Genomic DNA, 56,977 nt, shown 5'->3' with positions numbered 1-56,977 from the left:
TCACGGTGAAGGGCGCGATCAGGGTCGTAGGAGAGGCGCCCCAGTCGCCGTCGGCGCCCCCCTCGGCCCCCGTCACCCCCGCCTCGCCGGTCGCCGCCGTGCACGCGGGCGGCGGCGGTACGGCACACCTGTCCTCCGCCGCGGACGCCGTGGACGTCCGCGCGGCCGGCCCCGGTACGGGGCACGCGGTGGTCGGGCTGCTGCTGGCCGGTGTCGCCGCGGCGACCGTCATCGTGCTGCGCGGCGCCCGCCGGAGCCGCAGGACGGACTGACCCGCCATGTTCGATCACGACCGCCCCACCGAGCACGAGGGCTCCTCCGGCACGGGTCGTCTGCTGACCGGTGTGGCCTGGGCCGTGCTGTTGTCCGGGCTCTGGCTGTGGGGGCAGGACCTGACCGACATACGGCAGGGCACAGCCGGGCCCACCACCGGTGACGTGGCGGCGGTCGGACGGCCCCCCGGGGCCGAACTGCCGCCCGCCGCCAAGCCGTTGGGGGATGCGCTGCCCCAGCGCATCGACATCCCCCAACTGGCCGTGCAGGCACCGGTGGTGGCCCGCCCGCTCGACGCGCAGGGCGCGATCGATCCACCGCCGTTCGACCAGCCGGGCGTGGTCGGCTGGTACGGAAGCGGGGTGCGGCCCGGGGCCGCCGGGACCGCGCTGCTGGTCGGGCACGTCGACACCGAGACCCGGCCCGCCGTCTTCTACAAGCTCAGCACACTGGGCCCGGGCCGCGTCATCCGCGTCATCCGCGACGACGGCAAGGTCGCCGAGTTCACCGTCGACGACGTACGCGTCCTGAGCCGCGACCACTTCGACGCCCAACAGGCTTACGGCACCCGGAAGTCGGGCCGCGCCGAACTGCGCCTGATCACCTGCGGCGGCACCTTCGACCGCGCCGACGGCAGCTACACCGCGAACGTGGTCGTCTCCGCCTACCTCACCGGAACCGGCCTCTGACTCCGACACCACCTTGCCCGGCCGACGACCCGCTCCCCCCGAGATCGCCGACCGGGCTGGTCCTCGACCGCGCGCGCACGGGCTGCGGGAGTAACCCGGCGGACGGCGCGGGAGGCTTGGGAAACACCGTGGTGGAGGGTGTGGAACGACCCGGGGCGGGGATCGTTCGAGACGACTGTAGAACGAATGAGCGCCCGGGCCTAGAGGGCGGATGACGCCATGTCCCGGTGTGGTAGCTCCCTGTCATATGCACAGGTGGTTCACGGTTCCAACGTCCGCGGTGCCGGGGTGTAACAGCCCGCCGACAACACCCCGGGCGTTCTCGTGGGCGGCACGCCACCTATGTCACGATTGAGCCTTGGATCGGTACAGCCAAGGGGGAGTTGGATGTACGGCAGCCAGGGGACCCCGGTTCCCATCGGCACACGGACGTCGGCGCTGGTCCTGGGGGTCGCGCTGCTGCTCGCGGGGTGTTCCTCCTCGGGGGGCGGGGACAAGACGCCGGACGCGGACGCGAAGATCAGCCAGCGGCCCACGGGGGCCGACCCGATCTGGGTCAACCCGGAAACCAACGCGGCCCGGCAGGTCGCCGCCTACGCCAAGGCCGGCAAGACCGCCGAAGCGGCGCAGATCAGGAAGATCGCCGAGCAGCCGACCGGCGAGTGGATCGGCCCCGAGAACCCCAAGGCGGAGGCCCAGGGCTTCACCGAGGCCGCCGACAAGGCAGGCCGCACCGCGCTCCTCGTCCTCTACGACATCCCGCACCGCGACTGCGGCCAGTACTCCCAGGGCGGCGCGGGCGACGGCGACTCCTACCGCGCCTGGCTCGACGCCGTCGCCCAGGGCATCGCCGACCGCTCCGCCACGGTGATCCTCGAACCGGACGCCCTGCTCCACCTGGTGGACGGCTGCACCCCGGCCGAGTACCAGGACGAGCGCTACGACCTCCTGAACTACGCCATCGGCAAGCTCAAGTCCCTGAAGAACACGAAGGTCTACCTCGACGCGGGGAACGCCGGCTGGGGCCACCCCGACGAGATCTACCAGCCCCTCCAGCGAGCGGGCATCGCCAAGGCCGACGGCTTCGCGGTGAACGTCTCCAACTTCTACTCCACCCAGGACTCCATCGCGTACGGCAAACAGCTCTCCGCGAAGGTCGGCGGCAAGCACTTCGTCATCGACACCAGCCGCAACGGCAAAGGGCCGTACACGGCCGGCGACGCCGACGAGAACTGGTGCAACCCCCCGGGCAGGTCCCTGGGCGAGACCCCGACGACGAAGACCGCCGACCCCCTGGTGGACGCCTACCTGTGGGTCAAGCGCCCGGGGGAGTCGGACGGCACGTGCAAGGGCGGCCCCAAGGCGGGCCAGTGGTGGGCGAGTTACGCACTGGCCCTCGCCAAGTCCAGCGAGTGATCAGGGGACTTCGACCCACACTGCCTTGCTCGGTGTCCCCTGGTCGTCGTCCACGAACAGCATGTACCACCCCGCCTGCACCAGGTTCCGGTCCTTCGGCACCGTCACCGTGACCTTGTCGCCCGAGGTCTTGAAGTCCAGCGCGATCGACCGCTGATCCACATCCGTGACATGCGTGGACGCGCTGGGCCGGATCAACCGCACCTTCTTGATGGACGACGCGTGCTGCGAGGTGAACGTCCCCGAAGCCCCGAGCGCGATGCTCGCCGGCCCGCCGGACAGATCGGGCCGCGAATCCCGGTACAGATAGGGCGGGGTGTAGATCTCGATCCGCTGCTCGAAAACCCCCGGCTTCGTGTTCGCCTTGTCCGCGTACAAGGGATTGGACCCGAAGAACATCACCCGCCCGTCCGGCAGCAGGATCGACCCGGAGTGGTAGTTCCGCCCCACCAGCGGATCGGCGACCTCCTCGAAGGTGTTCGTGTCCGGGTGGTAGAGCCGCGCCTGGAGAATGTCGGAGTCACCGCGCCCCCGATAGTCCTCGGACCCGCCCGACACCAGCACCGTGTCGTCGGGCAGGACAGATGTCTGCGGATACCGGGTCCCCTTCTCCAGCGAAGGCCCGTCCACGAAACGGGGGTTGGCGTCCTTCAGATCGACCAGCCGGGTCTTGGCGGTCGACAGCTTCGACTCCCCGACCCCGCCGCCCCCGATCACCATGTACTTCTCGTCCTGCGCCGGAGGCAACAGCACGGTCGCCGAGGTCTCCAGCATCTTCGGATCGCTGAGGCCCGGCACCTTGGTGAACCGGTTGGTGTCGACGTCCCAGATCCCGGGATCCCGGCCCACGTTGTCCGGCCCGTACCCGGCATTCGATCCCGAGTAGAAGAGCTTCCCGTTCTCCGTCAGGAACAGCGCCGGATACGTCGGGAACTGCCGCTTCGTCTTCGTGTACGTCCACTTCTTGGTGGCCGGGTCGAAGACCTCGTTCTTGCCCGGCACCAACTGCCCGATGTCGTCGAGCCCGGAGACGCTGAGGATCTTCCCGTCGCTCAGGGTCGTGAGCGTCGGATACCAGCGGGCCTCGTTCATCGGATCGACCTTGATGTACTTCTCGGCGATCGGATCGAACTCGTAGGCGTTCTTGATCCCCTCGAAGTCCCTTTTGTCGAGGCCGAACTTGTTCCCGATGCCGTACGTGTTGCGCTCGTCGGCGCCGGTCAGCCCCTGGACGCGGTAGTTGTCCTGGGCGCCGGTCTCGTACGTGACGCCCTCCTTGGGCGCCTCCACGACGACCCGGGCGTAACCGGGGTTGTTCCGCAGGAACTTGCCGGTCTTCTTGTCGAACACCTTGGTCGCGCGCGGGATGAGCACCGAGTCCGTGGACACGAACGACTTGCCGTTCGCCTTGCCGGTGAACCTCGTGCCCTGGGGCAGGGTCATCGGTTTGTCGGGGTTCTCGTTGTAGAGGATCATGACGCCGCCGGCCTTCTTGACGTCGCCCTTGAGCTTCTCGTACTTCTTGGTGCCGCCCGCGATCAGCAGATTGCCATTGGCGAGCTGGGTGTGGCCCGTGCAGAACAGGTCGGCCGGGGTGGGAACCTTCTTGATGGTGCCCTTGACCGGGTCCCAGATCCGGGTGTCGAACTTCTTGGCATCGAAGTTGTCCTGGTCGTTGCCCGAGCCGGCGATGAGCACCACCTTGCCGGTGCGCAGCAGCGCCGCGTGGATGGTGTCCTGCCGGTACTCCTTGGGGAACTGGATGATGTCCCAGTGCCCGTTGTCGGCCTTGTACTCGGGCTTGTTGATGACGTACTGGTGGTATCTCTCGGTGCCGAATCTGTACAGCCAGGGTCCGTTCATCCCGGCCAGGGCGAGTACGACCACCGTGCTGATCGCGAGTCGACGGGCACGGCGCCGGCCGGCTTCCTTCATTCCTTACGACCCCCCGTCCCGCCCAGCGCGATCTGCAGGGTCTGTTCACCGCTGCCCGCCGCCGCCCAACCGGGCTTCTGCTGCGGGACGGTGGGGACGACGGGCGGTTTCTTCTGCTCCTGGCGCAGCATGTACCGCCAGGCGAGGATCGGCGAGGCGGTGATCAGCAGGGCGAACGTGGCCCAGGTGATCATCGCCGGGTGGGAGTGCCCGTTCTCGAACCCGGCCACCAGCGAGCCGCCGAAGACCAGGATGAAGAACCAGTGCACCCGGAACGTCCCGAACAACGTGTCGGGGCTGGCCGAGTCGCCCTTGGGCGTGACCACGAACCTGCTCTTGCGGCGCAGCAGGGCGTCGAACAGCGAGCGGGCGTAGATCGGCGCCGACAGCGCCGACATCACCATGCCGGCGACCCCGCCCGACCCCTCGGGCTCGTGCGGGGAGACGTTGTGCCGCCGGTTCCAGACGTAGAGGCCGATCTGGAGCGCGGAGGCGTTGCCGTAGAGCATCAGCCACACCGTCGGGTCGATGTTCACGCCGGATGCGCCCAGGCCCAGGAACAGGGCGCAACTCAGCGCGGCCAGGATCCAGTTGAGGGCGGACATCGGGTAGAAGATGATCATCATGGTGTAGTTGAAGAGCTTCCCCGGAGGCATCGAGAAGAAGCCCTTCCAGTACTGCTTGAGGATTGTCTCGTACGTCCCCCGCGACCACCGGAGCTGCTGGGTGAAGAAGTCCGTCCAGGCGCTGGGCCCTTCGCCGACCGCGAGTACGTCCGGCGTGTAGACCGACTTCCACCTCTTCCCGGTGGCCGGGTTCTTGGCGCGGTGCATCTCGAAGCCGGTGGCCATGTCCTCGGTGATCGAGTCGTACAGGCCACCGATCTGCTGAAGTGCCTTGATCCGTACGGCGTTTGATGTCCCGACGAACATCGGCGAGCCATAGCGGTTGCCGGCCCGCTGGATCAGGGCGTGGAAGAGGAACTGCTGCGACTCGGCGGCCTTGGTGACCGGGGTGTCGTAATTGCCGTACACCTGCGGGCCGATGACGAAGCCGACGTCCGGGTCGCGGAAGAAACCGAGCATCCGCTCCAGGTAGTTGGGCAGCGGCACATGGTCGGTGTCGACGGAGGCGAAGTAGTCGTACTCGGCGCCGTGCGCTTCGAGCCAGGCGTTGTAGTTGCCGTGCTTGGTCTTCGCCCGGTGCGGCCCCTTGGGCTGGTTCCAGCGCTCAACTCCCTTGCGGGTGAAGTGATGTACACCGAGCCGCCCGCACACCGCCTTGACCTCGGGGTCGTCGCCCTCGTCGAGCAGCCACACATGCAGCAGACCCCGGTGACGGAGCCGTACGGCCGCCTCCAGGGTCTTGGTGACCATCTCCAGGGGTTCCTTGCCGGGCACGAACGTCGTGATGAAGGCGACTCTCGTGCCGGTCTCGGGCACCACCGGGACCGGGTCGCGGGCGACCAGCGTGGCGTGCGCGTTCGACAGCACGTTCATGCAGCGGAAGAACTCGATCAGACCGATCGCGACCAGCATCACGACGTCCAGCGCGGGCAGGAAGTCGTAGGCGGGATAGTCGCGTTGGGTCCAGTGCGCGGGCCGCATCAGCCAGCCGAGCAGCACCAGGGAGAGCAGCGGCGCCGCGCTCAGCATGAGCGCGGCGCGGATCCGGTGCGTCTCCTGGGAGAGCAGCGAGCGGTACTGGACCTTGTACGGCTTGTCCGGGGCGGGCTGGGTCAGGGGTCCCGCCAGACGGCTGTAGTGCTCATAGTCGTATCTCGGAAGTGTCTTCTTGATCCGGCGGAAACTGCCGGTCCGGTGTCCCGGGACTCTGAGTTCGGTGGTTTGTGACGGGTCGAAGTTCTGCCGGGCGCCCGTCGGCGTCGACGTCATGAGTCATCCCCCCACACGCACAGGAGCGCGTGTCTGTTCGTCGCGGCCGCCCGTCAGGGTCCCCCTCGACTCTCGACGGGCGTGTCAGTGGTGGCCACAGTCACCACACAGTCCACTCACAGAGACATGGCACTGCGACCGTCCGGTTGCGGAATGCCCCCCTCGACATCCGTTCCTGGGCGGGGCCCCTCCTCCCCGCGAAACCGCGCAACCGGTTCCGTACCCCCTCAACTGCCGTGTACCGGCAGTATCTTCAAAACCAGGGTTCTACGGTGTTCAGCTTGATCGCAAGACACGAAACGCGGTGTTTACCGGTCATACGCGTTCATTGGGGCGCGTGTGGGGATCATGTGGAGCCGTTGTGGACAGTCTTGTGCGGACGTTGTCGAAGTGCTCCCTTATGGCGTTCTCGGCACGTTTCGCATCTCCGGACCGGACCGCGTCGAGGATCGCCCGGTGCTGGCGGCAGGTGACCTCGGGGTCCTGCGGGCCGGCCGCGAGATCGGTGTGGACGCGATGGAAGGCGTCCCAGAACGCCTCCAGGACCTCGCTCAGCAGCGCGTTGTCCAGCCCCCGGTAGAGGGTGGCGTGAAAGACGCGATCGGTGGCCGCGAGCCCGACCCCCTCGGCGGCCTCCCGCTCCATCCGGGCCACCAGCGCGTCCAGTTCGACGAGGTCCCGCTCGGGCAACCGCCCCGCCAGCCGGGCGACGAGCCCCGACTCCACGGCTTCCCGCAGTTCGAGCAACTGGAGCAGGCTGTCCTCGCCGCGGTAGTGCCCGACGACGGTACGGAACGCGAGGCCCTCGACCATCGGCGCGAGCGACATCCGGCCGACGTACGTCCCGAACCCGTGCCGGATCTCGACGATCCCCATCGCCTGCAAGGCCTTGAGCGCCTCCCGCACCGAGTTCCGGCTCGCGCCGAGGAACACCATCAGCTCGGGCTCGGTCGGCAGCGGCGCCCCGGAGGGCAGCCGACGGTCGAGGATGAGCTTCTTGATCCGCTCCTGCAGGTCACGGGCTGCCATGGCCAGAGGGTATCCGGCCAAACGGGGGGAGAGCTGTGTTCCGTCCGGACGGGATGTTCCCCCATGTGCTCCGCCCATGCGAAAGGCCCTCCACGGGGGTGTGGGTGGCGGAGCCCCCGCGGCGCGCGGCGAAGCCGTGCAGAAACAACGATGGCGAGGCCGGTTCGCGCTTTCCGCGAACATGCCTCGCCATCGTCATCGTGCGCCGCCAGGGACTCGAACCCCGGACCCGCTGATTAAGAGTCAGCTGCTCTAACCAACTGAGCTAGCGGCGCGCGCTGACCTGCACAACTGTACCGGACGGCCGGGGGTGCTCCGGACCACCCTCCCCGGCCGGTCAGGGGCCGCCGTACATCATTCGGACCGTCAACATGCGAGTCCGGAAGACAGTTGAGAAACTGACGGACGTGCACGAGTGCGGAAATTTCCACCTGGAGTGTGAGGGGCATCGCATGGAGACTCCGGTATTCGAGGAATTCGAGCCCGCGAGCGATTGTGATTGCCCCGGATGCGTTCAGCGGCGGCGCGTCCCGCCGTATTCCCCGACCGGCCGCACGGGCGGTCCGCCCACCGCCCAGCGGGTCCTCGTCGTGGCGACGGCCGCGACCGCCGCGCTTGCCGCCGGGCACGCCGTACCGGCCCTCGCCGCTCCCCACGCCCCGGCCCGCCCCGGCGTTCCCGCAGGTGACACGGGTGACGAGCCCGCCACCCCGCAGGGCACCAAGGCCCCGCTGCACGGCCCGAGCGGGAAACCGGCGAAGCCGGCCGGCGCCGTCAGGGTGCCCACGACCACCCGCGCCGAGATCATCAACCGGGCCAAGACCTGGATCGCGGCGCAGGTGCCGTACAGCATGGACGAATACTGGTCCGACGGTTACCGGCAGGACTGCTCGGGGTTCGTCTCGATGGCCTGGGGTCTGGCGGGGAACGAATGGACCGGCAGCCTCGACCGGTACGGGGTGCGTATTTCCAAGGAGGAACTGCAGCCCGGCGACATTCTGCTGTTCCACAATCCCGAGAACCCCGAGAAGGGTTCGCACGTGGTTATCTTCGGCGGCTGGACCGACTACACGCACACCTACTACATCGCCCTGGAGGAGACCCCCTCGCACGCCCGCCGCCAGTCCACCCCGTACGCGTACTGGAGCCACTCCGCCAACTACGTCCCCTACCGCTCCAAGGGCCTGACGGAGAGCGCTGGGGACAAGCCCCCGGTGCCCCCGGTGACCCCGGCCGGGACGGGCACGTCGAAGACCGGGTATCCGGGAGCGACGTATTTCGGCCCCGGCGCCAGCAATGAATACGTCACCCAGCTCGGCACGATGCTCGTCGCCCGGGGCGCCGGCTCCTACTACACCTCGGGTCCGGGACCGCGCTGGTCGGACGCGGACCTCCGGGCCACCCAGGCGTTCCAGCGGGCCCAGGGCTGGACCGGCGCGGACGCGGACGGCCTGCCCGGCCCGCAGACCTGGGAACTTCTCGTCACCGGCAAGGGCCGGAGCATCGGCGGCACGCCCGCGGGAGCGGCGGGCCCGCCCGCCCCCGCCTCGCACGGCGTCCCCGGCTACCCCGGCCGGGGCATGTTCCGCCCCGGCGCGACCAACAAGTACGTCACCGAGCTGGGAAAGCAGTTGGTCAAGAAGGGGTTCGGCACGTACTACACCACCGGCCCGGGACCCCGCTGGGGCGAGCCCGACCGGCGCAACGTCGAGGCCTTCCAGCGCGCCCAGGGCTGGCGGGGCGGCGCGGCGGACGGCTACCCGGGCCCGGAGACCTGGCGCCGGCTCTTCTCGTAACGAAGCCCATCACGCTCGACCCCACCCGTTGTGACGCATCTGGCGCGGAGGCTGGAAGCAACCATGAGTACGACGACCACTTCACAGACGCCCGAGAACGAGGAACCCGCGCGGCCGCCCGAGGCGCAGACCCGTCCCGCGCGGCTCATCCAGAACGAGGCGACCACCGAGATCCCCGTCCACCTGCTGTTCCGCGACGACCCCGACCCGGCGCCGGTGCCGCTCAGGCCCGCCGTCGTGGCCCGCCGCCAGGGCACCGGCGAGCAGCCCCGCTTCCGCCGCCCGGTACCGGCCAAGCCGCGCCCGGCACCCGAGGTCGACCCCGACCTGGTGGAGCGGCCCGCCCGGGTGCTGCCCGGCACGGCGGGGGTGCTCGCCGGTTCCTGCGGAATCGCCGGCTGCCTCGCCACCTCGTGGTGGGCGGGCGTCCTGCCCTCGCTCGCGGCGCATGCGCTACGGCTGCCGGTCTACGCCGGTGCCGGGCTCGGCCCCGCGCAGTGGGCCGCGTACGCCGGGGCCGGCGCGCTCGGCCTGTTCGGCTTCGGCGGGCTGGCCCGGGGCCGTACCGGACGGGCCTGGGTGCTCGGCCTGTTCGGCCGCTACCGGGGGACGGTCCGGCGCACCGGCCTGATGTGGGTCAACCCGCTGCTGCTGCGCCGCCGCGTCGACGTACGGCTGCGGCACTGGCGCGGCGAGCCGCTGCCGGCCGCCGACGCGAACGGGGTCGCGCTGCGGGTCGTGGTGCTCGTGGTGTGGCGGGTGCGGGACACCGCGCGTGCCACCCTCGGGGTCGAGGACCACGAGACGTATCTGCGCGAGTGCGTGGAGGCGGCGCTGGCCCGGGTGCCGGTGGAGCCGCCGGGCGGCGGCGCGAAGGGCACGGCCGACCTGGCCGCCGACGCGCTGACCCAACTGGTCGTGGCGGACTCGGCGCCGGTCGGCATCGAGGTGTTCTCGGTACGGCCGCTGCGCGTCGAGTACGCCCCGGAGGTCGCCGCGGCGATGACCCGCCGCCGTATCGCCGCGCTGGACGCGCAGCAGCGGGCGACGATGCTCACCTCGGTTGTCGACTCGGTGGAGGACACCGTCACCCGGCTGACCGTGCGCGGCCTGGTGGAACTGGACGACTACGAACGCAAGGCGCTGGTGAAGGACTTGACGGTGGCGTTCTGCTCGGGGCGGGCGGAAGCGAGCCCGTGATGGGGATGGACACAGTCAAGTAACGGCAATAATCTGGGACTTGGTCTAGACCTGCACGGCTCACGGAACTTCCCCACACGTTCTCCAGGAGCGGCAGCATGCGCAAAAAGACCAAGTGGTACGCCGCCGTGCTCGGGCTCACCACGGCCGGGGCCATCGTGCTCTCGTCCGGCGCCGCGAGCAGCCACGGCTACACCGACCTCCCCATCAGCAGGCAGAAGCTCTGCGCCAACGGCACGGTGACGAACTGCGGTGACATCCAGTACGAGCCGCAGAGCGTCGAGGGCCCCAAGGGCTTCCCGGCCGCCGGTCCCGCCGACGGCCAGATCTGCAACGGCGGCGTCAGCCGCTTCAGCCAGCTCAGCGCGCCGACCACACCGTCGGGCGGCGCCTGGCCGACGACAAAGATGACGGGTGGTCAGTCGTACACCTTCCGCTGGCAGTTCACCGCCATGCACGCCACCACGGACTTCAAGTACTACGTCACCAAGCAGGGTTGGAACCAGAACCACAACCTGGCCCGCTCGGACCTCAACACCACGCCGTTCCTCACCGTCCCCTACAACGGCCAGCGCCCGCCATCCACCCTCTCGCACAGCGGCACGCTTCCGTCCGGTCTCTCCGGCCACCATGTGATCGTCGCGGTGTGGACGATCGCGGACACGGCCAACGCGTTCTACGCCTGCTCGGACGTCACGTTCTGAGCTTCGCTTGAGACAGTCCGGCGTCCCCCGGGGGTAGGTTCCCCACACCAAGCGGCACGTGCCTGACCTCGGGGGACACCATGGAAGCGCTGTTCTACCTCGCACCTCTGCTCATCATCGGCATCGTGTCGCTCGGCGCGACCGCCGTGATCCGCCGTTCGCGACAGGTCAACAGCGCCTGGAGCAGCGGGCTCACGGCCCGGGCGCGCTGTCTGCGGACGTACACGACGACCAGCGGCGGCGGGGACAGCATGGTGTCGACGACGCTGCACCACGTCTACGAGTTCACGACACACCAGGGCGGGACCGTCCGGTTCGAGGAGCGGAACGGGCCGGGGACGACCCTGGAGGGCGACATCGTCACCGTGTACTACGCGGCGGACCACCCCGAGCGGGCCACCGCCCACGCCCCGGCCCGCGGAAAGCTCGCGGCGGGGGCGGGCTGCGCGCTGGCTTTCTTCGGCATGATCGTCGTCTTCTGCCTCGGGTTCATCCTCGTGGCCCACGAGATGTTCAGGGTGGTGGGAGGCGACCTGCCGTAGGGCTCCACATCTGACGGTACGTCAACTACCGTGCGCCCCCATGGAGTCCACGAGGCGCACGGTCGCGGAACTCGTACAGGCGCGGTGGGGTGACCACCGACCGGGCCTGTGGTTCGGGCAACGGGTGCTGAGTCACCACGAGGTGGCGGCCGGTGCCGCGGCCAGGGCGGCGCTGCTGACCGACCTGCTGTCGCCGGGCGCGGCACCCCATGTCGGCGTGCTGCTCGACAACACCCCTGAATATCCCCTGTGGTTGAGCGCGGCGGCCCTCGCGGGCGCGGCCGTAGCCGGCATCAACCCCACCCGCCGCGGCCCCGAACTGGCCCGCGACATCCTGCACACCGAATGCCGGTTGCTGGTCACCGAGCAAACCCACCTGCCCCTCCTCGAAGGCCTCCAACTCCCCAACGTACGGCTCCTGGTGACGGACACTCAGCCCTACGCCGAACTGCTCGCGCCGTATACGGGCACGCGACCGGATGCCTTCGCCCACGCCACCCCCGACGACCGCATCCTGCTCTACTTCACCTCCGGATCCACCGGCGCACCGAAGGTCGCGATCTGCACCCAGGGCCGCCTGGCCGCCGCGGGCCGCTCACTGGTCGACAGCTTCAAAGTCCTCCCGGACGACGTGCACTACATCTGCATGCCGATGTTCCACGGCAACGCGGTGATCGCCGACTGGGCACCGGCGCTGGCGGCCGGGGCCGGGGTCGCGCTGAGGCGGCGGTTCTCGGCATCACGCTTCCTGGACGACGTACGGAGGTACCGGGCCACGTACTTCACCTACGTCGGCCGTGCCGTGCAGTACATCCTGGCCACCGAGGAGCGCGCCGACGACCGGGACAACCCGCTGCGCATGGGCTTCGGCACGGAGGCGGGGGCGGTGGACTCGGCGGCGTTCGAGCGGCGGTTCGGGGTGCGGCTGGTGGAGGGGTACGGGTCCTCGGAGGGCGGGGCGGCGGTGCAGTGGTCGCCGGGAACGCCGTCCGGGGCGGTCGGCCCGGCGGCGCCCGGCCTCGCCGTACTCGATCCCGAGACGCACGCGGAGTGCCCGCCGGCCGCCTTCGACTCGGCAGGCCGACTGCTCAACGGGGAAGAGACGATAGGGGAGTTGGTGAACCGGGGCGCCAACCCCTTCGAGGGCTACTGGCGCAACCCGGAGGCGGACGCGGAACGCCGTCGGGCGGGCTGGTACTGGACCGGCGACCTCTTCTACCGCGACAACGACGGCTACCTCTACTTCGCCGGCCGCACCGACGACCGCCTCCGCGTCGACAGCGAGAACCTGGCCGCCGCGATGATCGAGAACATCGTCGCCCGCTACGAGGGCGCCGACGCCGTGGCGGTCTACGCGGTCCCGGACCCGGTCACCGGCGACCAGGTCATGGCCACGATCGCCGGCACCTTCGACCCCCTCGCCTTCGCGGAGTTCCTCCTGGCCCAGCCGGACCTGGGGACGAAGATGGCACCCCGGTTCGTACGGGTGGTGGACCGGATGCCGGTGACGGCCACCAACAAGATCCACCGGGCGGGCCTGCGGCGGGAGGGGATCGCGTGCGCCGACCCGGTGTGGTGGCGGCCGCCGGGGGAGGCGGCCTATCGACGCCTCACCCCGGAGGACGCCGAAGGGCCCTTCGTCTCCACGAGCCGGTGATCGATACTCTGTGCCGACAGCTTCGGGGGGGCATGTACATGAGGCACAGCAGGGGGAGTACGCGAACAGCCGCGCAGGCAGCGGCAGTTGTCGTCGTCGCCGTCCTGATGAGTGGTTGTTCGTCGGGCGATCCGGCGCAGGCCAAGGAGTGGCAGGGGCTTTACTGCGCCAAGCTGGGGGCCTGGGAGAAGGCCAAGCGTGCCTCGGCGGCCAGTGCGGCTGCCGCCGGTGACGGAGAGGACACGGGGTACGACATCGTCGCGTCGAAGGGGCGGGCGGCCATCGACGCCTCGAAGAGGCTCGACCGGGAAGGCCTCAACCACGGTGGCACCAAGATCCTCGACGACACCGTCAACGCGATCGGCGGCGACGCCGGGGCCGAGGGGCGTGCGGCGTCCTACTGCGACAGCGCGGGCTTCGAGGCTTCGGCCGGCTAGGGCCTGTCGTTTGGATCAGGCCGGCCCGACTGACGGTGCCTTGTCGGCCCACCCGAGCGGGGCGTGGTGCGTGCAGATGCAAGGCGGAGGAGGGAGGCGACGCGGAGCGTCGGCGAGTGACGACAACGCGGCAGATGTGCGTGCCACGCCCCGCGACGCCGGCATGATCCAAACGACAGGCCCTAGCGCTGACGCAGGGCGCTGGAAGGTGCGGTATCCGGCCCCGAGAACGACCAAGGGCGCCCTCCCCGAAGGGAGAACGCCCAGATCGCACATGTGCGCCGCCAGGGACTCGAACCCCGGACCCGCTGATTAAGAGTCAGCTGCTCTAACCAACTGAGCTAGCGGCGCATGACTCACGCCTTCCGCTGGATCTGTGTCTCGCGGAGGGCGACGAGAAAATACTACCTGGTCCGGAGGGGTGCTTCGAACCAGCCGCTAGATGGCCAGGGAGAGAAGGACAGGTCCCGCTCCGCGGTTCAGGGTGTCCGCCGCTCGGCGGAGGCGGTGGGCGTGTTCGATCGGGAGGGAGAGGGCCAGGCAGCCCACCGAGGAACCGGCGGTGATCGGGACGGCCGCGCAGACCGTGCCGACCGCGTACTCCTGGAGGTCGAGGTGGGGGATCGTCGGCGGCTGGGTCTCCAGGCGGGAGAGCAGCAGCTTGTCGCTGGTGATGGTGCGCGAGGTGAGGCGGGCCATCTTGTGGCGGGAGAGGTGGTCGCGGCGGCCGTTGTGGTCGAGCTGGCCCAGCAGGCTCTTGCCGAGCGCGGTGGCGTGCGCGGAGACGCGGAAGTCGACCCACTCGTTGACCGCCGGGGTGGTGGGTCCTGCCGCGTACTGGGTGATCGTGACCTCGCCGTCGACGTACCGGCTGACGTAGACCGCCGCGCCCAGGGAGTCGCGCAGCCGGTCGAGGGTCCGCTGGATCTGCTCGCGCACCGCCTGGTCCCGGCCGGCCGCGGAGCCGAGCCGGTTCAGCGCCTCGCCGGTGACATAGGCGCCGTCGGTGAGCTGCTCGACGTAGCCCTCGCGGCGCAGCATCCGCAGCAGTGCGGTCAGGCGCGCGGCGCCGACGCCGGTGAGGCGGGCGAGCTCGGTGTCGGTGACACCGGCGGAGTGGGCTGACACTGTCTCCAGGACGCGCAGCGCGTCCTGGGCCGAATGGTGGGGAGCGGTCGGCTCGTGCATCAGCGCCACGGTGTTTCTCCCTGCGCTCGCTTTGTGGGCCGTGATACCGGACAGCGATTCCTCTCCACGATAGCCGTCAAACGGCCGATGTGGAGCGGCTGTTGGCGAGATTATGGCCCTCCTGATGCCCTCCCAACTGGGACGTAAGCCGGATGGCATATGTCAGCGGAATGCCCCGTGGCGTAGACCTTGGGTGTTCGAGAGTTCACTTGCCGTAGTTGAATAAATGTCAAAGAATCGCGCCGAGGAATTCCCGGGTCCGCTGATGTTCCGGATCGCCGAAGATCCGCTCCGGCGGGCCCGATTCGATGACCTTTCCCGAGTCGAACATCAGGACCTGGTCCGAGATGTCCCGGGCGAAATTCATCTCGTGGGTCACACAGAGCATGGTGATGTCGGTGGTGCGGGCGATGTCCCGCAGCACGTCGAGCACGCCCGCGACCAGCTCGGGGTCCAGCGCCGAGGTCACCTCGTCAAGGAGCAGCACCTGCGGCCGCATCGCCAGCGCCCGCGCGATCGCGACGCGCTGCTGCTGGCCGCCGGAGAGCTGGGTCGGGCGGGCGCCGGCCTTGTCGGAGAGGCCGACCAGGTCGAGCAGCTCCAGCGCGCGGGCCTCCGCCTCCTCCTTGGGCATGCCGAGGACGGTGACCGGTGCCTCGGTGATGTTGCGCAGCACGGTCATGTTCGGGAACAGGTTGAACTGCTGGAACACCATCCCGATCTTCTTGCGGATCTCGCGGACCTGCTTCTCGGGCGCGGGGAAGAGCTGCTCCCCGCCGACGGTGATCGTCCCCTCGTCCGGCTTCGTCAGGGTCATCAGCAGCCGCAGGATCGTGGTCTTGCCGGACCCGGACGGGCCGATCAGGGTGACGTGCTTGCCGGACTCGACGGAGAAGTCGAGGCTGTCGAGCACGGTGTTGGACCCGAACCGCTTGGTGACGTGGTCCAGGCGTATCAGCTCGCGGCCGTCCACCGGCGGGTTGGCGTTGACGTCGGCATCGTTGATCAGGGGCGTGTCAGCGGACAAGGCGTCGCTCCAGGGCTCGGATCAGCAGGGAGGCGGGATAGGAGATGAGGATGAAGGCCACGCCGATCACGGTGATGGGCTCGGTGAACTGGAAGTGGTCCTGGGAGAAGAGACGGGCCTGGCCCATCAGTTCCAGCACGGTGATCGCCATCAGGATCGGTGTGTCCTTGAGCATCGCGATCACGTAGTTGCCGAGGGCCGGGACCACCCGGCGGATCGCCTGCGGCAGGATCACCACGGTCCAGGTCCGGCGCACCGGCAGGTTCAGCGCGGTCGCCGCCTCCCACTGGCCGACGGGGACCGCCTCGATACCGGCGCGGTAGACCTGCATCGTGTACGTCGAGTAGTGCAGCCCGATCGCGAAGACACCGGTGGTCAGCGCGGAGAAGGTCAGCCCCCACTCCGGCAGCACATAGAAGAGGAAGAACAGCTGCACCAGCAGCGGAGTGTCCCGCACGAACTCGGTGACGACCTCGACCGGCCAGCGCACCCAGCGTGTCGGCGTCCGCATCAGCAGCGCCCACACCAGCCCCAGTCCGAACGAGATCAGCGACCCGAGTGCCAGCACCTCCAGGGTGACCTTCAGGCCGTCCCAGAAGTACGGCATGAAGTCATCTACGGCGTTCCAGTCCCACTTCATGCGACTCCACCTCCGACACCCGTGGTCTGGGCGCGCTTCAGCTCACGCGCGGCCTTCTCGTTCCCGGCCGGCTTGCCGATCCCGGCTTTCAGCTTCTTCTCCAGTCCGCGCATCAGCCGGGTGAGCGCGAAGGCGATCACGAAGTAGATCAGCAGGACATACGTGTAGATCTCCGCGCTCTGCTGCAACGCGAGCCGCACCTGGCTGGCGCTGAACGTCAGATCGCCCATGCCCATGATCGAGACCAGCGCGGTGCCCTTGAGCAGTTCGATCAGCAGGTTGCAGAAGGTCGGGATCATCTCCGGCACCGCCTGCGGCAGCAGGATCAGCCGCATCCGCTGCCAGGGTGTGAAGCTCAGCGCGACACCGCCCTCCAGCTGTGCCGGGTCGACCGCGTTGAGCGCCCCGCGCACGATCTCCGTGCCGTACGCCCCGTAGGTCAGCCCGAGCGCGAGCGTGCCCGCCCACAGGGGCACGAGCTGCCAGCCGAAGGCGACCGGCAGCACGAAGTACACCCAGAAGATCATGACGAGTGCGGAGGTGCCGCGGAACACCTCGGTGTAGAAACCGGCGAGAAAACGGACGATCCACAGCCGGTGGGTACGGGCGATGCCGACGACGAACGACACGGCGGTCGCCAACAGGGCGCTGAACACGAGGAGTTGGACGGTGGTCCAGGCTCCCTTGAGGACGAGGTCCCAGAGTCCGGAGGTCATCCGCCGCCACAGAGCTCCTTCGCGGTGAGGTTCGTCATCTCGGCCTTGGTGAACCCGAAGGGCCGCAGGATGCGGAGCAGCTCCCCGCTCTTCTTGAGCTTGTGCAGCTCGACGTTGAAGGCGTCGCGCAACTTGGTCTCGGTCAGCCGGAAGGCGAACGCGCCCCCGTCGATATGCGGTTTCCCGTCGACGAGCGGTGCGAAGGGCGTGATGGACTCCGTCTTGCGCGACTTCTCGACCACCGCGCGCGTGGTGACCGCCGTACCGGCGAAGACGTCGACGCGCCCCGCCTCCACGGCGTTCAGCCCGGCGACCTGGTCCGGGACGATCAGGATGTCGCTCTGCTTGTACCCGGCGTCGACGGCGTGCTGGATCTGGGCGTAGCCCGTGCCGGTGGCGAACTTCGCCTTCTTCGCGACGACGTCCTTGTAGTTGTGGAGCCCCTTCGGGTTGCCCTTGCGGACGACGAAGGAGTCGAGCATCTGGTAGTCAGGGTCGGCGAAGATGACCTGCGCACAGCGGTCCGGGTTCACGTACATCCCGGCGGCCACGACGTCGAACTGCTGCGAGTTCAGCCCCGGTATGAGCGAGCCGAACTCGGTGGGCACGGGCTGCACCTTGTCGACACCGAGCCGCTTGAAGATCGCCTTCGCCAACTCCGGTGCCTCACCGGTCAGATGGCCGTCCTTGTCGATGTACCCGAACGGGATCTCACCCGCGATCCCCAGCCGTACGACGCCCTGCGCCTTCAGCCGGGCGAGCAGATCACCGCCGTTCGTGGTCGACGCGGTGGCCACACGGCTGCAGCCGGCCGCGCCCAGCGCACCGGCCGCAGCCGCCCCGGCGAGCAGTGCCCGGCGGGTGGGACCCGGCGTGTGACCGGATGTGTGTCTGTCGTTCCCAATTGGTGGAGCCATGGGCGCGCAGCTACCCGAGCGCACCAGGGTTATGCACCCTGGATCACATGACGGATCACTTCATCGAAGTCTCGCTCGTCAAGAGGAACGTCCACTGCACCGCGAAACTGCTGGTAGAGCGCGCGCCGATCACCTGCGCGGCGATCTGGGAGGCCCTGCCGCTCGCCGGCGACGTCTACCACGCCAAGTACGCCCGCAACGAGATCTACGCCCTTTTCCCGCCATTCGCGGAAACGGAACCCCCGCTGGAAAACCCCACAGTCACCCCTATTCCGGGCGATCTCTGCTATTTCGCCTTCGCCGGTACAGAGCTGGGCACCAAGGCCTACGGCTACGACCGCGAGGTCCGCGCCGGCACCACGGTCGTCGACCTGGCCCTGTTCTACGAACGCAACAACCTGCTGCTCAACGGCGATGTGGGCTGGGTGCCCGGCATCGTCTGGGGCCAGATCGTCGAGGGGTTGGAGGGGATGGCGGAGGCGTGCAACGACCTCTGGCGGACGGGGGCGGCGGGGGAGACGCTCAGCTTCCGGCGGGCGTGAACAACGTATGAGCGGCCCGCAGCACCAGGTCGTCCCGGTGCCGGGCCCCCACGATCTGCAAGCCGATCGGCAGCCCGTCCCCGTCGTTGCCCACGGGGACGGTGGCGGCGGGCTGCTGGGTCAGGTTGAAGGGGTACGTGAACGGCGTCCAGCCGGTCCAGCGGCGGTACCCGGAACCCTTCGGGACCTCAACTCCGGCCTCGAAGGCGGTGATCGGGAGAGTGGGCGTGACGAGGAGGTCGTAGCGCTCGTGGAACAGGCCCATGCGGCGGCCGAGTTCCATCCGGACGTCCACCGCCGTCAGATAGTCCAGCGCCGAGAGAGCCGCCCCCGCCGCACGGATCTCCCGCAGCCCCGGGTCCAGCAACTCCCGCTGCTGCGGGGCGAGTTTCTGGGTCACGCGGGCCGCCCCGCTGAACCACAGGGCGTGGAAGGCGTCCACCGGGTCCGTGAAGTCGGGGTCGGTCTCCTCGACATAGGCGCCGAGCGAGGCCAGCCGCTCCACGCCCCGCCGTACCGCCGCCGCGACGGCCGGCCGCACCGCGACCTGACCGCCGAGGGAGGGGGAGTACGCGATGCGCAATCCCCGTACCCCCTCCGCGAGTTGAGCGGTGAAGGAACCTGACGGCCGGTCCAGCGCGGACCAGTCGCGCACGTCCGGTACGCCGATCACGTCCAGCATCAGTGCCGCGTCCGCCGCGTCTTTGGTCATCGGCCCCACGTGCGACAGCGTGCCGAACGCGCTCGCCGGGTACAGCGGCACCCTGCCGTACGTCGGCTTCAGTCCGAAGATCCCGCAGAAGGACGCGGGGATACGGACACTGCCGCCGCCGTCGGTGCCCAGCGACAGCGGGCCCGCGCCCAGCGCTACGGCCGCCGCGCTGCCACCGCTCGAACCGCCGGCCGTGCGGGACGGGTCGTGCGGGTTGCGGGTGACGCCAGACAAGGGGGAGTCCGTCACCCCCTTCCAGCCGAACTCAGGGGTCGTCGTCTTGCCGAGGAACACCGCGCCGTGCTCGCGCAGCCGCGCCACCGAGGGCGCGTCCTCGTCCCAACTTCCCTGCTCAGCAATGGTCCTGGAGCCACGCAGAGTGGGTGTGCCGCGCTGGAGCAGGATGTCCTTGACCGTGACCGGCACCCCGTCCAGCAGTCCGGCCGGCTCCCCGCGCCGCCAGCGCTCCGCCGACTCGGCCGCCTGCGCCAACGCGCCCTCCGCGTCGAGCCGTACGAACGCGTTCACGACGGGCTGTATCTCCTCGGCCCGATCGAGGGTCGCGCGGGTCGCGTCCACGGGGCTGAACTCCCGCCTGCGGTAGCCGTCCAGGAGTTCCACGGCGGTCAGCTCGGTGAGTTCGGTCGTCATCCGGCCCTCCAGAGTGGGGAGTTCAGTGCCCTGGTACGTACCCACGCTTCTTGTCGACCACGTTCGGCAGCGGCTTGCCCGCCTCCCATCTCTCGTACGCCGCCACGAACTGCGTGCCGAGTTCGTCCCGCCAACCGACAGTGTCGCCGCTCATGTGCGGGGAGACGATCAGCCCCGGGACCTGCCACAACGGGCTGTCGGGAGTGAGGGGTTCGGCCTCGAAGACATCGAGCGCGGCGCCCGCGATCCAGTGCTTGGTGAGTGCCTCCGCGAGCGCGTCCTCGACGACGAGCTGACCCCGGCCCACATTGATGAACCGCGCCGAGGGCTGCATACAGCCGAAGCGGCGGGCGTCGAACATGCCGTGCGTCTCGTCGGTGAGCGGTGCCGCCGCGACCACCCAGTCGGCGCGCGCCATCAGCCGGTCGAGTTCGCCGGGGCCGTGGATGCCGGTGCGCGGGGTGCGGCCGACGAGCGCGGTCGTCACGCCGAGTGCCTTGAGCGTACGGACGATCGCCCGCCCGATCGGCCCGGAGCCGACCACGCAGGCGCGGGTCCCGGCCACCCGCTGTGCCTCGCGGTGGAGCCAGGTCCGCTCCCGCTGGAGATCCAGCGTCCTCGGCAGATCCTTCGCCATCGCGAGGACGAGCGCGGCGACGTACTCGGCGATCGGCTGGTCGAAGACACCGCGCGCGTTCGTCACCACCGTCTCGGAGTCGGCGAGTTCGGGGCACATCAGATGGTCCACGCCCGCGCTCGCGGTGTGCACCCAGCGCGGTCGCGGACCCTCGCCCGGCCAGGCGGCGCGCACCGCGTGCGAGGTGAAGTCCCACACCAACAGGACGTCGGCGGACGGGAGTTGGGCCGCGAGCGTCGACTCGTCCGCGTGCTTGATCCGCACCCGCCCGGTGAGCTTTCCGAGGCGGGGCAGCGGGTCGGCGTCCAGGACGAGAAGGGTGGGCGGGGCGGCGGGAGGTGCGGTCATGCGGAGCCGTTTCTCGCGGGAGGCAACACGGGAGGCACAGGGTTGGCGGCCGTCTGACATGCGCGGATTGACCACGCTCGCACTCGAATCTACCTTCGTCAACACGGACGCCCGCACGGACCGTTGTCACCCCGTTTCTCTTGGTGAGGCCGGTGTTGCCATGCACGTTTCCTTTCTGGGCGGACCCCGCCCGCAGCGCGGTGTCGGTGTCGTCGCCCCCTTCGACTTCGCGCTGGACCGCGAGTTGTGGCGCTGGGTCCCCGACGACATCTCGCTGCACCTCACGCGGACGCCGTTCGTGCCCGTCGAGGTGAGCCTCGACCTGGCCCGGCTGGTCAGCGAGCACGAGACCCTGCACGACGCGGTTCGCACGCTCAACGCCATCGCCCCCGAGGTCGTCGCGTACGCCTGCACCTCCGGGAGCTTCGTCGGCGGACTCGCCGGGGAGCGCGCGATGTGCGAGGCGATGACCCGGGCCGGCGAGGTGCAGTCCCTGACCACCTCGGGCGCCCTGCTGGATGCCCTCACCGAACTGGGCGCCCGTCGGATCGCCCTGGTCACGCCGTACACGGTGTCCGTCACCCAGTCCCTGGAGGAGTACCTCGCCGAGGCCGGCGTCCAGGTCACCGGCCGCGCCTTCATGGGCCTGACCCGGCACATCTGGAAGGTGCCGTACCGGGACGTCGTCGACATGGCCCACCAGGCCGTCCGGGGCGCCGCCGACGCGCTCTTCATCAGTTGCACCAACCTCCCGACGTACGACGTGATCCCCCAACTGGAGGCGGAACTGCGCATACCGGTCGTGTCGGCCAACCAGGTCACGATGTGGGCAGCGCTGCGCAGGCTGGGTACGCGTGCGGTGGGCCCCTATCAGGCGCTGCTGGACGAGTCGGCGCGCCACCGGGGGCCGGTACTGCCGGAAGAACACCAGGAAGGCTGGTCATGACCGCACTCGGATTCCTCTACCCGGGCCACTCCGCAGAGGACGACTACCCGCGCATCGAGCAGCTCCTCGGCAGCGACGTCCGCCTCGACCTCGTCCACACGGACATCGGAGAGGACGCTCACCGCGTGGACGCCCTGCGCGAGATGGGCTCCCCCGACCGGCTCACGGCAGGCGTCGAGCAACTGCGCATGTCGGGCGCCGAGGCGGTCGTCTGGGCCTGCACCAGCGGCAGTTTCGTCTACGGCTGGGAGGGCGCCCACGACCAGGTGCGCGGCCTGGCCCGGGCGGCGGGCCTGCCGGCCTCCTCGACGTCCTTCGCCTTCGTCTACGCGGCGAAGGAGCTGGGGGTGCGACGGGTGGCCGTAGGCGCGACCTACCCGGAGGACGTGGCGGCCCTCTTCGCCGACTTCCTGCGCGCCGGCGGACTGGAACCGACCGAGGTCCGCGCCTCCGGCATCATCACCGCCGCCGAGGTCGGCACCTGGGGCCGCGACGAGGTCCTCGCCCTGGCCCGCGCCGCCGACACCCCGGACGCCGAGGCGATCCTCCTCCCCGACACGGCCCTGCACACGGCCGGCCACCTCACAGACCTGGAGAAGGAACTGGGCAAACCGGTCCTCACCGCCAACCAGGTCACGGTCTGGGAGGCACTGCGTCTGGCGGACCGCAAGGTCAACGCACCGGAACTGGGCACGCTGTTCACCAAGGAGCCGATCGTGCAGGTGGGCTGAACAGCCGTGCCCTGTCCACCCGCTCCGCACCCGCTCTCAGTCGGCCGGCCTCAGCAGCGCATCCAGCCGTTCCAGCAGCGCCAACGCCTCCTCGGGATCGGTGGTGGCAGCCGCGAGTGCCGGAGTGATCGGGGCCTCGCGGACGGCCTTCATGCGGGGGGACGGTTCGGGGCTGGTGCGGAGGAGGGTGCGGCGGCCGTCCGTCGGATCGGGCTCGGTGAGGAGGGCGTCGGCGGAGCGCAGCCGGGCCACGCAGTTGGAGACCTGACTCTGCACGAGGCCGGTGCGGCGGGCGATCTCGGTGACCGTGGTGCCAGGGTGGTCCCTGATGTCGGCGGCGACGAGCAGGACCGTACGGGTGCTGGTGGGGTGGGCGCCGATGCCCTCGGCCGGGACGGCGGACTCCGCGATCTTCTGGAGGCGGATGCCCAGCAGGAACAGGTCGTCGACGTTCACGGAACCAGGTATATCAGAAACAGATGCATCTCATCTTGATGCATCTGTATCTGATGGATATGTTTCTCGCATGATGACCGTGACGAACAATCCGAAGCTGCGCGGGAACCCCTGGGCCGTCCTGGCCACGCTCTCCCTCGGGTTCTTCATGACCCTCCTCGACATGACGATCGTCAACATCGCCCTCCCCGACGTGATGCGCTCCCTGAACGCGGGCCTCGACCAGGTGATGTGGATGGTCAGCGGCTACACGCTCGTCCTCGCCGCCCTGCTGGTGACCGCCGCGAGGCTCGGCGACATGAAGGGCCAGCGCACCCTCTTCGCCGCCGGAACCGCCCTGTTCACCCTGGCCAGCGCGGCCTGCGGCCTGGCCACCGGCCCCGCCACGCTCATCGTGGCCCGGGTGGTCCAGGGCCTCGGCGCCGCCCTGCTCACCCCGCAGACCATGGCGCTGATCGTCGCCACCTTCCCCGCCACCCGACGCGGCACCGCACTCGGAATCTGGGGCTCGGTAGCAGGCGTGGCGACCCTCTCCGGCCCCACGCTCGGCGGCCTCATCGTCAGTACGGCCGGCTGGCGCTGGGTGTTCTTCGTCAACATCCCCGTCGGCCTGCTGGTCCTGGTGCTGACCTTCCGCTGGGTGCCCGACCTGCGCACCGGCCGCGCCCACCGCCTCGACATATCCGGCGTCCTGCTCTCCGCCGCCGCGCTGACGGGCCTCACCTTCGCCCTGATGGAGGGCGACCGGTATGCCTGGAACCCCTGGATCCTGACGCTCGCCGCCGCCTCCCTGGCCCTCGGCGCCCTGTTCCTCCGCCATCAGTCCCGCAGCCAGGATGCCGAACCCCTCATCCCCTTCGCCCTGTTCGGCGACCGCGGTTTCACCGCCATGACCGCCCTGATGGGCGCGATCGGCGCCGCCCTGATCGGCGCTGTCCTCCCGCTCAGCCTCTTCCTCCAGCAGCAGCTCGGCCTCAGCGCGATCCACGCGGGTCTCGCCCTGGCACCCTCCCCGCTCGTCTCCCTGCTCGTCTCGCCGTACGCCGGCCGGCTCAGCGACCGCGTCGGCGGGCGGCGCGTCCTCCTCGCCGGGCTCCTGTCCTTCGCGACGGGCCTCACCGCGGCGATCCTCCTGGCGACCCCGGGAGCCCACGCCCTGACCCTCACTCTCCCGCTGATGCTCATGGGCCTCGGCACCGGCTGCATGATCGCCCCACTCTCCACCGAGGCGATGCGGAACGTCCCCGCTCACCTGGCCGGAGCGGCGTCCGGCGTCAACAACACGGTCAGGCAACTGGGTTCGGTCCTGGGCGCCGCTGCCACGGCGGCCCTGATGGCGGTCGGCTCGTCACCGCTGGACGGCCTGCACCTGGCGATGGCACTCCCGGTGGTCCTGCTCGCGCTCGCGGCCGGGGCCGTAGTGGCGCCGACCCGGTGTCACCGGACACCTGCCCCCGGGAATAAAGCGGAGACAGCCTCCTGTTAGCCCCCCGCAGGACACCGCACAGCTCACAACAGGAGGCACCTACCGTGGCGGCAGACGACGAGATCCGGGGTACGGCGCAGGGCACCGCCCCCGTCCCCCTCTCCGTACTGGACCTGGTGACCGTCGGTGCCGGCCGCACCGCCACGGACGCGCTCCGCACCAGCGTGCGGATCGCCCGGCTCGCCGAGTCGCGCGGGTTCCACCGCTACTGGGTCGCCGAGCACCACTCGATGCCGGGCGTCGCCTCCTCCTCGCCCGCCGTGATCCTGGCCCACCTCGCCGCCCACACGGACCGCATCCGGCTGGGCTCCGGCGGGGTCATGCTGCCGAACCACGCGCCCCTCGTCATCGCGGAGCAGTTCGGCACCCTGGAGGCGCTCGCCCCGAACCGTGTCGACCTCGGCCTCGGCCGCGCCCCCGGCACCGACGGCGCCACCGCCGCCGCCCTGCGCCGCACCGACCGCCTCAACGAAGGCGCCGACGACTTCCCCGAGCAGCTCGCCGAACTGACCCGGTTCCTGGACGACGACTTTCCCGACGGCCACCCCTACGCCCGCATCCACGCGGTCCCCGGCCCGATCCAGTCGACCTCGCCCGGCGGTGTCCAGTCCCCGCACCGCCCCCCGATCTGGCTCCTTGGCTCCTCCGGCTTCAGCGCCCGCCTGGCCGGCATGCTGGGTCTGCCCTTCGCCTTCGCCCACCACTTCTCCGCGCAGAACACCGTCCCGGCCCTCGACCTCTACCGGGAGTCCTTCCGGCCGAGCGCGGTGCTCGACGCGCCGTACGCCCTGATCGGTGTCTCCGCCCTCGCCACCGAGGACGAGAAGGAGGCCCGCCGCCAGGTGCTGGCCGCCGCCCTCAACATGGTCCGGCTGCGTACCGGCCGCCCCGGACTCGTGCCTACCCCCGAAGAGGCGGAGGCGTACGAATTCAGCCCCATGGAGCGGGAGTTCATCACCTCCTGGAACGCCAACGTCATCCACGGCACCGCCGACGAGGTCCGCGCCGGCCTCGACGACCTCCAGAAGCGCACGGGCGCGGACGAGTTGATGCTCACCTCCCACGCCCACAACCCGGACCTGCGGGTGCGCTCGTATGAACTGATCGCTGACGCCTATGAGTTGACGACCGATCAGGTCTGAGGGCAGGCCTTGGCGCCGAGTAGTTCGGAGATACGGTCCGGCGCCACCGGACGGGAGTACAGCCACCCCTGTCCGGTGTCGCAGCCGATCCGGCGCAGCCGGGATGCCTGCGCCGAGGTCTCCACGCACTCGGCGGTCACCGACAGGCCCAGCCGGTGGGCGAGTTGGATCATCGCCTCGACGATGACCTCGTCGGCCGGGTTCGGCGGGACGCCCTCTCCCTCGTACTGGAAGCCCCGGACGAAGGAGCCGTCCAGCTTCAGGACGGAGACCGGCAGCCGGCTGAGGTAGGCCAGGTTCGAGTAACCGGTGCCGAAGTCGTCGATGGCGATGTGCACACCCATGTCGCTGAGCGCCTGGAGGGTCTGCAACGGCCGGCCCGCCGAGCCCATCACCGCGGATTCCGTCAGCTCCAACTGGAGCAGATGCGGGGCGAGTCCGGTCTCGGCCAACGTCTGCGCCACATCCGCGACCAGGTCCGAGTCCCACACCTGGCGCACGGCCACATTGACGCTCACGAAGATCGGCGGCTCGTCCGGATGGTCGAGCTGCCAACGGCGGGCCTGGCGGCAGGCGGTGACCAGCACCCAGCGGCCGAGCTGCACGATCGAGCCGTCCTCCTCGGCCAGTCCGATGAACCGATTCGGCGTCAGCGTGCCGAACTGCGGGTGATTCCAGCGGACCAACGCCTCGACCCCGCGCAGCCGTCCGTTCTCCATCCCCACCAACGGCTGGTACTCCAGGGTGAATTCACCGCGCTCGATGGCCGGACGGAGCGTGGAGGCCAGCGCCTGGCGGGTCATGCGGTGCGCGTTGCGCTCCGGATCGAACAGCGTCCAGCGGGACTTGCCGTCCGCCTTCGCCCAGTACAGCGTCGTGTCGGCGGCCTGCATCAGCCCGGTGGCCGTCGTACCGGACGCCTGCCGCTCGACCACACCGATCGACGCCGACAGCGACAGCCGCTGCCCGGACAGATCGAAGGGCGCCTGCAGGGCCTTCAGCACCGACTCGGCGAGATCGGCCAGTTGATCCGTGCCGGTCGAGTCCTCGACGAGCAGCGCGAACTCGTCACCGCCCAGCCGCGCCACCAGCGGAGAGGCCGCCCGCGAGTAACCCGCCTCGTCCGCGCACCGCGTCAGCCGATCCGCCACGGCCGCCAACAGCCGGTCGCCGACCCGGTGTCCGAGCGTGTCGTTGACCGCCTTGAAGCCGTCCAGGTCGAGATAGCACAGGCCGATCCGCCCGGTGCCGCCCTGCTCGTACGACTCCGCCTCCAGCGCGGCCGAGAGCCGCTCGAAGAACAGGGTGCGGTTGGGCAGCCGGGTGACCGGGTCGTGCATCTCCAAGTGCCGTAGCCGCGCCTGGAGTTCACGGCGGGCGCTGATGTCGGTGAGTGACAGCAGCACCCCGTGCTCCGGGGTTGCCAGCGGTGCCACGGTCACCTGCACCCACAGGGAGTGGCCGTCGGGGTGCTTGACCCGGCGGGTGCAGCTCAGCTTCGCCTGCCGGCCGCGTAGCACCTCGCGATAGGCGTGCCAGGTGCGCGGGTCCGACCTCAGGTCCACCAGATCGGCCGCGACCAGCCCGGCGAGCGCGGCACCGCCCTTGCCGAGCAGCGCGCCGAACGTGTCGTTCGCGCTGACGACCTGGCCGTCCCGGTCCACGACGGCCATCGCGAGGGGGGACACGGAGAAGGCGGAGCCGAGTCGGCCGCCTTCGGGGGACTCGGTACGAGGTGATGCCTCGTCGCTACTCTCTGTGACGGCCGGCCGGATGAGGTCTGCCGCGGGCACCGGTCCTTCGGACGTTCCGCTCACCGCTCGCTCCCGCAGTGCACTCGATCTTCGGATGGGTCTCGTCGGGATGGCCGACCGGGTTGGGGGCCGCCGTGCCGTGTCCGTGCAGGAAAGTGTGCCGATCATAGAGGTTGGCCCCCGGCCCTTCCAGCCACTGTCCAGTGTCCCGGAACAACGGCCCGTTCCGGCAGATCAATTCCGCCCGCACCTGGACGGGTTCTTCAAATGGCCGATCACATGTGACGTTCCGTGAGTGTTTCCGAATGTCGGCCCGGGCGTGTCCCGGCCGTCCCGGACCGCCCCCTCACTCATCTGGTGCAGATAAACAGGGCGTACCCCAACAAACCATCACAGGCTGGGTGTCGGTGTCCCGCGAACCGCTCCCGGAGGTCCAACGTGCCGTGTCAGCTCCCCGTCAAGGGGCTCTCCCGTACGGCGCTCAAGGGGCTCGCCCAGTGGCGGTCGCGACCCGGACTACGGGGCACCGCGGCCGTGTTCACCACCATGTCCGCGCTCGCCGCGACCTCGATCATGTCCAGCCAGTCGGTCGCCGAGCCCTTCTCGACCACCCCCTGCTCCCTCAAGCGCACCGACGCCCACCACTCGGAGGGCCTCGACACCTGGAACGCCGCCTACCCGCGCCCCACCCACCCGCTCGACGCGGTGATGATCTTCCTCTCCTTCCCGGACGCGACCCCGCGCACCACCCCCGCCGAACTCGCCGCCGACCACTTCCCGGCCACCACCCGCTTCTACGAACGCGCCTCCTACGGCAGGTTCACCCTGCGCCCGCACCCGCTGCGGAACTGGATCCGCATGCCGCACCCGTCGACCTCGTACGCCATACAGCGCGACTGGAACCCGGTGAACCGGGCGGCCTATCTCCGCGACGCGCTCGCCGCCTCCGACCCGCAGGTCGACTTCTCGCGCTACGACATCGTCTACTTCGTGGCCGATCCGGACGCGCCCGGTGTCGACTCGGACGCCACGAAGGTCGTCAACCTGGACACCCCGCTGCACGCCGACGGCACGGACGTCCGCCGGGTCGTCACGGTGTTCGAGAAGCATCCGCCGGACCGGCTCGTCCTCGCCCATGAAACGGGCCATGTCTTCGACCTGCCCGACCTCTACCACCGGCCGGTCGACGGCAAGGGCGACTGGGACACCTATGTCGGCGACTGGGACCTGATGGGCAGTCAGTTCGGCCTGGCGCCCGACATGTTCGCCTGGCACAAGTGGAAGCTCGGCTGGCTGGATCCGCGCCAGGTGAAGTGTGTACGAGGCACCGGGCCGACCCGGCTGACCCTGGAGCCCCTGGACGCCGGGCCCGGGGTGGCGGGCTCGGCGGGATCGCCGGCGTTCGGGCTCGGCCTCGGGGTCAAGCTGGCCGTGGTGCGCACCGGGCCCGACAGCGCGCTGGCCTTCGAGGCGCGCGGCTCCCTCGGCAACGACCGCACGTCCTGCAAGCAGGGCATCCTCGTGTACCGGGTGCGCAGCGGCGCGGCCTCCGGGGGCGGCCCGATGCAGGTCGTCGACGCCCACCCACACACGGAGGCCTGCTGGGAGACCTCGGTCTACCCCCCGCTCGCCGACGCCCCGGTCTCCCTCGGCGAGCACTTCACGGTGCCCGGCGACAACGTACGGGTGGATGTGGAGGGACGGACGGCTTCGGGGTCCTGGACGGTGAGCATCACGCCGGGGGAGCGGGGTTGAGCACCCCGGGCTACTGGCGCTGGGGGTGTGGGTGGCGAAGCCCCCACGGCGCGCGGCGAAGCCGCGCACAAACAACGATGGCGAGGCTGGTTCGCGCTTTCCGCGAACATGCCTCGCCATCGCTAGCGTGCGCCGCCAGGGACTCGAACCCCGGACCCGCTGATTAAGAGTCAGCTGCTCTAACCAACTGAGCTAGCGGCGCCTGCTGACGTCGTAGACCTTAGCATCCTGATCCGGAGGAGGAAAAATCGATATCCGCACGGTCGCGCGGGCCGCGCGCACGGCCGCCCAGAGCAGGATTTCGGCGCCGGGAAGCCAGGGCCGACGGGTGTCGGGGGCGACCAGCCAGCGGGAGCCGGAGGGGGTCGGCGCGGTCGCGCCGACCGGGGCCGGGACGGTCACGGCGTCGCCCTTGCCGTGACACAGCAGGGGTGGGATCGACCCCGTACGACTGTGTTCGCCGGGCCGCGCGCCCCACTCCTCCCAGCCCAGCAGCGAGGGCAGCCGCTGAGCCGTGCCGGGGGTGGCGAACAGGAGCATCCGTCCCCGGTAGGTCGCGACCGGTCCGGAGCCGGGGCCCTCGTCCCATAAGCGGTCGACCATACGGCGGCCGAAGATCGCCGGTGCGTTCACCACGTCGAAGGCGGTGCCGCAGGGCAGCACGACCGGGGCGTCCGGCCGTTCCCGCCAGAGGGCGAGGGCGCTGCGCGGATACGTTTCGGCCGAGGCGAGCCAGGCGGCACCGTCCGAGGTGACGCCCGAGATGTCGAAGCGGTCGGCGAAGGGCTCATCCTGTGGGCTGCTCATGTCAGTCAGGTCTACCGACTGTGAGGGGCCGATCTCCGAGGGTTGTCGGAAATCGGGACAGGAGGGGGCGGGTGGGAGTATCTTGCCCCGTCGGCATATGCCAGGAGTGCTTTCGCCCTGAGGGTGGGCGGGCTCACACGGGGTCGACGGCCCCGCTGTCCCGGCCATCGGTGCCGCGCAGCAGATCCCGGCCGAACTCGACCATCTTCTTCGCGTAGTCCTCGGTCCACTCGGCCTGCGCGGCGATGTCCGCCGGCGTCAGCCGGTCGAACCGGCGCGGGTCGGCGAGCTGCGCGGCCGCGATCGCCTGGAACTCCATCGCACGGTCGGTCGCGGCACGGAACGCGTGCGTCAGCTCCGTCGCACGGGCCAGCAGCGCGCGCGGGTCGTCCATCGACTCCAGGTCGAAGAAGTGCTCCGGGTCCTCGGCCGCCTGCGCGGGCTCGAAGAGCAGGGGCGCGGGGCGTAGCCGCGATTTGTTGCGACGCGGCGTGTGCTCCGCCATGTCTTCTCCTCCTCGTACGTACGTCATGGATGACCCGCCTCAGGAGCCGGACCACCGTCCATTGTCCCCCGCCCGCGCAAGGGGCCCCAGGCATACCCCCGGGGCACGGGATCCACCACCGTGAAAGGGGCTGCCCAGCCACCGGTCGCGCTATTCATCACCGGCCGCCCGGACCAGGAAGAACCCCCTCAGGGTCTCCACACCACCCGATGCTCCGCCAGGTGCGCCAGCACCGCGTGGTTCGCCTCCCACCCATCAGGGAACTTCACCGTCACCCCCAACTGCACCGGCTCCGTCGACGGGTGGTCGTCCAGGAGGTCGGTCACGCCCGCTCGGCAGATCACGATGCAGGCGTGGCGGTGGCGGGAGGCGAGGACGCAGAGGCGGCCCGTCTCCAGGTGGAAGGCGGTGGCGTCGGGGCGGCCGGAGAGGGGGTGGAGGACCACCGTGACGTCGAACTCCCGGCCCTGGAGCCGGTTCGCCGTGTCCACGGTGACGTCCGTGACACCCAGCTCGGCGAGCGCCGCGCGGACCGCCGCCGCCTGGTCGCGGTGCGCGGTGCCGACCGCGATGCGGTCGGCGGTCAGGGGGGTGGGGTCGGGGGAGCGCTCCGACGTGGCCGCGCCGCCCCGGTCCAGCAGGCGTCGGACGACCGTCGCCACCGCCCGCACCGCCTCCGGGTCCGTACGAGGTGTGTGGCGGGCGGGGAGTTCCAGCAGGCCCCAGCCCGACTCGGCGGCCTCGTCGATCACCCGGTCCGGACCCGAACCGTCGGACGGGACACCGAAGCCCAGCCGCCGGTCGCCGTGGTCCGTGCCGCTGCGGAAGCGGGTGTACGGGTAGAACGCGTCCGAGACCAGCGGGGCCGCCGATGCCGGGAGCCGCCAGGACACCGGGAGGCGGTGCTGCGGCAGTTCGGGATTGTGCGCGAGCAGGGTCGTCACGGCGGAGGCCGAGGGGTCGTAGGACAGGCCCGCCCACTGCTCCGCGCCGACGATCGCGAACGGGTCCAACTGCCCCGGGTCGCCCACGAACAGCGCCCGCTCGAACAGCCCGGCCACGGCCAGCAGCGAGTCCGAGCGCATCTGGTACGCCTCGTCGACGATCGCGTGCCGCCACGGCTCGTCCACCGTGACATGCGCCCACTTGGCCGCCGTGGAGATGACGACCGGGAGCCCGGCCAGCTCGCCCGCCTTCGCCGACTTCCGTACGTTCGGCAGGTCGTCCAGCGCCTTGTCGTACGGGTCCGCGTCGCTGCTGTGCAGCCGGCCCACGGGCAGCTCGCCGTTCTTCTCGGCGAGCCGGACGACGAGGTCGTCGACCTGGGCGTTGGTCTGCGCGACCACCATCAACGGGCGCCCCGCGTCGGCCAGTTCGAGCGCGGCGCGGACCACGAGGGTGGACTTGCCGGCGCCGGGCGGGGAGTCGACGACGACCCCGCGTGCCGTGCCGTGCAGGGTGTCCCGGAGGATCGCGTCGGTGGCGCGGCCGGCCTCGGCGCCCGGGTCGAACACGGTGTCCGCGGTCACAGCACGTCCTCCTCGGTCACCGGGTCGGCGGACTCGCGCACCGGCTCCTCGCCCGGCGGGCCGCCGTGCGTCCACGGTGTCTGCTCCTGGTCGGGCAGCTTCGCGCCGCCCCGCTGCTCGTGCTCGAAGAGCGTGAAGCAGATCCGGTCGCCCTTCTCGGGCACCGAACCGGTCTCCGGCTCCTTCCCGCGGCCCATCTTGTCGACGATCCGCAGCACGACGAGGGCGCCGTCCTCCTCGACGCCCACGAACTCCGCCGACTGCGGCTTCCCGCCGAGCGACCGGAACACCTTCACCCGCTCCCCGAGATGCGGCCGGTCGTCCGTCCGCACGGTCACCAGCGGGCGCGGGCGGGGGCTCTTCCCCTCGCTGTACGTCATGACGACATCCGTGACCTCGCCCGCGAACGCCTCCCCGGCGAGCCGCCGCCCGGCCATCACCAGCGGGTCGTCCAGCGCCTCCTGGGCATCCAGCCGGGCCTGTTCCCGCTCGCGCGTGGCCAGCTTGTTGGCCGCGGTGACCGCGTCGTCGCGGCGCGGCTGTGGGGGCTCGCCGGCCACGACCCGGTCCCGGTGGCCGGTGAACGACCAGCGGTCGCGGGTCCACCGGTCGACGGCGTGCGCGCCCTCCGGCAGCGCCCGCAGCAGGTCGAGTCCGTGCCACACCGCGTCCCAGGTGGGGCGGGTGCGGCTCTCGACGAGGGCCCTGATCTCCCGCTCGGCGGCGGTGAGTTCACCGAGCCGGTCGTCGGCCTCCAGGCCGTCCTCGGCGGCGGCGAGAGCGGTGCGGGCACGGTCGTAGCGCTCGATGGCGGGGGCGAGCAGCTTGTTGTCGAACGCCGGGTCGGTGGCCGGGCCCGCGGGCGGGCACATCAACTGGCCCTGCGCGTCCCGCCGTAGCTCCGCGTCGAGGGCCGCCTCGGCGCCGGAGATCCCGTCCGGCGGGTCGATCCAGGCGAGCAGCGCGCCCAGGTGCTGGTCCTCCAGGCTGGACTGCCCGGTGGCCCAGTGCTGGCCGAGCACCTCGGTGAGCGCCAGCAGCAGCGCGGAGCCGGGCACCCGGGCCCGCTCCCCGTAGTGCGTCAGCCAGCGGCCGAGCAGCGGTACCCGGGGCGGCGCGGGGTGCGGGGTCTCCGGGTCCTGCTCGGCCGTACGGCGAAACCGCGTCGAGCGGCCGAGCAGCCGGACCAGCTCGATGCCCGGGCGGCTCGGCACGATCAACTGCGGGGCGTCCGCGCACAGTTCGACCTCGACCTTGACGCGTTTGCCGGTCTCGGGGTCGGTCTCGTTGCGCTCGGCGGCCTCCACGTCTTCGGCGAACGTGTCGATGTACGGCAGGACCACGTCCGCGAGTTCGGCCAGGAACGTGAACCTGAGGTCGCGGTCGCGCGGCTGCGGTACGACGAGCAGCCGCGGGGCGTCCCGGTCCGTGCCGACGAGCGCGCCGAGGGGTGCCCCGGCCTCACCGGCGGTGGTGAGCGGTACGAGGACGAGGGGGCGCTCGGAGAGGTGCCGGTGCCGGACGGTGGCGGCGGGCTGGGCGCGGCCGGTGTGAACGGCCTCCAGCCGGGCGAGAGTCGAGATCAGCGACATGCGGCACCTTCCGGGGCGGGCGTCGGCAGGAACGCCAGCGCCTCGGCCCGCAGCTCCGCCGCCCTGCGCAGGGCGGCCACCGCCGGGTCGTCCGGGTCGCCCGCCTCGCCGTGCGCCGCCGCCAGGACCTCGTCGACCGTCGTCAGGTCGCCCAGCTCGGCGCGCAGGGAGCGGCCGAGGGCGGTGACCGCGCCGGACGCGCGGGAGTGGTCGCGGCAGTGGAAGGCCAGCTCGCAGGCGGCCAGGCACTCCGGTGCGTAGGTCGCCGGGACCGACTCGACCGAGGCCGTCAGCTCGGCGACCGGGCGGTCCGGGGCGAAGCAGGTGCCCTCGGGGAGCGCGTCGGCGATGTCCTCGATGCGGGTGAGACGGGCCAACTGGCGGCCGGTGACCGCGCGTTGCTTACGGACGTCGACGGCGGACGCGGTCGGCAGGTTGGAGAAGTCCTTCGGGCAGACGAGGAGGACCCGGTGCCGTACCCGGGGAGCTGGGTCGAGGCGGGCGGCGACCTCCTCCAGGGCCAGGACGTACACCGCCGACTGGCGGGCCGCCGCGCCGACCTTCGCCGGGTCCGCCGAACCGTCCAGCATCGGGAAGGACTTGATCTCCACGACCGTCCAACTGCTGTCCGGGTGCACGACGACCGCGTCCGGCTCCAGGAAGGCCGGGGAGCCCGCCACGTCCAGGGCGAGCATCGGGTGGTCCAGCAAGGTCCAGGCGGCGGCCTCGGTGGCCTCGCGCAGCGCGAGCGCCGTACGCGCCGCGCGTCCCTCGGGGCCGATCGCCGTCAGCTCGGGCACCCGCGCACGGGTCGGCGGCTCGGCGCCCGGGTCCAGCTTCTCGTGCACCAGCCGCAGCAGCTCCGCGCCGCCGTCCGCCTTGACCCGGGCCTCGAAGGCGTTGCCCCGCATGAAGGCGAACTGGGACTGGCCGAAGGCCGACGGTGAGCCGAGCGCGTCGGCCAGCACCGCCTTGTTCACCCCCGCGCCGTCCAGGATCGCCCGCCGCCTGCAGCCCGGGTTCGCGGCCAGCGCCGCGAGGGCGCGCGCGTCCAGCGCCTTGGCCGGGACGTCCGGACCGCGCAGCTCAGCGAGCCGGTGCCGGAGCGCCGTCCCCCGCGTCCGTGGGGGAGGCACCCGGCTCGGCTCCGGTACCGAGCTGCGACTCGCGCTGCCGTGGAATTCGCTCACCCGCCGAAGTCTGGCATCCGCCACTGACAATTGAGGTCTCTGCGCCACGAGAGCGGGCTGCGACGAGTGAGCCGCGCCCCTCGAACCGGGCCCGGATCCGGTCCGCGACCTTCATCACCCGCGGCGCCAGCAGGAATCCGAGCCCCATCACGGCCACGCCCGCGACCGCGTCGAGGAGATAGTGGTTCGCCGTGCCCATGACCACGATCGCGGTCAGCAGCGGATAGGCGACCCCGATCACCTTCGTGAGCCGAGTCCCGCCGTGCCGCCACAGCATCACACCGCACCACAGGGCCCAGCCGCAGTGCAGGCTCGGCATCGCCGCGTACTGGTTCGTCATGCCGCCCAGGCCGCGCGGCGCGCTCGCGTCGCCGCCCCACCAGCCGTACGAGCTGTACTTGGCCATCGTGTCCACGAAGCCGTAGTCCGGGGAGAGCAGCCGGGGCGGACAGGTCGGGAGCAGGGTGAAGCCGATCAGGCCGATGAAGGTGGACGTCATCAGCCAGGTGCGGGCCGCGCGGTAGACCTGGGCGCGGGAGCGGAACAGCCAGATCAGGATCGCCGGCGTGATCAGGTAGTGCAGCGACGCGTACCAGAAGTCGGCCGGTACGCCGAGCCAGGACTCGCGCGTGAACAGGCGGTTGAGCGGGTGCTCGGCGTTGATGTGCAGGTACTTCTCGACGCGCAGGATCGACAGACCGTGGTCGACGGCGCTCGCCGTGTCGCCCCTGGCCAGCAGCCGCCCCGCCGAGTACGAGGCGTACACCATGAGGATCAGCGGCAGCTCCGTCCACCAGCGCAGTTGGGTTCGGCGATCCGCCTCGATGCCTGGTGTCTCGGTCTGCGGCATCCGATCGCCCTCCCCCTTCTGTTCTGGTGCGGTGCCCTGGTGATCCGGCTGCCCGGTTGGTCGGTCTGGACACTTTACGGCGTATGGGCCCGGTCGTTTCGGGCGCCCCGGACCTCAAAGACGCAGAGATCGCCCGCCGGGTTGCCCTTCTGAAGGGTGCGCGATGATGGAGGGACCGCCTCCCAGTTCTCCAGGGAAGTCTCCCGGAAAGGTTCTTCATGGCACCGCGCATCCTGCTGGCCCGGCACGGACAGACGGCATGGTCGCTGTCCGGGAAGCACACCGGCAGGACCGACGTCCCGCTCCTCGAAGAGGGCCGACGCGGCGCCAAGGTGCTCGGCGAGCGACTGCACCGGGCCCCCTTCGACGGCCTCCCCGGGGTGGAGGTGCGCACCAGCCCGCTGGCACGCGCGCGTGAGACCTGCGAACTCGCCGGCTTCGGCGAGCGCGCCACCGACTGGGACACCCTCATGGAGTGGGACTACGGCGCCTACGAGGGCCTGACCCCGGAGGAGATCCGCTCCGTACGGCCCGACTGGCTGATCTGGCGCGACGGCGTCCCCGAAGGGGAGACCCTCGCCGAGGTGACCGCCCGCGCGGACGAGGTCGTCGCCTGGGCGCGCGGCGCGGACCGGGACGTGCTGGTCTTCGCGCACGGCCACATCCTGCGCTCGATCGGCGCCCGCTGGCTGGGCCTGCCGATCGACTTCGCGGCCCGCATACGCCTCAATCCGACCTCGCTGTCGGTACTCGGCTGGGCCTACGGCGAACCGGCGATCGAGAGCTGGAACGACCTGGGGCACCTCGTCGCCTAGCGGGCCACCTGGGGACCTAGGCCGCCGTACGAGGCACCCCGGAGTGCCGCTCCAGGAACGTCGACACCCCAGAAGCGCGCCGGTGCGGCAGCAGCACCCGGGCCGTGCCCGCCAGCATCGTCTGGATGCGGGACGACTGGACCAGGTCCAGGAGGTCCAGCACCCGCATCCCGGCCGTCGCCGCCTCGTCGGGACGGCCGCCGCGGGCCAGGTCGTCGGCGAGTTCGGCCGTGTAGAGGGCGATGTTCCGGGTGAAGTGCGGGTCCTGGAGTTGTGCCGCACGCCGAGCGTGGCGGGCCGCGCGCGGCCAGTCGCCCAGCGTCGACCAGCACTGTGCCTCAAGGCCCTCCAGTTCGGCCTCTCCGTAGAAGCTCATCCACTCGGGATCGGCGTCCGAGTGGCCCCGCTCGTAGAGGGCCTGCGCGCGGGCCAGCGCCTGTTCGCAGCCGGTGCGGTCGGCGAGCCCCGCCCAGCCGCCCGCCTCGCGCAGCGCGAGCAGCGACATCAGCCGGGCGGAGCCCAGGGGACGGGCGACGCGCTGCGCGGCCTGGGCGGCGCGCACCGCCTCGCGCGGACGGCCCGTGTCCCGCGCCAGGAACGCCGTATTGCAGAAGGCGTGGGCCTCCAGGCCCGGGTCCCCGGTCACCCGGGCCGTGGCGAGGGCCTCCGCGTAGTGCGAGCGGGCGTCGTCGAAGCGGCCGGAGTCGTGGGCCAACCAGCCCACCGAGATGGCGAGTTCACCGGCGCCGGAGTGCAGTCTCTCGGCGACGGACTGGCGGGTGGTGCCCGCGTCGAGCAGGGCGTAGGCGGCGCGCAGCGGGGCCGCCGCGCGCCGGTAGAGACCGTCGGCACCGTGCCGGTCGTCGAGCAACCGGATTCTGCGGACGGCCTCTTCGAGGACGCCCGCCTCACTGGTACCGGGACGGCGGACGGAACAGTCCGCCGCCACGGCATCGAAGGCGAGCCCCAGCGGGCTCAGCGTGCCGGCGGCCACCACGACGGTGCCGCCCCTCATGAATGCGCGACGCAGCACGTCGCTCTCCTCGTGGTTCTCGTCGTTCTCGTGCGTGTCGTACGGGTCCTGCGGGTCATACGGCTCGTACACCCTCCCCGTCTCACCCGCTCCGCCCGCTTCATGCGGGGCGCATGCCGGGCTCGTCGGGTGCACGGGGGGCGTGTCCTCGGCGGTGCGCGCTCCGCGTCCGCGTACGGACGAACGGGGCGCGAAGCCGAGGTCGGCGAGCGTGCGGCCGGGGAACATGTGCAGGAACACCCGTTCGTACGCGTAGTTGGGACAACGGATCTCACCGGCCTCGACGCGGCCCACGTAGCGCGCGTCGCAGCTCACCCGCTCGCCGATCTCACGCGCGGACCGGCGTACGGCCGCGGCGAACTCCGCCGGTGAGCGCTGTCCGCGCAGCCGCCGGAAGGCGAGATTGGGTCTCGGTGGTCGGGGGAGCGGGGACGGGGTCACCATTGACGACGCCATGGCCGGGTCCTCCTCGTGCGAACCGTCGAACCATGCCGGATTCAGGGTGACTTGTGTGAGTGACGCCCTGTTTCCAGCGGGCAAGAACGTACCTGCTGCGCATGACCCGCCACGCAGGGTTTGGCTACAAACCGGATATCTCATCCGGGATCTGCCATGAACTGCCATCCTTTGCGGCTGACTTGTGCCGTAGCCGTTGACGCTTCGACGCGTTGAACTCCATGTGTCCGGGAGCCGCCCGACTCCCGACCCGCTCGTCCAAGGAGGGGTTCCGTGGTGGAGACCGGGATGGAGACCAGTCAGAGCGTCGATCCTCGAATGCCGAGCGCCGAGTGCGGTGCGCCGCCGTTCGCGGACTCCGCCTGCGACCTCGTGACGGTGCCGACGCGGCAGGGCCTGGAGGCCGTCGACATCCTGCGGCGCGGTGCCTGCGACGGGGTCGGCCCCGTCCTGCACGCCGACGGCGGCGACACCCTCGGCTTCCTGGTACCGCCCGGCACGGCGGCCGCCTGGGACCTGCCGGGCAGCACCTGTACGGAGACCAACGGCAGGGGCCTGAGCCTCGCCCCCGACCCCGAACCCCCGGTCGAGGGCTCCGACTGGCTGCTGCCCCCCGGCGAGGCCGACCTGGCGACCGACCCGGAGATCCTGCGGGCCGCGCTGGGAGAGGCGGCCCGGCTGATCGAGGCGGCGGACGGCTGCCGGTGAGCTCCGCGGGGGCGCACGGACGATCTTCAGGCGCCCCGGACTCGCAGGAGCCGTAGGGACGCGCCCCCGCACAGACGGCTCGTCATGCGGCGCGGAGGACGGCCGCGATGGATGTCGGACGGACGTCCCGCGCCAATTTCCGGCCGAGGGCTCCGGCCGACGCCGTGCCCGCGCGGGCAGCAGACGCCCGACGTGCGCTGTGCGGACGCCTGACAGGCCCAGCCTCGGACAGCCGGCGGCTCTGTCGGCGTCGGCCGCCGCTCCGGCCGCCCGATGGACACGCTCCCGCTTCTCCGCCCGGGCGCGCCGTACCGACCAGGCCCCCGATAATGACCCCATGGCAAAGTCCAGGACCCCCCGGCGCGGTGCCGGCACCGCCGAGGCCGTCGTCGAGACCGTCGACGGCGGGCTCGCCGAGCTGCTGCCCGACCGGGACCGCGCCCGTGCCTGGACCCTGCTGATCGACGGGGCACCGCAGTCGTACGTCGACCTCGACGACCCGGCGTATCTGTCCTTCGAGTACCAGCGCCGCCTCGGGCACGTCATCGACCTCGCGGCGCCGGCCGGCAAGCCGATCCAGGCGGTGCACCTCGGCGGTGGCGCCCTCACGCTCGCCCGGTACGTCGCCGCCACCCGGCCCCGATCCACCCAGCAGGTCGTCGAGTTCGACGCGGCGCTCGTCCAACTGGTCCGCCGGGAGCTGCCGTTGGACCCCAACGCGCGGATCCGGGTGCGCTCCGTGGACGCCCGCGCGGGCCTCGCGAAGCTGCCCGAGGGCTGGGCCGACCTCGTCGTCGCGGATGTCTTCAGCGGCGCCCGCACGCCCGCCCACCTCACCTCGACCGAGTTCCTCGACGAGGTGCGCCGTGCCCTCAAGCCGGGCGGGATCTACGCCGCGAACCTCGCCGACGGACCCCCGCTCGCCCATCTGCGGGGCCAGATCGCCACTGTGGCCGCCCGGTTCACGGAACGCGCGCTGATCGCCGACCCGACCGTGCTGCGCGGCAAGCGGTTCGGCAACGCCGTGCTCGTCGCCTCCGACCACCCGCTGCCGCTCGCCGAACTGACCCGGCGCGCGGCCTCCGACCCGCACCCGGGCCGGCTCCAACACGGCAGGGAACTCACCGACTTCACGGGCGGTGCGCCACCGGTGACGGACGCCGCGGCGGTCGCCTCACCGGCACCGCCCCCGTCCGTGTTCCGCTAGTAGTTCCGTCAGCAGTTCTTCTAGTAGTTGCCCACATCCACCCGCGGCGGTCCGTCGTGCCAGGTGCAGATCACCGACACCTTGTCCGTGCCCTTGGTGAACTCCACCCGGAGCCACGAGTCCGTCTTCCACACCTGCATCGCCCAGCCCGTCCCCGGCGTCGCCGATACGAGCGTCACATAGGCCGGGGCGAGGTCGAGCACCACCCGCCCGCCGTCGGTGGCGTAGCTCTTCACCTGGCCGGAGGCGGAAGTTGAGGGCGACGGACTCGCCGTCGCCGTCTTCGTGGCGGTGGGGCTGGGAGTGGGCGTCGGCTTCGGAGTGCTCGACGGGCTCGGCGAGGACTCGGCCCGCGGTGTCGGTGAGGCCGGTGGCTGAGCGGCCTGCGCGGTGACGCCGGCCGCCGTGATGGGCAGGGCGCGCGGCGGGTCGTAGGCCGTGCCCGTCATGACCGTGTGGACGCCCCACCAGGACAGCGTGACAGCCGCGCCGGTGGCGAGCGACCAGGCCAGCACATGCGCGAATCCGTTGACGAGTCCTCTGGGCATCGCGGCCATACTGCCCCACGCGCCCCACAGGTGTCCTGCCGATCTCCCTCCGGCGGCGACAGCGCTCCCACCGGTTGTCCACAGAAGGGGAGTTGTCCACAGGCCCGGATAAGGGCCGCGCGCATGGCGTACGGTGCGGCGCATGGCAAGTGTGCTCGTGGTCGAGGACGACCAGTTCGTACGCTCGGCCCTCATCCGGCATCTGACCGATGCCGCGCACACGGTGCGCAGTGTCGGTACGGCCCTTGAGGCGCTGCGCGAGGTCGCCCATTTCCGTTTCGACGTGGTCATCCTGGACCTCGGACTGCCCGATCTGGACGGGTCCGAGGCGCTGAAGATGCTGCGCGGGATAACCGACGTACCGGTGATCATCGCCACCGCGCGGGACGACGAGACGGAGATCGTCCGGCTGTTGAACGCGGGCGCGGACGACTACCTCACCAAGCCCTTCTCGGTCGACCACCTCTCCGCCCGCATGTCCGCGGTCCTACGCCGCTCCCGCGCCGCCACCGGCGAGGCACCCCCGTCCACGGTCATCCGCGTCGGCGGCCTCACCGTCGACCCGCTGCGCCGCCAGGCCGAGCTGGACGGCGTCCGACTCGACCTCACCCGCCGCGAGTTCGACCTCCTCGCCTTCCTGGCCGGCCGTCCCGGGGTCGTCGTCCCGCGCAAGGAACTCCTCGCCGAGGTGTGGCAGCAGTCCTACGGCGACGACCAGACCATCGACGTCCATCTGTCGTGGCTGCGCCGGAAGTTGGGGGAGACGGCGGCCCGGCCGCGCTATCTGCACACCCTGCGCGGTGTCGGCGTGAAGCTGGAGCCACCGGGAGCGGAGTTCCCGCGATGAGGTGGGCACTGGTCAGGGTCTGTCTGGCGATCGCGGCGATGGTCGTCGTCGCCTTCGCGGTGCCGCTCGGCCTCGTCATCAAGGAGATGGCCCGCGACCGCGCCTTCTCGAACGCCGAGCGCGAGGCCGCCGCCGTCGCCCCCGCGCTCTCCATCACCACCGACCGGGACCAGTTGGAGAAGGTCGTCGCCTCCGCGGGCTCGACCTCCGGCGCGGACGCCGGGATGGCCGTCCACATACCGGCCGGGGACGGCAAGGCCGCCGTCGACATCGGCCGGCAGCGCGCCGCCGATAAGGACATCGCGACCGTACGGAAGGTGGGCCGCGCCTCCACCACCGAGGTGCCCGGCGGCTCCACCCTGCTCCAGCCGGTCGCGCTCAGCTCCGGCGAGATATCCGTCGTCGAGGTGTACGTCCCGGAGTCCGAGGTCACCAACGGCGTCGGTACGGCCTGGGCGGTGCTCGCCGGTGTCGGCCTCGCGCTGATCGTCGGGTCCGTCGCGGTCGCCGACCGGCTGGGCGTACGGATGGTGCAGCCCGCGCAGCGCCTCGTGGAGGGCGCGCACGAACTGGGTGAGGGGAAGCTGGGCGCACGCGTCCCGGAGGAGGGGCCGACCGAACTGCGGCTGGCGGCGGTCGCGTTCAACTCCATGGCCGACCAGGTCGTACAACTGCTGGCGAACGAAAGGGAGTTGGCGGCCGATCTGTCGCACCGCCTGCGGACGCCCCTCACCGTGCTGCGGCTGAACGCGGCTTCGCTCGGGGACGGCCCGGCCGCCGAGCAGACGCGGACCGCGGTCGCGCAGTTGGAGCGGGAGGTCGACACGATCATCCGGACCGCGCGCGAGGCCAAGCCGCAGACGGTGGCGGCCGGGCCCGGTGCCGGGTGCGACGCGGCCGAGGTGGTGCGCGAGCGGATGCGGTTCTGGTCCGCGCTCGCCGAGGACGAGGGCCGCAAGGTGCGGGTGGCCGGGGTGGAGCGGCCGGTGCGGATACCCGTGGCCCGCGCCGACCTGGTCGCCGCGCTGGACGCCCTGCTCGGCAATGTGTTCCGGCACACCCCCGAGGGCACGGCCTTCGCGGTCGACGTGCACAACGGCGAGGACGCGGTGATCATGCTCGTTTCGGACGCGGGCTCCGGCATCCGGGACCCCGAGGCGGCCATGGCCCGCGGGCGCGGCTCCGGCAGCGCCGGGTCGACCGGGCTCGGCCTGGACATCGTGCGCCGGCTCGCGGAGTCGACGGGCGGGGACGTACGGATCGGCTCCTCGGTGCTCGGCGGCACGGAGGTGCGGATCTGGATCCAGTTGGACGGACGGGAGCCCGAGCGCAGGGGCCATCGCGGGGCCGTACGACGGCGTCGGCGCTCCCGATCGGTCTCGGCATTGGTCTCGACCTTTAACCGTTCCCGATCCCTTCCTTAAGCGCACCCTAAGATCGCCAACCCCCGCCCGGATCAGGTGCTTTGCCCGATTCCGGCTCGCTAGCGTGCTGCCGCACCCACCCCCCCCGCGGACAGTGAAAGCAGGCACGCCATGAGCACGCACCGGCGCAGGATCAGCAACAGGAACAAGGTGATCGGCGGAGCGGTCGCCGCGGCGGTGGTCGGTGGCGGAGCGATCATGCTGACCGGCATCGCACAGGCGGCGAGCGTCGGCGCGGCCTACACCAGGACAAGTGAGTGGTCGACGGGGTACACCGCGCAGTACGTCGTGACGAACACCACAGGTGCCAGGGAGAAGGACTGGACGCTGGAGTTCGACCTGCCGTCCGGCTCGACCCTCAGCTCGCTGTGGAACGCCGAATCGAGCGTGAGCGGGCGGCATGTCACCGTGAAGCCGCCGAAGTGGGACACGGACGGTCTCGCGGCCGGTGAGTCGGTCACCGTGGGCTTCGTGGTCAGCGGCACCGGCCAGCCGACCGGCTGCCTCATCGACGACGCCCAGTGTTCGACGGACGGCACCGCGACTCCGGAGCCGAGCGGCCGCCCCACGCAGACGGCCGCGCCGACCCCCACGACCTCGTCGAAGCCCACCGCCTCGCCGACCCCCACGTCCACGCCCACCCCCACCGCCTCCCCGTCCCAGAGCAGCGGCACCGGGACGACGGCGGGCGCGGTCTTCGCGCCGTACGTCGACACGTCCCTCTACCCGGCCTACGACCTGCTCGCGAACGTCGCCGCGACCGGTGTGAAGAACTACACACTCGCCTTCATCACCGACGGCGGCGGCTGCACCCCCAAGTGGGGCGGTGTGACGGATCTCGCGAGCGACGGCGTGGCCTCCCAGATCGGCGCCCTGCGCGCCAAGGGCGGCGACGTCCGGGTCTCCTTCGGCGGTGCCTCCGGCTCCGAGCTGGCGACGACCTGCGGCTCGGCGAGCGCGCTGGCCGCGGCCTACGGCAAGGTCGTCGACGCGTACGGCCTGACCAAGGTCGACTTCGACGTCGAGGGCGGCGCGCTGCCCAACACGGCGGCGAACACGATCCGCGCGCAGGCGATAGCCAAGCTCCAGCAGCAGCACCCGAACCTGGACGTCTCCTACACCCTCCCGGTGATGCCCGAGGGCCTCACCCAGGACGGGGTGAACCTGTTGTCCAATGCCAAGTCCAACGGCGTGAAGATCAACACGGTCAACATCATGGCGATGGATTACGGACCGGCGTACAGCGGAGATATGGGAACGTACTCACAGCAAGCGGCTACAGCGACTCAGGCCCAAGTCAAGAGTGTTCTCGGGCTCTCTGAAGACGCTGCATGGAAAGCGGTTGCTGTGACGCCGATGATCGGCGTGAACGACGTGTCATCGGAGGTCTTCACGGTCGAGGACTCGAACCAACTGGTCGCGTTCGCCAAAGCGAAGGGTCTGGGCGGTCTCGCGATGTGGTCCGCGACCCGTGACAAGCAGTGCGCGGGTGGAGCCAAGCCCACCGCGGACGCGACCTGCAGTTCGATCACGCAGGCCCCGTCCGCCTTCTCCAAGGCCTTCTCCGCCTTCCAGTAGGCGCCGCGCGGTCCCCGCGAGCCCCACAAGCCACTCACAGGCCCAATGGCCCCAGGTGGCCCAGGGCGGACGCACAGCCACTCGACTGTGCGTCCGCTTCTTTTGCTCCATCGTGTCGATTACGTTTCGACAAATGAAGGCATCGGGTGTTGACGCATGACCAGACATAGGACTGTTATTACGCCACCGTGTTTGGTCGCGTTGGTTTCTGGTCGGTTACGACGACCTGGGGCGTGGCGCATTCCGGCCGAACCCCGTCCCTCAGGAGCCGTTCATGCCCGACTTCTCTCTCCCCGCCGCCAGCCGCCGCTCAGTCCTGCGCGGGATAGGCGGCGCCGCCGTCCTCGGAGCCGGCATACCCCTGCTGTCCGCCTGTGGCAGCAGCGGCAGTTCGTCCGACACCAAGACCGTCACCGTCGGCTCCAACGACTCGGACGCCGTGCCGAAGAAGGCGTACGCGGCCGTGTACGCGGACTTCAAGAAGCAGTCCGCCCTCACCGTCAAGGTGAACACGAAGGACCACAACACCTTCCAGGAGCAGATCAACTCGTATCTGCAGGGCACCCCGGACGACGTGTTCAAGTGGTTCGCGGGCTATCGCATGCAGTTCTTCGCGGCCAAGAACCTGGCCTCCCCGATCGACGACGTGTGGGAGAAGATCGGGGCCAACTTCCCCGACGCGATGAAGAAGCTCAGCAAGGGCGCGGACGGTAAGTACTACTTCGTGCCGATGACCACGTACCCGTGGGCGATCTTCTACCGCAAGAGCCTCTTCGCGGCGAAGGGCTACTCCGTCCCCACCACCTGGGACCAGCTGGTCGCCCTCTGCAAGCAGATGAAGAAGGACGGGCTGGTCCCGATCGCCTTCGGCGACAAGGACGCCTGGCCGGCGATGGGCACCTTCGACCAGATCAACTTCCGCCTCAACGGCTACGACTTCCACAAGGCGCTGATGGCGGGCACCGAGTCATGGACCGACGCCAAGGTCAAGGCCGTCTTCGACCACTGGGCCGAGCTGCTCCCGTACCACCAGGACGGCTTCATGGGCCGCACCTGGCAGGACGCCGCCCAGGGCATCGTGTCGAAGAAGTCCGGCATGTACCTCCTCGGCTCCTTCGTGGCACAGCAGTTCACCAACAAGGCCGACCTCGACGACCTCGACTTCTTCGCCTTCCCGGAGATCAACTCCGCGTACGGCCAGGACACCGTCGAGGCGCCCACCGACGGCTTCATGGTCTCCAAGTCCCCCAAGAACCACGCCGGTGTCGTCAAGCTCTTGGAGTACCTGGGCAGCCCGGCCGCCGAGGAGCTCTACCTCAAGGGCGACCCGAGTGTGGTGGCCGCCTCCAACAAGGCCTCCACCGCCGCGTACTCGCCGCTGCAGAAGAAGGCGTTCGACATGATCGGCGCCGCCAAGAGCCTCACCCAGTTCATGGACCGCGACTCCCGTCCGGACTTCACCTCGACGGTGATGCAGCCCGGACTGCAGAAGTTCCTCCAGAACCCCAAGGGCGTCGACAGCCTGCTGTCCTCGATCGAGCGCCAGAAGAAGACGATCTTCGCCTCCTCATGATCTCCGAGACGACTACGACGAGCCCGGAGGCGGACGCCGTCCTGCCTCCGGGCCCCGCGCCTGAGAAGAAGCGGGTCCCGCAGGGCGCCAAGCGCCTGCTGACCCGCCGTGACCGCATCACGCTCGCCCTCATGGCGGGCGTTCCGACGGTCCTGCACGTGGCCCTCGTATGGGTCACCGCCCTCGCCTCGATCGCCCTGGCCTTCACCAGCTGGGACGGCATCGGCTTCGACACGATCAAGTGGGTGGGGCTGGACAACTTCCGCCAGCTGTTCACCGACAACCCGCAGTTCTGGCCCGCACTTGAGCACAACGTCATCTGGTTCGTCGTGCTCATCCTGCTGCCGACCCCCTTCGGCCTGTTCCTGGCCGTCCAGCTGGACAAGAAGATCCGCTTCAGCCGCGTCTACCAGACCGCGTTCTTCCTGCCGGTCGTCATGTCGCTGGCGGTCACCGGATTCGTCTGGCAGTTGATCTACAACCCCGACACCGGCCTGATCAACAGCCTCATCGGCGCCAACAAGCCGGGCCACTACATCGACTGGATCGGCGACCCCAAGCTCAACCTGTGGGCCGTCCTGATCGCCGCCTCCTGGCGGCACGCCGGCTACATGATGATCCTTTACCTGGCCGGCCTCAAGGGCGTCGACCCGTCCCTGCGGGAGGCCTCCGCACTGGACGGCGCGAACGAGTGGCAGACGTTCAAGAACGTCATCTTCCCGACGCTGCGCCCCACCAACACGGTCGTCCTGGTCGTCACCATCATCGAGTCGCTGCGCGCCTTCGACCTGGTCTTCGTCTTCAACAAGGGCGCCCAGGGCACCGAGTTGCTGTCGATCCTGATCACCAACAACATCATCGGCGAGTCCAGCCGGATCGGTTACGGATCGGCCATCGCCGTCGTCCTGCTGGTCATCTCCCTCGCGGTCATCATTCCGTACCTGATCGCGACCTTCCGGAAGGAGCGGCGCGCATGACCACCCCCACCGCCGCGCTCGGCGTGAAGCAGCGCACCCCGCTGCGCCCGGCCCGGGTCCTGCTGCACACGTTCCTCGTCGTCACCTCGCTGGCCTGGCTCGCCCCGCTGCTGTGGGCGGTCTACGCGGCCCTGCGCCCGTACTCGGAGACCAGCAACAAGGGGTACGTCTCCTGGCCGGACAAGCTGAGCTTCGCCAACTTCACCAACGCGTTCCAGCAGTCCGACATGATCCACTACTTCGTCAACACACTGATCATCGCGGTCCCAGCCGTGCTGCTCACGCTGCTGTTGTCGTCGATGGTCGCGTTCTACGTCAGCCGCTTCGACTTCCGGCTCAACATCTTCCTGCTGCTGGTGTTCACGGCCGGCAACCTGCTGCCGCAGCAGGTCATCATCACCCCGCTGTACCGCATGTACCTGCTGATCGACCTGCCCGGCATCACGATGAGCGGCAAGCTCTACGACTCCGCGCTCGGCCTGGTCCTCATCCATGTGGCGTTCCAGTCCGGCTTCTGCGCCTTCGTGCTCAGCAACTACATGCGGATGCTGCCGCACGAGCTGACCGAGGCGGCCCTGGTGGACGGCGCGTCCGTCTGGCGCCAGTACTGGCAGATCGTGCTGCCCCTGTGCAAGCCCGCGATGGCGGCCCTGGCCACCCTGCTCTCGATCTGGATCTACAACGATTTCTTCTGGGCGATCGTGCTGATCTCGACCGGCGAGAACATGCCGATCACCTCGGCCCTGAACAACCTCTCCGGCCAGTACTTCACCGACCCCAACCTGGTCGCCGCCGGCGCCCTGCTCACCGCGATCCCGACCCTGATCGTGTACTTCGCGCTCCAGCGCCAGTTCGTCAGCGGTCTCACGCTGGGCGCCAACAAGGGCTGACGGCCCGCCCGTCGCGCCCTTCTGTCGAAAGAGAACCACCGTGTACGACCACCCCTTCACCCCGCTCGTCTCCGTCCCCGTGGACCCGCGCACCGCCCGGGTCCACGAGGAGGGCTGGCAGTCCTGGAGCCCGAGCGGCGCCTACGCCCTCGGCGCCCGGCCGCACCGGCCGACCGACGCCAACTGGGCGACGGTGTGCTACCGCCCCGGCGCCACCGTCCCGGCCGGCGTCTTCCAGGGCGAGGGTCTGCTCGCCCTCGACCCGGGCGACGGCTCACCGGCCCGCCTGTGGGCGGCGGTCGACCCCACCGGACCGGTCCCCTCGATCCGGCTGGTGGTACGGGACGGGGTGGCGGAGGTCGCCGCGGACGGCCCGGTGAAGGAGCTGACGGGCACCGGCATCCAGACGGTGCTGGGCGACTGGGCCGACGGCCTCGGCGTCACGGCCCCCCGCCCGGCGCCGACGGTCTGGTGCTCCTGGTACGAGTACTTCACCGTCGTCACCGAGGACGACATCCACGAGAACCTGCGCGCGATGGACACCCTCGACCTCCCGATCGACGTCGTCCAGATCGACGACGGCTACCAGAAGGCGCTGGGCGACTGGCTCACGTTGTCCGGCCGCTTCCGCTCCCGGGCCGCGATCGCCGACGCGATCCGCGCCCGCGGCCGCAGGGCGGGCATCTGGACGGCGCCCTTCCTGGTCGACCCCGCGAGCGACCTCGCCGCCGACCACCCGGACTGGCTGGTGCGCGACGCGGAGGGCGGGTTCGCGCACGCGGGTCGCAACTGGGGCCACGACCTGTGCGTCCTGGACACCACCCACCCGGGCGCGGCGGCATACCTGACCAACGTGTTCGCCACCCTGCGCGCCGAGGGCTACGACTACTTCAAGACCGACTTCCTGTACGCGGGCGCCCTGGACGGCCTACGGCACAAGGAAGTCGACGCCGTCGAGGCCTACCGGACCGGCATCGCGCTGATCCGCGAAGCGATCGGCGAGGACGCCTATCTGCTGGGCTGCGGCGCGCCGATCCTCCCTTCCATCGGCCTGTTCGACGCGATGCGGGTCAGCCCCGACACGGCACCGCACCGCCGCCCCGAGGCCGACGACTACTCCCAACCCGGCCAGGATCCCGCGGAGTTCACCGGCGCGGCCCGCCAGTGGCAGCACGGCCGCCTCTGGGTCAACGACCCCGACTGCCTGATGGCCCGCCCCGCGGTGGAGACCAGGGAACGCTGGGCGGCCCATGTCGAGGCGACCGGCGGCCTGATGGCCTCCAGCGACCGGCTGCTCTCCCTCGACCAGTGGGGCGTGACGACAACGCGCCGCCTCCTGATGGGAGTTGAGCGATGACCATTGCATACGGCGGCGACTACAACCCCGAGCAGTGGCCCGAGGAGGTCTGGGTCGAGGACATGCGCCTGATGCGCGAGGCCGGGGTGACGATGGTCAGCATCGGCATCTTCTCCTGGGCCCTGCTGGAACCGGCCGAGGGCGTCTACGACTTCACCCTCCTGGACCGCGTCCTGGACCTGCTCCAACACAACGGCATAGCCGCCGACTTGGCGACTCCGTCGGCCGCACCCCCGGCGTGGTTCTTCCGCGCGCACCCGGAGGCCCTGCCGGTCGACCGGGACGGCCGAAGACTGTCGTACGGCAGCCGCCAGACGTTCTGCCCGTCGAGCCCCGCCTACCGTGCGGCCGCTCTGCGGATGGCCGGCGAGCTGGCACGCCGGTACGCCGAACACCCGGCGGTGGCGATGTGGCACATCCACAACGAGTACGGCTGCCACAACCCGGCCTGCTACTGCGACGAGAGCGCGGAGGCCTTCCGGCGCTGGCTGCGCGCTCGGTACGGAGACAGCCTGCCGGCCCTCAACACCGCCTGGGGCACGACCTTCTGGAGCCAGTGGTACTACGACTGGAACGAGGTCCTGCCGCCCCGTGCGACCGGCGCGGTCCCCAACCCGACCCACCAACTGGACTGGCGCCGCTTCTGCAGCGACGAGTTGCTGTCCCTGTACACGGCGGAGCGGGAGGTGCTGCGGGAGGCCGCCCCGGCGATCCCCGCCACCACCAACTTCATGGTGATGTTCAACTTCGACGCGCTCGACTACTGGCGCTGGGCACCGGAGTTGGACGTGGTGTCGAACGACCACTACCTCCGCTCCACGGACCCCGAGTCGGAGATCGACATCGCGATGAGCGGCGACCTGGTCCGCTCCCTCGCCGGCGGCCGACCGTGGCTGCTGATGGAGCACTCGACGGGCGCGGTGAACTGGCAGCCCGTCAACAGGGCGAAAACGGCAGGCGAGTTGCGTCGCAACGCGCTCGCCCACGTGGCCCACGGCGCGGACGGCATCGCCTACTTCCAGTGGCGCGCGGCGAAGGCGGGCGCCGAACAGTGGCACTCGGCGATGCTCCCGCACGCGGGCACGGACAGCGCCATCTGGCGGGACGTGGTCCAACTGGGCGCCGATCTGAGGTCGTTGGCGGAGATTGAGGGCAGCACCGGCACGGCCTCGGTGGCCGTCGTCTGGGACTGGAACGCCCGCTGGGCCCTGGAACTCCCCTCCCAGCCGAGCGAGGAGCTCCGCTACCTGGACCAAGTCCGCTCCTGGTACGAGCCGTTGTGGCGCTCCGGCGTGGCGGTGGACTTCGTACGCCCCGACGCGGACCTGTCCCCCTACCGCCTGGTGTTGGCGCCGAGTCTCTACCTGGTGGACGACACGGGCGCGGCCAACCTGACCGGCTTCGCCGCGTCCGGCGGCACGTTGGTCGTCGGCTTCCACAGCGGGGCGGTGGACGAGAACTGCCATGTACGGCTGGGCGGTTACCCCGGCGCGTTCCGCGGGGCACTGGGCATACGGACGGACGAGTTGTTCCCGTTGCTGCCGGGCGAGTCGCTCGGCTTGAGCGACGGGGGCACGGCTTCCCTGTGGTCGGAGCGGGTCGCGCTGGCGGGCGCCGAGCCGATCACGTCGTACACGGAGGGCCCGTTGGCCGGCGTCCCGGCGATAACCCGCAACACGCACGGCACCGGCACGGCCTGGTACGTGGCCACGCGCCCCGACCCGGCGACGCTCGGAGCCCTCCTGGACCGCATTCGCGCGGAGGCGGGCGTGGAGCCGGTGCGGGTGACGCCGGAGGGAGTGGAGGCGGTGGTGCGACGCGGGACGGACGCGGACTACCTGTTCCTCATAGACCACGGAGGGCGGGGTGCGGAGGTGCCGGTCGCGGCCGGAGCGGTCGAACTCCTGACCGGCGAGCGGGAGTTGGGCGGCTCGGTGAGCGTCCCGCCGGGCGGAGTGGCGGTGGTCCGGGAGCCGCGCCGACTCGACTGACTCAGAACGGCCCGGGCCCGCCGAAGCCCCCGAACATCCCACCGTGCGGCGGCCCGTGATGGTGGAACCCGTCGAACAGCGCGTCCGCGAGCAACATCCCACCGACACCGGCGGCACCGGCGACGAGGGCGGTCTTCCACCACGGTGTGCTGTACCAACCCCCGGGCATGGAAAGGCCGTTGACGACCCCGCCGGGGTAGTAGTACGGCGTGCCGGTGCCGGGCCGCGCGGAGGCGGTGTACGTCTGCCCACCGACGGTGACCTGCCCACCGGCACCCTGCTCCGGCAACGCGGGCCCCGGGTCCAGCCCGAGCGCGCCGCGGGCGGTCCGGATGTGATGCAGCCCCTCGATGGCGGTCTGGGTCACCAGTCCGTACTGCATGGGGGAGTAGGCGGTGGCGAGCTGCCCCTCGGCCGCCCGGTGCCGCTCGGCGGCATCGGCGAGCGCCTGCCGCGCGGCCGTGTTGCCACCCGCGTCCAACGTGGACAGGCTCCCCCCGAGTCGCTCCACCCACCGGGTCGCTTCGGCACCGGCATCGGCATCGGCGTCGTAACTCTGCGAAGCGAGCCCGGGGCCGTAACCGGTCCCGAACCGCGAACTCCCGCCCGCCGCCTGCCTCTTACCGAAGGCGACCGCTCCGCCGACGATCAGGGCCAGCAGCACCAACACGATGAAAAACATGACGTCCTCCCGTCTGCGCCGGGATCGAATCACCCCGTACAGGGAGATCAGACGTGGTGGGGCTGAGGGGTGGCTGGAGGGGGTCTGAGGGGTGGCTGTGAATGCGGCGAACGCCCTCAGCGGTGCAGCGGACCGATCACGTTCTCGACCACCCGCACCGCCTCCCCACTCCGCACCAGCTCGACCATGTGCTCGATGTCGGCATGGAAGACCCGGTCCTCATCAACCGTCGGCACCACCTCCCGAATCCTCCCCCGCACCGCCTCCGCAGCCGGCGAAGGCGCCAGCGGCGCCAGCAGATCCAGTGCCTGTGCCGCGCACATCAGCTCGATCGCCACGACGTAACCGAGCTTCCGCGCCGCCCGATACGCCTTCAGCGCCGCCAGGTACGCGTTGCTGACCGTGTCCTCCTGGTTGGCCGAGGTGGTGACGTTGTCCGCCGATGCCGGTACCGCCATGCCGCGCAACTCCATGGTCAGGCCGGCGGCCGTGTACTGGGCGATCATGTAGCCGCTGTTCAGACCCGGTTCGCGGACCAGGAAGGCCGGCAGCTCGCTGAAGTTGCTGTTGACCAGGCGGTCGGTGCGGCGTTCGGAGGTCTTGGCCAGGACCGTCATCGCGTTCACCATGGTGTCGGCCTGGATGCCGACGTACGTGCTGTCGCAGTTCGCCCCGCTCAGTGCCACCCCGTCCTCGCCCTCGGGGTGGATGACCGGGTTGTCGCCCACGGAGTGCAGTTCCTCGACGATGACCTCCCGGGCCTGCGCGAGCGCCCGCTTCGCTCCGCCGTGGATCTGCGGGACGGCGCGGAGGGACAGGCTGTCCTGGAGGCGGTGGTCCAGGAACTCCGCGCTGATCTCGCTGGACTCCGTCAGTCGTCGTAGGTTCTCGGCGACCGCCGCCTGCTCGGGGTGCCGCTTCCGTTCCTGGAGCCGGGCGTCGTAGGCGCGGATCGTGCCCTTGAGCGCCTGCACCGACAGGCTCGCGGCGATGTCGGCGGTGGTCGCCGCGACGCCGGCGTCATGGGCGGCCAGGACGGCGATCGCGGTCACCGAGTGCGTGCCGTTGGTGAGCGACAGGCCTTCCTTGGCGGCGAGCCGGGTCGGCTGCTTACCGATGCGGGCCAACGCCTCGGCGCCGGGCAGGAGTTCGCCACCGTACGACGCCCGGCCCTCTCCCAGGAGTACGAGCGCCATGTGCGCCTCGGGGGCCAGGTAGCCCACGGAACCCTCGCCGGGCACATGCGGAGTGACCCCGGCGTTGAGCATCCGCCGGATCAGTTCCAGGGTCTCGAAGCGGATGCCGGAGTAGCCCTCGCCGAGGCCGACCAGTTCCATGAGGGCGATGGCGCGGACGATCTCCGTGGGGAGCGGTTCGCCGACCGACACGGCGTGCGAGCGCACGATGTTGCGCTGCAGGCGCTCCGCGTCCGCCGGGGCGATGACCTCCGTGACGTTGTTGCCGAAGCCGGTCGTGACCCCGTACACCAGTCGGTTCTCCGCCAGGAAGCGCTCGACCAGCGCGCGGGACTTGCGCACCCGGTCGACGTACGTCGCGTCGAACTCGACCCGCGCGCCGTGCCGGGCGACCGCGACGAACTGCTCGACGGTGATCGGCTCCCGGCCCAAGGTGACCGTCACGGGTATCACGGACATCTCCTCGCCCTTGGCATGCTCTCATTCACTTGCCTGGTGAATGAATCATTTTATTTAGAGCTTGGCAAGGGTGGGAGATGTCCCGAGGTCAAGGGGGCAACGCGCGAGGCGCGGCACGTCCCCTAGGCGTGCCGCGCCCCGTCCCCCGGTGCCCCCGTCGGTCAGGCGTCCCCCGCCGTCGGGAGTGCCCCCGTCCGAGCCGCCTCGCCGTACCACCGCGCGCTCGACTTCGGCGTGCGTGCCAGCGTCGCGTAGTCCACGTACACCGCCCCGAACCGCTTCTCGTAGCCGTACGCCCACTCGAAGTTGTCCATCAGGGACCACAGGTAGTAGCCGCGTACGTCCGCCCCGTCCGTGATCGCCCGCCGTACCGCCGACAGATGGCCGTGGAGATAGGCGATCCGCTCGGGGTCGTGGACGTTGCCCTCGGGGTCGGGCTTGTCGTCGTAGGCCGCGCCGTTCTCCGTGACGTACAGGGGCAGGCCCGGTGCCTCGCGGACGTACCGCATGATCAGGTCGTAGAGGCCCGTCGGGTCGATCGTCCAGCCCATCTCCGTGCGCTCGCCGGGGGTCTGGAGGAACGCCACGTCGTCCGCGCCCGGCCAGGGGGAGTACGCGCTCAGGCCGTGCCCGTCGGCGCGCGGGCTGCCCGCCGGGGCCGCCTCGGTCGCCTCCACCAGGGTGGGGGTGTAGTAGTTCAACCCCAGCGCGTCCAGCGGCTGGTGAATGAGCGTCAGGTCGCCGTCCAGGACGTACGACCAGTCCGTGACCGACCTCGTCGCGTCGAGCAGCGACTGCGGATACGACCCGTGCAGCATCGGACCGTGGAACACCCCGTTGGCCAGGTCGTCGATCTTCCTCGCCGCCGCCAGGTCCGCCGGTGACTGCGAAGCGGGCCTGACCACCGACGAGTTGAGGCTCACCGCGATCGAGTTGCGGGCCGGCATCGCGGCGCGCAGCGCCGAAGTGGCCAGCCCGTGCGCCAGGTTGAGGTGATGGGCGGCCTTCAGCGATGCCGCCGCGTCCGTACGGCCCGGCGCGTGCACCCCCGAGCCGTAGCCCAGGAACGCGCTGCACCACGGCTCGTTGAGCGTGATCCACTGCTCCACGCGGTCGCCCAGCGCCTCGCCCACGATCTGCGCGTACTCGGCGAAGCGGTACGCCGTGTCGCGCTCCGGCCAGCCGCCCGCGTCCTCCAACTCCTGGGGCAGGTCCCAGTGGTAGAGGGTGAGCGCCGGCTTGATGCCGACCGCCAGCAGCTCGTCCACCAGGCGGCGGTAGAAGTCCAGGCCGACCTGGACCGCCGGGCCCCGGCCGGTCGGCTGCACCCGCGACCAGGAGACCGAGAAGCGGTACGCGCCCAGCCCCAGGTCCGCCATCATCGCCACGTCGTCGCGGTAGCGGTGGTAGTGGTCGACAGCGATGTCACCGTGCTCGCCACCGGCCGTACGGCCCGGCGTATGACTGAAGGTGTCCCAGATCGAGGGCGTACGACCGTCCTCCCGCACCGCCCCCTCGATCTGGTACGCGGAGGTCGCGGCGCCCCAGAGGAAGGCGGGAGGAAAGGTCACGGGGGTCACGGGCTCAGGCATGGAAGCGCTCCCATAAAGGGTCGTGGAGACCAATGAGTAGGCGGAGGGGGGAGGGGGGCCGAGCCTGTTGTGCCCGGCCCCGCGTCGGGCGTCAGCCCTTTACCGCGCCCTGCATGATTCCCCCCACGATCTGCTTGCCGAACAGGAGGAAGGCGATCAGCAGGGGCAGCGTGCCCAGCAGCGCGCCCGCCATGATCACCGACTGGTCGGGGATGTAGCCGGTGCCGAGGGAGTTCAGGGCGACCTGGACCGTGGGGTTCTGCTGGTTGAGGGCGATGATCGGCCAGAGGAAGTCGTTCCAGGCCATCACGAAGGTGAGGAGGCCGAGGACCGCCATGGCCGGGCGCGCGGCCGGGAAGACCACGTGCCAGACGACCCGCAGACTGCTCGCGCCGTCCACCCGCGCCGCCTCGATCAGCTCGGTGGGCAGCGCCTGGACCAGGTACTGGCGCATGAAGAACGTACCGAAGGCGCTGACCAGGGTCGGCAGGATCACCGTCTGGAGATGGTTGGACCAGTGCAGGTCCGACATCCACAAGTACAGCGGTACGACGGCCAGTTGGGGCGGGATCATCATCGTGCCGATGGTCAGCAGGAGCAGCGTGCTGGAGAAGCGGAACTTCAGCTTGGCGAAGGCGAAGCCCGCCAGGGTGGAGAACAGCACGGTGCCGATGGTGATGCTGCCCGCGACGACCGTGGAGTTGAACATCGCGGTGCCCATGCCGGCCTGGTCCCAGGCCGTCTGGAGGTTCTTGAACAGGTTCCCGCCGAACCACAGCGGCGGCGGGGTCTGAGCGAGCCGCTGGTTGGTGCGCGAGGCCGCGATCGCCGTCCACACCAGCGGGGCCAGCGAGACCAGCGCGAAGACGACCAGGACGACGTAGGTCAGCGGGCCCGCGTGCATCTGCTTGCCCGCGCCCATCACCCGGCGGCGCGGTCCGCGTGCCGCCCTGGCCGGTGCCTGATCCTGAGGGAGTGTCAATTCACTTGTGGTCATTGGGACTTCCTCAGCCGTCGGGTGAACAGCAGGTTGATCGCGGCGACGATCAGCAGGATCAGGAACATCGACCAGGCGATCGCGGACGCCTTGCCGAGGTTGCCGATGATCCAGCCCTGGTCGTACATGTACAGACCGAGCGTCTGGTACTGGTGCTCGGAGCCGCCCTTCGAACCGCTGACCCCGCCGAACAGCAGGGGCTCGCCGAAGAGTTGGGTCGCGCCGATGGTGGAGACGACCACCGTGAAGAGGATCGTCGGGCGCAGTTGAGGGATCGTCACATGGCGGAACTGCTGCCAGCGGTTCGCGCCGTCGATCGCCGCCGACTCGTACAGGTCGGCCGGGATCGCCTGCATCGCCGCCAGATAGATCAGCGCGTTGTAACCCGTCCAGCGCCAGATCACGATCGACGACACCGCGAACTGCGAACCCCAGGTCGATTCACGCCAGTTGACCGGGTTCACCCCGACGAAGTGCAGCAGCCAGTTGACCATTCCGCCGTCCCACGAGTACAGCAGCGTGAAGACGAGGGTCGCCGCGGCCACCGAGGTGGCGTACGGGGTGAGCATCACGACCCGCCACACGGTCGAGCCGCGCAGCCGGTAGTTGAGCAGATGCGCGATCCCGATCGCCATCAGCAACTGCGGCACGGTGGAGATCAGACCGATGGTGAAGGTGTTCTTCAGGGCGTTCCAGAAGAAGTCCGAGGACAGCAGGTTCTGGTAGTTGTCCAGCCCCGCCCACGTCTTGTGGTCCAGCGCCGACAACTGCACGTTGTGCAGCGAGTACCAGGCCGTGTACAGCAGCGGGATGAGGCCGAAGGCCCCGAAGATGATGAAGAAGGGGGAGATGAACGCGTACGGCGCCGCCTTCATGTCCCAGCGGTACAACCGGCTCCGCCACGGACTCGGGGCGGGCGCCGGCGGCGTACCGCGACCGCCGGCGCCGCGGGC

At 70.3% G+C, this 56,977-nt stretch carries 51 protein-coding genes and 3 tRNA genes (1 of these 54 cut by a window edge); 26 read left to right on the top strand and 28 right to left on the bottom strand.

Going from position 1 to position 56,977, the window contains the following annotated elements:
* The 3 genes from ABZT04_RS35960 to ABZT04_RS35950 all read left to right on the top strand — a co-directional run.
* A protein-coding gene (locus ABZT04_RS35960) for a hypothetical protein (RefSeq protein ID WP_356061972.1) crosses the window boundary here: on the top strand, positions 1-272 show its end. The gene continues 295 nt to the left of window position 1, outside the view; 272 of the gene's 567 nt are visible here — the last part of the coding sequence; its start codon lies off the left edge, out of view; it ends in the stop codon at positions 270-272.
* Positions 273-278: 6 nt separating this feature from the next.
* Positions 279-962 (top strand): class F sortase, encoded by a 684-nt coding sequence (locus ABZT04_RS35955; protein WP_356061970.1) that lies wholly within the window; start codon positions 279-281, stop codon positions 960-962.
* Between the two features lie 387 nt (positions 963-1,349).
* On the top strand, positions 1,350-2,378 hold the full coding sequence (locus ABZT04_RS35950) for a glycoside hydrolase family 6 protein (protein WP_356061968.1): 1,029 nt from the start codon (positions 1,350-1,352) through the stop codon (positions 2,376-2,378).
* On the opposite strand, the gene ABZT04_RS35945 is transcribed toward ABZT04_RS35950, so the two are convergent.
* The 4 genes from ABZT04_RS35945 to ABZT04_RS35930 form a co-directional block, all read right to left on the bottom strand.
* Entirely contained in the window at positions 2,379-4,313 is a 1,935-nt protein-coding gene (locus tag ABZT04_RS35945) for a kelch motif-containing protein (RefSeq protein WP_356061966.1), read from the bottom strand.
* Entirely contained in the window at positions 4,310-6,208 is a 1,899-nt protein-coding gene (locus ABZT04_RS35940) for a glycosyltransferase family 2 protein (RefSeq protein ID WP_356061963.1), read from the bottom strand. The genes ABZT04_RS35945 and ABZT04_RS35940 overlap by 4 nt, the downstream gene beginning before the upstream one ends.
* 315 nt (positions 6,209-6,523) lie before the next feature.
* Positions 6,524-7,237, bottom strand: coding sequence for a FadR/GntR family transcriptional regulator (locus ABZT04_RS35935; protein ID WP_356061960.1), 714 nt, complete (start codon positions 7,235-7,237; stop codon positions 6,524-6,526).
* Positions 7,238-7,438: 201 nt separating this feature from the next.
* Positions 7,439-7,512: transfer RNA gene (locus ABZT04_RS35930), tRNA-Lys, on the bottom strand.
* 177 nt (positions 7,513-7,689) lie between these two features.
* On the opposite strand from ABZT04_RS35930, the gene ABZT04_RS35925 reads away from it, so the two are divergent.
* The 6 genes from ABZT04_RS35925 (at position 7,690) to ABZT04_RS35900 (ending at position 13,573) form a co-directional block, all read left to right on the top strand.
* On the top strand, positions 7,690-9,033 hold the full coding sequence (locus ABZT04_RS35925; RefSeq protein ID WP_356061957.1) for a peptidoglycan-binding protein: 1,344 nt from the start codon (positions 7,690-7,692) through the stop codon (positions 9,031-9,033).
* 63 nt (positions 9,034-9,096) lie between these two features.
* A complete protein-coding gene (locus ABZT04_RS35920) occupies positions 9,097-10,233 on the top strand; it encodes an SPFH domain-containing protein (protein WP_356061954.1) in 1,137 nt (378 codons plus the stop codon).
* 98 nt (positions 10,234-10,331) lie between these two features.
* The gene (locus ABZT04_RS35915) at positions 10,332-10,937 is read left to right on the top strand and encodes a lytic polysaccharide monooxygenase (RefSeq protein ID WP_356061951.1); all 606 of its coding nucleotides are present in this window, start codon (positions 10,332-10,334) and stop codon (positions 10,935-10,937) included.
* A gap of 80 nt (positions 10,938-11,017) precedes the next feature.
* Positions 11,018-11,479, top strand: a complete 462-nt coding sequence (locus ABZT04_RS35910; protein WP_356061948.1) for a DUF3592 domain-containing protein — start codon at positions 11,018-11,020, stop codon at positions 11,477-11,479.
* Positions 11,480-11,519: 40 nt separating this feature from the next.
* Entirely contained in the window at positions 11,520-13,136 is a 1,617-nt protein-coding gene (locus ABZT04_RS35905; protein WP_356061945.1) for a long-chain-fatty-acid--CoA ligase, read from the top strand.
* A 38-nt stretch (positions 13,137-13,174) separates the two neighbouring features.
* Entirely contained in the window at positions 13,175-13,573 is a 399-nt protein-coding gene (locus ABZT04_RS35900) for a hypothetical protein (RefSeq protein WP_356061943.1), read from the top strand.
* Between the two features lie 277 nt (positions 13,574-13,850).
* On the opposite strand, the gene ABZT04_RS35895 is transcribed toward ABZT04_RS35900, so the two are convergent.
* The 6 genes from ABZT04_RS35895 to ehuB all read right to left on the bottom strand — a co-directional run bounded on the left by ABZT04_RS35895 (position 13,851) and on the right by ehuB (position 18,061).
* Positions 13,851-13,924: transfer RNA gene (locus tag ABZT04_RS35895), tRNA-Lys, on the bottom strand.
* Between the two features lie 87 nt (positions 13,925-14,011).
* Complete coding sequence (locus tag ABZT04_RS35890) at positions 14,012-14,770, bottom strand: IclR family transcriptional regulator C-terminal domain-containing protein (protein ID WP_356061940.1); 759 nt, start codon at positions 14,768-14,770, stop codon at positions 14,012-14,014.
* 220 nt (positions 14,771-14,990) lie between these two features.
* Positions 14,991-15,767, bottom strand: coding sequence for an ectoine/hydroxyectoine ABC transporter ATP-binding protein EhuA (gene ehuA / locus ABZT04_RS35885; RefSeq protein WP_356062022.1), 777 nt, complete (start codon positions 15,765-15,767; stop codon positions 14,991-14,993).
* A 10-nt stretch (positions 15,768-15,777) separates the two neighbouring features.
* Positions 15,778-16,428: an ectoine/hydroxyectoine ABC transporter permease subunit EhuD gene (gene ehuD, locus ABZT04_RS35880; protein ID WP_356061937.1), complete on the bottom strand. Its 651-nt coding sequence runs from the start codon at positions 16,426-16,428 to the stop codon at positions 15,778-15,780.
* Positions 16,425-17,144 carry an ectoine/hydroxyectoine ABC transporter permease subunit EhuC gene (gene ehuC, locus ABZT04_RS35875; RefSeq protein ID WP_356061934.1) on the bottom strand — a complete coding sequence of 240 codons (720 nt, stop codon included), beginning with the start codon at positions 17,142-17,144 and terminating at the stop codon, positions 16,425-16,427. Before ehuC ends, ehuD begins: the two co-directional genes overlap by 4 nt.
* Positions 17,141-18,061: an ectoine/hydroxyectoine ABC transporter substrate-binding protein EhuB gene (ehuB, locus tag ABZT04_RS35870; protein WP_356061931.1), complete on the bottom strand. Its 921-nt coding sequence runs from the start codon at positions 18,059-18,061 to the stop codon at positions 17,141-17,143. The genes ehuC and ehuB overlap by 4 nt, the downstream gene beginning before the upstream one ends.
* Before the next feature lie 47 nt (positions 18,062-18,108).
* On the opposite strand from ehuB, the gene ABZT04_RS35865 reads away from it, so the two are divergent.
* A complete protein-coding gene (locus tag ABZT04_RS35865) occupies positions 18,109-18,603 on the top strand; it encodes a DUF3830 family protein (protein ID WP_356061928.1) in 495 nt (164 codons plus the stop codon).
* On the opposite strand, the gene ABZT04_RS35860 is transcribed toward ABZT04_RS35865, so the two are convergent.
* Both ABZT04_RS35860 and ABZT04_RS35855 read right to left on the bottom strand, forming a co-directional pair.
* The gene (locus tag ABZT04_RS35860; protein ID WP_356061925.1) at positions 18,584-19,966 is read right to left on the bottom strand and encodes an amidase; all 1,383 of its coding nucleotides are present in this window, start codon (positions 19,964-19,966) and stop codon (positions 18,584-18,586) included. The genes ABZT04_RS35865 and ABZT04_RS35860 overlap by 20 nt on opposite strands.
* 22 nt (positions 19,967-19,988) lie before the next feature.
* Entirely contained in the window at positions 19,989-20,951 is a 963-nt protein-coding gene (locus ABZT04_RS35855) for a D-2-hydroxyacid dehydrogenase (RefSeq protein WP_356061922.1), read from the bottom strand.
* 160 nt (positions 20,952-21,111) lie between these two features.
* Between ABZT04_RS35855 and ABZT04_RS35850 the strand changes: the two genes are divergently transcribed.
* Together ABZT04_RS35850 and ABZT04_RS35845 are read left to right on the top strand one after the other, a co-directional pair.
* On the top strand, positions 21,112-21,897 hold the full coding sequence (locus tag ABZT04_RS35850) for a decarboxylase (RefSeq protein ID WP_356061919.1): 786 nt from the start codon (positions 21,112-21,114) through the stop codon (positions 21,895-21,897).
* A complete protein-coding gene (locus tag ABZT04_RS35845; RefSeq protein WP_356061916.1) occupies positions 21,894-22,628 on the top strand; it encodes a decarboxylase in 735 nt (244 codons plus the stop codon). Before ABZT04_RS35850 ends, ABZT04_RS35845 begins: the two co-directional genes overlap by 4 nt.
* Positions 22,629-22,664: 36 nt before the next feature.
* Here the strand turns inward: ABZT04_RS35845 and ABZT04_RS35840 are convergent, their stop codons facing one another.
* Complete coding sequence (locus ABZT04_RS35840) at positions 22,665-23,084, bottom strand: helix-turn-helix domain-containing protein (RefSeq protein ID WP_356061913.1); 420 nt, start codon at positions 23,082-23,084, stop codon at positions 22,665-22,667.
* 70 nt (positions 23,085-23,154) lie between these two features.
* On the opposite strand from ABZT04_RS35840, the gene ABZT04_RS35835 reads away from it, so the two are divergent.
* A complete protein-coding gene (locus ABZT04_RS35835; RefSeq protein WP_356061911.1) occupies positions 23,155-24,570 on the top strand; it encodes a DHA2 family efflux MFS transporter permease subunit in 1,416 nt (471 codons plus the stop codon).
* Positions 24,571-24,614: 44 nt separating this feature from the next.
* Positions 24,615-25,712 carry an LLM class flavin-dependent oxidoreductase gene (locus ABZT04_RS35830; protein ID WP_356061908.1) on the top strand — a complete coding sequence of 366 codons (1,098 nt, stop codon included), beginning with the start codon at positions 24,615-24,617 and terminating at the stop codon, positions 25,710-25,712.
* Here ABZT04_RS35830 and ABZT04_RS35825 read toward each other — a convergent pair.
* Positions 25,703-27,529, bottom strand: coding sequence for an EAL domain-containing protein (locus ABZT04_RS35825; protein WP_356061905.1), 1,827 nt, complete (start codon positions 27,527-27,529; stop codon positions 25,703-25,705). The two genes, ABZT04_RS35830 and ABZT04_RS35825, sit on opposite strands and share 10 nt — an antisense overlap.
* Before the next feature lie 375 nt (positions 27,530-27,904).
* Here ABZT04_RS35825 and ABZT04_RS35820 point away from each other — a divergent pair, with 375 nt between their 5' ends.
* A complete protein-coding gene (locus tag ABZT04_RS35820) occupies positions 27,905-29,221 on the top strand; it encodes a M6 family metalloprotease domain-containing protein (RefSeq protein WP_356061902.1) in 1,317 nt (438 codons plus the stop codon).
* 128 nt (positions 29,222-29,349) lie between these two features.
* On the opposite strand, the gene ABZT04_RS35815 is transcribed toward ABZT04_RS35820, so the two are convergent.
* The 7 genes from ABZT04_RS35815 to ABZT04_RS35785 all read right to left on the bottom strand — a co-directional run bounded on the left by ABZT04_RS35815 (position 29,350) and on the right by ABZT04_RS35785 (position 35,694).
* Positions 29,350-29,423: transfer RNA gene (locus tag ABZT04_RS35815), tRNA-Lys, on the bottom strand.
* Positions 29,414-30,028, bottom strand: a complete 615-nt coding sequence (locus ABZT04_RS35810; RefSeq protein WP_356061899.1) for a bifunctional DNA primase/polymerase — start codon at positions 30,026-30,028, stop codon at positions 29,414-29,416. The genes ABZT04_RS35815 and ABZT04_RS35810 overlap by 10 nt, the downstream gene beginning before the upstream one ends.
* 133 nt (positions 30,029-30,161) lie before the next feature.
* Entirely contained in the window at positions 30,162-30,533 is a 372-nt protein-coding gene (locus tag ABZT04_RS35805) for a hypothetical protein (protein WP_356061896.1), read from the bottom strand.
* A 188-nt stretch (positions 30,534-30,721) separates the two neighbouring features.
* On the bottom strand, positions 30,722-32,062 hold the full coding sequence (locus tag ABZT04_RS35800; RefSeq protein ID WP_356061893.1) for an AAA domain-containing protein: 1,341 nt from the start codon (positions 32,060-32,062) through the stop codon (positions 30,722-30,724).
* Entirely contained in the window at positions 32,059-33,654 is a 1,596-nt protein-coding gene (locus ABZT04_RS35795) for a hypothetical protein (protein ID WP_356061891.1), read from the bottom strand. The genes ABZT04_RS35800 and ABZT04_RS35795 overlap by 4 nt, the downstream gene beginning before the upstream one ends.
* Positions 33,645-34,790, bottom strand: coding sequence for a hypothetical protein (locus tag ABZT04_RS35790; RefSeq protein WP_356062019.1), 1,146 nt, complete (start codon positions 34,788-34,790; stop codon positions 33,645-33,647). The genes ABZT04_RS35795 and ABZT04_RS35790 overlap by 10 nt, the downstream gene beginning before the upstream one ends.
* Positions 34,741-35,694, bottom strand: a complete 954-nt coding sequence (locus ABZT04_RS35785) for a phosphatase PAP2 family protein (RefSeq protein ID WP_356061888.1) — start codon at positions 35,692-35,694, stop codon at positions 34,741-34,743. The genes ABZT04_RS35790 and ABZT04_RS35785 overlap by 50 nt, the downstream gene beginning before the upstream one ends.
* Before the next feature lie 218 nt (positions 35,695-35,912).
* On the opposite strand from ABZT04_RS35785, the gene ABZT04_RS35780 reads away from it, so the two are divergent.
* On the top strand, positions 35,913-36,509 hold the full coding sequence (locus ABZT04_RS35780) for a histidine phosphatase family protein (protein ID WP_356061886.1): 597 nt from the start codon (positions 35,913-35,915) through the stop codon (positions 36,507-36,509).
* A 16-nt stretch (positions 36,510-36,525) separates the two neighbouring features.
* Here ABZT04_RS35780 and ABZT04_RS35775 read toward each other — a convergent pair whose 3' ends face one another.
* Positions 36,526-37,998, bottom strand: a complete 1,473-nt coding sequence (locus tag ABZT04_RS35775; protein WP_356061883.1) for a hypothetical protein — start codon at positions 37,996-37,998, stop codon at positions 36,526-36,528.
* A 273-nt stretch (positions 37,999-38,271) separates the two neighbouring features.
* Here ABZT04_RS35775 and ABZT04_RS35770 point away from each other — a divergent pair, with 273 nt between their 5' ends.
* Both ABZT04_RS35770 and ABZT04_RS35765 read left to right on the top strand, forming a co-directional pair.
* Positions 38,272-38,706 (top strand): hypothetical protein, encoded by a 435-nt coding sequence (locus ABZT04_RS35770; protein WP_356061880.1) that lies wholly within the window; start codon positions 38,272-38,274, stop codon positions 38,704-38,706.
* 337 nt (positions 38,707-39,043) lie between these two features.
* On the top strand, positions 39,044-39,913 hold the full coding sequence (locus tag ABZT04_RS35765) for a fused MFS/spermidine synthase (protein ID WP_356061877.1): 870 nt from the start codon (positions 39,044-39,046) through the stop codon (positions 39,911-39,913).
* A gap of 20 nt (positions 39,914-39,933) precedes the next feature.
* On the opposite strand, the gene ABZT04_RS35760 is transcribed toward ABZT04_RS35765, so the two are convergent.
* A complete protein-coding gene (locus tag ABZT04_RS35760) occupies positions 39,934-40,461 on the bottom strand; it encodes a hypothetical protein (protein ID WP_356061874.1) in 528 nt (175 codons plus the stop codon).
* 142 nt (positions 40,462-40,603) lie between these two features.
* Between ABZT04_RS35760 and ABZT04_RS35755 the strand changes: the two genes are divergently transcribed.
* From ABZT04_RS35755 to ABZT04_RS35720, 8 genes are all read left to right on the top strand, one after another.
* Complete coding sequence (locus ABZT04_RS35755; RefSeq protein WP_356061871.1) at positions 40,604-41,308, top strand: response regulator transcription factor; 705 nt, start codon at positions 40,604-40,606, stop codon at positions 41,306-41,308.
* Complete coding sequence (locus ABZT04_RS35750; RefSeq protein WP_356061868.1) at positions 41,305-42,732, top strand: HAMP domain-containing sensor histidine kinase; 1,428 nt, start codon at positions 41,305-41,307, stop codon at positions 42,730-42,732. The genes ABZT04_RS35755 and ABZT04_RS35750 overlap by 4 nt, the downstream gene beginning before the upstream one ends.
* A gap of 111 nt (positions 42,733-42,843) precedes the next feature.
* On the top strand, positions 42,844-44,310 hold the full coding sequence (locus tag ABZT04_RS35745; RefSeq protein WP_356061865.1) for a cellulose binding domain-containing protein: 1,467 nt from the start codon (positions 42,844-42,846) through the stop codon (positions 44,308-44,310).
* 274 nt (positions 44,311-44,584) lie between these two features.
* Positions 44,585-45,883: a carbohydrate ABC transporter substrate-binding protein gene (locus tag ABZT04_RS35740; protein WP_356061862.1), complete on the top strand. Its 1,299-nt coding sequence runs from the start codon at positions 44,585-44,587 to the stop codon at positions 45,881-45,883.
* Entirely contained in the window at positions 45,880-46,860 is a 981-nt protein-coding gene (locus ABZT04_RS35735) for a sugar ABC transporter permease (protein WP_356061859.1), read from the top strand. The genes ABZT04_RS35740 and ABZT04_RS35735 overlap by 4 nt, the downstream gene beginning before the upstream one ends.
* Positions 46,857-47,750, top strand: a complete 894-nt coding sequence (locus ABZT04_RS35730) for a carbohydrate ABC transporter permease (protein ID WP_356061856.1) — start codon at positions 46,857-46,859, stop codon at positions 47,748-47,750. Before ABZT04_RS35735 ends, ABZT04_RS35730 begins: the two co-directional genes overlap by 4 nt.
* Before the next feature lie 40 nt (positions 47,751-47,790).
* Positions 47,791-49,107 carry a glycoside hydrolase family 36 protein gene (locus ABZT04_RS35725; protein WP_356061854.1) on the top strand — a complete coding sequence of 439 codons (1,317 nt, stop codon included), beginning with the start codon at positions 47,791-47,793 and terminating at the stop codon, positions 49,105-49,107.
* Positions 49,104-51,098, top strand: a complete 1,995-nt coding sequence (locus ABZT04_RS35720; protein ID WP_356061851.1) for a beta-galactosidase — start codon at positions 49,104-49,106, stop codon at positions 51,096-51,098. Before ABZT04_RS35725 ends, ABZT04_RS35720 begins: the two co-directional genes overlap by 4 nt.
* Before the next feature lies 1 nt (position 51,099).
* Here ABZT04_RS35720 and ABZT04_RS35715 read toward each other — a convergent pair whose 3' ends face one another.
* The 5 genes from ABZT04_RS35715 to ABZT04_RS35695 all read right to left on the bottom strand — a co-directional run.
* Entirely contained in the window at positions 51,100-51,780 is a 681-nt protein-coding gene (locus ABZT04_RS35715; protein ID WP_356061848.1) for a hypothetical protein, read from the bottom strand.
* A 116-nt stretch (positions 51,781-51,896) separates the two neighbouring features.
* Complete coding sequence (locus ABZT04_RS35710; RefSeq protein WP_356061845.1) at positions 51,897-53,435, bottom strand: histidine ammonia-lyase; 1,539 nt, start codon at positions 53,433-53,435, stop codon at positions 51,897-51,899.
* A 161-nt stretch (positions 53,436-53,596) separates the two neighbouring features.
* On the bottom strand, positions 53,597-55,027 hold the full coding sequence (locus ABZT04_RS35705; RefSeq protein WP_356061842.1) for a GH1 family beta-glucosidase: 1,431 nt from the start codon (positions 55,025-55,027) through the stop codon (positions 53,597-53,599).
* Positions 55,028-55,118: 91 nt separating this feature from the next.
* The gene (locus tag ABZT04_RS35700; RefSeq protein WP_356061839.1) at positions 55,119-56,024 is read right to left on the bottom strand and encodes a carbohydrate ABC transporter permease; all 906 of its coding nucleotides are present in this window, start codon (positions 56,022-56,024) and stop codon (positions 55,119-55,121) included.
* On the bottom strand, positions 56,021-56,977 hold a 957-nt coding region (locus ABZT04_RS35695; RefSeq protein ID WP_356061835.1), incomplete at its 5' end, for a sugar ABC transporter permease. The genes ABZT04_RS35700 and ABZT04_RS35695, both read right to left, overlap by 4 nt.

The organism is Streptomyces sp. NPDC005492 (assembly GCF_040605995.1).
GTDB lineage: Bacteria > Actinomycetota > Actinomycetes > Streptomycetales > Streptomycetaceae > Streptomyces.
Note: the sequence above shows the minus strand (reverse complement) of the source record. Positions and strands in the feature narration are given on the sequence as shown.

Coding starts and splice junctions, on each gene's coding strand:
- ABZT04_RS35955 (WP_356061970.1), top strand. CDS start 279: ATGTTCGATCACGACCGCCCCACCGAGCACGAGGGCTCCTCCGGCACG.
- ABZT04_RS35950 (WP_356061968.1), top strand. CDS start 1,350: ATGTACGGCAGCCAGGGGACCCCGGTTCCCATCGGCACACGGACGTCG.
- ABZT04_RS35945 (WP_356061966.1), bottom strand. CDS start 4,313: ATGAAGGAAGCCGGCCGGCGCCGTGCCCGTCGACTCGCGATCAGCACG.
- ABZT04_RS35940 (WP_356061963.1), bottom strand. CDS start 6,208: ATGACGTCGACGCCGACGGGCGCCCGGCAGAACTTCGACCCGTCACAA.
- ABZT04_RS35935 (WP_356061960.1), bottom strand. CDS start 7,237: ATGGCAGCCCGTGACCTGCAGGAGCGGATCAAGAAGCTCATCCTCGAC.
- ABZT04_RS35925 (WP_356061957.1), top strand. CDS start 7,690: ATGGAGACTCCGGTATTCGAGGAATTCGAGCCCGCGAGCGATTGTGAT.
- ABZT04_RS35920 (WP_356061954.1), top strand. CDS start 9,097: ATGAGTACGACGACCACTTCACAGACGCCCGAGAACGAGGAACCCGCG.
- ABZT04_RS35915 (WP_356061951.1), top strand. CDS start 10,332: ATGCGCAAAAAGACCAAGTGGTACGCCGCCGTGCTCGGGCTCACCACG.
- ABZT04_RS35910 (WP_356061948.1), top strand. CDS start 11,018: ATGGAAGCGCTGTTCTACCTCGCACCTCTGCTCATCATCGGCATCGTG.
- ABZT04_RS35905 (WP_356061945.1), top strand. CDS start 11,520: ATGGAGTCCACGAGGCGCACGGTCGCGGAACTCGTACAGGCGCGGTGG.
- ABZT04_RS35900 (WP_356061943.1), top strand. CDS start 13,175: ATGAGGCACAGCAGGGGGAGTACGCGAACAGCCGCGCAGGCAGCGGCA.
- ehuD (WP_356061937.1), bottom strand. CDS start 16,428: ATGAAGTGGGACTGGAACGCCGTAGATGACTTCATGCCGTACTTCTGG.
- ehuC (WP_356061934.1), bottom strand. CDS start 17,144: ATGACCTCCGGACTCTGGGACCTCGTCCTCAAGGGAGCCTGGACCACC.
- ehuB (WP_356061931.1), bottom strand. CDS start 18,061: ATGGCTCCACCAATTGGGAACGACAGACACACATCCGGTCACACGCCG.
- ABZT04_RS35865 (WP_356061928.1), top strand. CDS start 18,109: ATGACGGATCACTTCATCGAAGTCTCGCTCGTCAAGAGGAACGTCCAC.
- ABZT04_RS35860 (WP_356061925.1), bottom strand. CDS start 19,966: ATGACGACCGAACTCACCGAGCTGACCGCCGTGGAACTCCTGGACGGC.
- ABZT04_RS35855 (WP_356061922.1), bottom strand. CDS start 20,951: ATGACCGCACCTCCCGCCGCCCCGCCCACCCTTCTCGTCCTGGACGCC.
- ABZT04_RS35850 (WP_356061919.1), top strand. CDS start 21,112: ATGCACGTTTCCTTTCTGGGCGGACCCCGCCCGCAGCGCGGTGTCGGT.
- ABZT04_RS35845 (WP_356061916.1), top strand. CDS start 21,894: ATGACCGCACTCGGATTCCTCTACCCGGGCCACTCCGCAGAGGACGAC.
- ABZT04_RS35835 (WP_356061911.1), top strand. CDS start 23,155: ATGATGACCGTGACGAACAATCCGAAGCTGCGCGGGAACCCCTGGGCC.
- ABZT04_RS35810 (WP_356061899.1), bottom strand. CDS start 30,028: ATGAGCAGCCCACAGGATGAGCCCTTCGCCGACCGCTTCGACATCTCG.
- ABZT04_RS35805 (WP_356061896.1), bottom strand. CDS start 30,533: ATGGCGGAGCACACGCCGCGTCGCAACAAATCGCGGCTACGCCCCGCG.
- ABZT04_RS35795 (WP_356061891.1), bottom strand. CDS start 33,654: ATGTCGCTGATCTCGACTCTCGCCCGGCTGGAGGCCGTTCACACCGGC.
- ABZT04_RS35785 (WP_356061888.1), bottom strand. CDS start 35,694: ATGCCGCAGACCGAGACACCAGGCATCGAGGCGGATCGCCGAACCCAA.
- ABZT04_RS35780 (WP_356061886.1), top strand. CDS start 35,913: ATGGCACCGCGCATCCTGCTGGCCCGGCACGGACAGACGGCATGGTCG.
- ABZT04_RS35775 (WP_356061883.1), bottom strand. CDS start 37,998: ATGGCGTCGTCAATGGTGACCCCGTCCCCGCTCCCCCGACCACCGAGA.
- ABZT04_RS35765 (WP_356061877.1), top strand. CDS start 39,044: ATGGCAAAGTCCAGGACCCCCCGGCGCGGTGCCGGCACCGCCGAGGCC.
- ABZT04_RS35760 (WP_356061874.1), bottom strand. CDS start 40,461: ATGCCCAGAGGACTCGTCAACGGATTCGCGCATGTGCTGGCCTGGTCG.
- ABZT04_RS35755 (WP_356061871.1), top strand. CDS start 40,604: ATGGCAAGTGTGCTCGTGGTCGAGGACGACCAGTTCGTACGCTCGGCC.
- ABZT04_RS35750 (WP_356061868.1), top strand. CDS start 41,305: ATGAGGTGGGCACTGGTCAGGGTCTGTCTGGCGATCGCGGCGATGGTC.
- ABZT04_RS35745 (WP_356061865.1), top strand. CDS start 42,844: ATGAGCACGCACCGGCGCAGGATCAGCAACAGGAACAAGGTGATCGGC.
- ABZT04_RS35740 (WP_356061862.1), top strand. CDS start 44,585: ATGCCCGACTTCTCTCTCCCCGCCGCCAGCCGCCGCTCAGTCCTGCGC.
- ABZT04_RS35735 (WP_356061859.1), top strand. CDS start 45,880: ATGATCTCCGAGACGACTACGACGAGCCCGGAGGCGGACGCCGTCCTG.
- ABZT04_RS35730 (WP_356061856.1), top strand. CDS start 46,857: ATGACCACCCCCACCGCCGCGCTCGGCGTGAAGCAGCGCACCCCGCTG.
- ABZT04_RS35720 (WP_356061851.1), top strand. CDS start 49,104: ATGACCATTGCATACGGCGGCGACTACAACCCCGAGCAGTGGCCCGAG.
- ABZT04_RS35715 (WP_356061848.1), bottom strand. CDS start 51,780: ATGTTTTTCATCGTGTTGGTGCTGCTGGCCCTGATCGTCGGCGGAGCG.
- ABZT04_RS35710 (WP_356061845.1), bottom strand. CDS start 53,435: ATGTCCGTGATACCCGTGACGGTCACCTTGGGCCGGGAGCCGATCACC.
- ABZT04_RS35705 (WP_356061842.1), bottom strand. CDS start 55,027: ATGCCTGAGCCCGTGACCCCCGTGACCTTTCCTCCCGCCTTCCTCTGG.
- ABZT04_RS35700 (WP_356061839.1), bottom strand. CDS start 56,024: ATGACCACAAGTGAATTGACACTCCCTCAGGATCAGGCACCGGCCAGG.